General features: G+C 65.3%; 56 protein-coding genes, 2 tRNA genes, 1 other RNA gene and 1 pseudogene (1 of these 60 only partly in view). 19 read left to right on the top strand and 41 right to left on the bottom strand.

Annotated elements, in window-relative coordinates:
* The 3 genes from ACZ4TR_RS34610 to ACZ4TR_RS34600 form a co-directional block, all read right to left on the bottom strand.
* Positions 1–638, bottom strand: partial view of a hypothetical protein gene (locus ACZ4TR_RS34610; protein WP_465292018.1) — the 5' portion only. It extends 247 nt beyond the left edge of the window; the window shows 638 of its 885 coding nt (coding positions 1–638); the start codon lies at positions 636–638; its stop codon lies off the left edge, out of view.
* Between the two features lie 162 nt (positions 639–800).
* Positions 801–2,141 carry an ABC1 kinase family protein gene (locus tag ACZ4TR_RS34605; protein ID WP_465291978.1) on the bottom strand — a complete coding sequence of 447 codons (1,341 nt, stop codon included), beginning with the start codon at positions 2,139–2,141 and terminating at the stop codon, positions 801–803.
* A gap of 60 nt (positions 2,142–2,201) precedes the next feature.
* Complete coding sequence (locus ACZ4TR_RS34600; RefSeq protein WP_465291977.1) at positions 2,202–3,248, bottom strand: hypothetical protein; 1,047 nt, start codon at positions 3,246–3,248, stop codon at positions 2,202–2,204.
* Between the two features lie 230 nt (positions 3,249–3,478).
* On the opposite strand from ACZ4TR_RS34600, the gene ACZ4TR_RS34595 reads away from it, so the two are divergent.
* Positions 3,479–3,988: a M48 metallopeptidase family protein gene (locus ACZ4TR_RS34595; protein WP_364520747.1), complete on the top strand. Its 510-nt coding sequence runs from the start codon at positions 3,479–3,481 to the stop codon at positions 3,986–3,988.
* 268 nt (positions 3,989–4,256) lie between these two features.
* Here the strand turns inward: ACZ4TR_RS34595 and ACZ4TR_RS34590 are convergent, their stop codons facing one another.
* A complete protein-coding gene (locus ACZ4TR_RS34590; protein WP_465291975.1) occupies positions 4,257–5,621 on the bottom strand; it encodes a zinc-dependent metalloprotease in 1,365 nt (454 codons plus the stop codon).
* Between the two features lie 91 nt (positions 5,622–5,712).
* Between ACZ4TR_RS34590 and ACZ4TR_RS34585 the strand changes: the two genes are divergently transcribed.
* On the top strand, positions 5,713–6,819 hold the full coding sequence (locus ACZ4TR_RS34585; protein WP_465291973.1) for a YlbL family protein: 1,107 nt from the start codon (positions 5,713–5,715) through the stop codon (positions 6,817–6,819).
* Here the strand turns inward: ACZ4TR_RS34585 and ACZ4TR_RS34580 are convergent.
* On the bottom strand, positions 6,816–7,346 hold the full coding sequence (locus ACZ4TR_RS34580) for a PPA1309 family protein (protein ID WP_465291972.1): 531 nt from the start codon (positions 7,344–7,346) through the stop codon (positions 6,816–6,818). The genes ACZ4TR_RS34585 and ACZ4TR_RS34580 overlap by 4 nt on opposite strands.
* A gap of 150 nt (positions 7,347–7,496) precedes the next feature.
* On the opposite strand from ACZ4TR_RS34580, the gene ACZ4TR_RS34575 reads away from it, so the two are divergent.
* Together ACZ4TR_RS34575 and ACZ4TR_RS34570 are read left to right on the top strand one after the other, a co-directional pair.
* Positions 7,497–10,502, top strand: a complete 3,006-nt coding sequence (locus ACZ4TR_RS34575) for a UPF0182 family protein (protein WP_465291970.1) — start codon at positions 7,497–7,499, stop codon at positions 10,500–10,502.
* Positions 10,503–10,569: 67 nt separating this feature from the next.
* Positions 10,570–10,643, top strand: a tRNA-Met gene (locus ACZ4TR_RS34570).
* A 283-nt stretch (positions 10,644–10,926) separates the two neighbouring features.
* On the opposite strand, the gene ACZ4TR_RS34565 is transcribed toward ACZ4TR_RS34570, so the two are convergent.
* Positions 10,927–11,130 (bottom strand): hypothetical protein, encoded by a 204-nt coding sequence (locus ACZ4TR_RS34565; RefSeq protein WP_465291969.1) that lies wholly within the window; start codon positions 11,128–11,130, stop codon positions 10,927–10,929.
* 287 nt (positions 11,131–11,417) lie between these two features.
* On the opposite strand from ACZ4TR_RS34565, the gene ACZ4TR_RS34560 reads away from it, so the two are divergent.
* The 8 genes from ACZ4TR_RS34560 (at position 11,418) to ACZ4TR_RS34525 (ending at position 16,934) form a co-directional block, all read left to right on the top strand.
* Positions 11,418–11,567: a hypothetical protein gene (locus tag ACZ4TR_RS34560; protein ID WP_465291967.1), complete on the top strand. Its 150-nt coding sequence runs from the start codon at positions 11,418–11,420 to the stop codon at positions 11,565–11,567.
* A 77-nt stretch (positions 11,568–11,644) separates the two neighbouring features.
* A tRNA-Met gene (locus tag ACZ4TR_RS34555) sits at positions 11,645–11,721 on the top strand.
* A 379-nt stretch (positions 11,722–12,100) separates the two neighbouring features.
* Complete coding sequence (locus ACZ4TR_RS34550; RefSeq protein WP_155544585.1) at positions 12,101–12,601, top strand: PadR family transcriptional regulator; 501 nt, start codon at positions 12,101–12,103, stop codon at positions 12,599–12,601.
* 63 nt (positions 12,602–12,664) lie between these two features.
* Positions 12,665–13,762, top strand: coding sequence for a peptide chain release factor 2 (gene prfB / locus ACZ4TR_RS34545; RefSeq protein ID WP_465291965.1), 1,098 nt, complete (start codon positions 12,665–12,667; stop codon positions 13,760–13,762).
* 112 nt (positions 13,763–13,874) lie between these two features.
* The gene (gene ftsE / locus ACZ4TR_RS34540) at positions 13,875–14,564 is read left to right on the top strand and encodes a cell division ATP-binding protein FtsE (protein WP_364520754.1); all 690 of its coding nucleotides are present in this window, start codon (positions 13,875–13,877) and stop codon (positions 14,562–14,564) included.
* Positions 14,565–14,618: 54 nt separating this feature from the next.
* Positions 14,619–15,512, top strand: a complete 894-nt coding sequence (gene ftsX / locus ACZ4TR_RS34535; RefSeq protein WP_364520755.1) for a permease-like cell division protein FtsX — start codon at positions 14,619–14,621, stop codon at positions 15,510–15,512.
* A gap of 46 nt (positions 15,513–15,558) precedes the next feature.
* A complete protein-coding gene (gene smpB / locus ACZ4TR_RS34530; protein ID WP_013223156.1) occupies positions 15,559–16,041 on the top strand; it encodes an SsrA-binding protein SmpB in 483 nt (160 codons plus the stop codon).
* Complete coding sequence (locus ACZ4TR_RS34525; RefSeq protein ID WP_465291964.1) at positions 16,038–16,934, top strand: amidohydrolase family protein; 897 nt, start codon at positions 16,038–16,040, stop codon at positions 16,932–16,934. Before smpB ends, ACZ4TR_RS34525 begins: the two co-directional genes overlap by 4 nt.
* Here ACZ4TR_RS34525 and ACZ4TR_RS34520 read toward each other — a convergent pair.
* The 5 genes from ACZ4TR_RS34520 to ACZ4TR_RS34500 all read right to left on the bottom strand — a co-directional run bounded on the left by ACZ4TR_RS34520 (position 16,924) and on the right by ACZ4TR_RS34500 (position 21,164).
* Positions 16,924–18,246, bottom strand: coding sequence for an acyltransferase family protein (locus ACZ4TR_RS34520; RefSeq protein WP_465291963.1), 1,323 nt, complete (start codon positions 18,244–18,246; stop codon positions 16,924–16,926). The two genes, ACZ4TR_RS34525 and ACZ4TR_RS34520, sit on opposite strands and share 11 nt — an antisense overlap.
* 93 nt (positions 18,247–18,339) lie before the next feature.
* A complete protein-coding gene (locus tag ACZ4TR_RS34515; protein WP_364520758.1) occupies positions 18,340–18,564 on the bottom strand; it encodes a hypothetical protein in 225 nt (74 codons plus the stop codon).
* Between the two features lie 117 nt (positions 18,565–18,681).
* Positions 18,682–19,323, bottom strand: coding sequence for a response regulator transcription factor (locus ACZ4TR_RS34510; RefSeq protein ID WP_284749430.1), 642 nt, complete (start codon positions 19,321–19,323; stop codon positions 18,682–18,684).
* Positions 19,324–19,362: 39 nt separating this feature from the next.
* Entirely contained in the window at positions 19,363–20,493 is a 1,131-nt protein-coding gene (locus ACZ4TR_RS34505) for a sensor histidine kinase (protein ID WP_465291961.1), read from the bottom strand.
* Positions 20,490–21,164 carry a sensor domain-containing protein gene (locus ACZ4TR_RS34500; RefSeq protein ID WP_465291959.1) on the bottom strand — a complete coding sequence of 225 codons (675 nt, stop codon included), beginning with the start codon at positions 21,162–21,164 and terminating at the stop codon, positions 20,490–20,492. Before ACZ4TR_RS34500 ends, ACZ4TR_RS34505 begins: the two co-directional genes overlap by 4 nt.
* Before the next feature lie 159 nt (positions 21,165–21,323).
* Here ACZ4TR_RS34500 and ssrA point away from each other — a divergent pair.
* Positions 21,324–21,692, top strand: a transfer-messenger RNA (tmRNA) gene (ssrA, locus tag ACZ4TR_RS34495).
* 661 nt (positions 21,693–22,353) lie between these two features.
* Here ssrA and ACZ4TR_RS34490 read toward each other — a convergent pair.
* The 13 genes and pseudogenes from ACZ4TR_RS34490 to ACZ4TR_RS34430 form a co-directional block, all read right to left on the bottom strand.
* A pseudogene (locus tag ACZ4TR_RS34490) lies at positions 22,354–23,394 on the bottom strand (recombinase family protein); the annotation flags it as partial.
* 468 nt (positions 23,395–23,862) lie between these two features.
* Entirely contained in the window at positions 23,863–25,170 is a 1,308-nt protein-coding gene (locus ACZ4TR_RS34485; protein WP_465291957.1) for a tyrosine-type recombinase/integrase, read from the bottom strand.
* Between the two features lie 156 nt (positions 25,171–25,326).
* Positions 25,327–25,542 (bottom strand): helix-turn-helix domain-containing protein, encoded by a 216-nt coding sequence (locus ACZ4TR_RS34480; protein ID WP_465291955.1) that lies wholly within the window; start codon positions 25,540–25,542, stop codon positions 25,327–25,329.
* A 141-nt stretch (positions 25,543–25,683) separates the two neighbouring features.
* A complete protein-coding gene (locus ACZ4TR_RS34475; protein ID WP_465291953.1) occupies positions 25,684–26,094 on the bottom strand; it encodes a hypothetical protein in 411 nt (136 codons plus the stop codon).
* A 7-nt stretch (positions 26,095–26,101) separates the two neighbouring features.
* The gene (locus tag ACZ4TR_RS34470) at positions 26,102–26,767 is read right to left on the bottom strand and encodes an antirestriction protein ArdA (protein WP_465291952.1); all 666 of its coding nucleotides are present in this window, start codon (positions 26,765–26,767) and stop codon (positions 26,102–26,104) included.
* Entirely contained in the window at positions 26,764–27,978 is a 1,215-nt protein-coding gene (locus tag ACZ4TR_RS34465) for a DNA-methyltransferase (RefSeq protein WP_465291950.1), read from the bottom strand. Before ACZ4TR_RS34465 ends, ACZ4TR_RS34470 begins: the two co-directional genes overlap by 4 nt.
* Positions 27,975–28,787: a replication-relaxation family protein gene (locus tag ACZ4TR_RS34460; RefSeq protein WP_465291949.1), complete on the bottom strand. Its 813-nt coding sequence runs from the start codon at positions 28,785–28,787 to the stop codon at positions 27,975–27,977. Before ACZ4TR_RS34460 ends, ACZ4TR_RS34465 begins: the two co-directional genes overlap by 4 nt.
* Before the next feature lie 115 nt (positions 28,788–28,902).
* Complete coding sequence (locus ACZ4TR_RS34455; protein WP_465291948.1) at positions 28,903–31,080, bottom strand: type IV secretory system conjugative DNA transfer family protein; 2,178 nt, start codon at positions 31,078–31,080, stop codon at positions 28,903–28,905.
* A gap of 436 nt (positions 31,081–31,516) precedes the next feature.
* Positions 31,517–32,173: a hypothetical protein gene (locus ACZ4TR_RS34450; protein ID WP_465291947.1), complete on the bottom strand. Its 657-nt coding sequence runs from the start codon at positions 32,171–32,173 to the stop codon at positions 31,517–31,519.
* Between the two features lie 242 nt (positions 32,174–32,415).
* Positions 32,416–32,622 carry a hypothetical protein gene (locus ACZ4TR_RS34445; protein WP_465291946.1) on the bottom strand — a complete coding sequence of 69 codons (207 nt, stop codon included), beginning with the start codon at positions 32,620–32,622 and terminating at the stop codon, positions 32,416–32,418.
* Positions 32,623–32,670: 48 nt separating this feature from the next.
* Complete coding sequence (locus tag ACZ4TR_RS34440) at positions 32,671–32,925, bottom strand: hypothetical protein (RefSeq protein ID WP_465291945.1); 255 nt, start codon at positions 32,923–32,925, stop codon at positions 32,671–32,673.
* Positions 32,926–32,943: 18 nt separating this feature from the next.
* The gene (locus tag ACZ4TR_RS34435) at positions 32,944–33,258 is read right to left on the bottom strand and encodes a hypothetical protein (RefSeq protein WP_465291944.1); all 315 of its coding nucleotides are present in this window, start codon (positions 33,256–33,258) and stop codon (positions 32,944–32,946) included.
* A gap of 254 nt (positions 33,259–33,512) precedes the next feature.
* Positions 33,513–33,956, bottom strand: coding sequence for a hypothetical protein (locus tag ACZ4TR_RS34430; RefSeq protein ID WP_465291943.1), 444 nt, complete (start codon positions 33,954–33,956; stop codon positions 33,513–33,515).
* A 120-nt stretch (positions 33,957–34,076) separates the two neighbouring features.
* Between ACZ4TR_RS34430 and ACZ4TR_RS34425 the strand changes: the two genes are divergently transcribed.
* Positions 34,077–35,933 (top strand): hypothetical protein, encoded by a 1,857-nt coding sequence (locus tag ACZ4TR_RS34425; RefSeq protein ID WP_465291942.1) that lies wholly within the window; start codon positions 34,077–34,079, stop codon positions 35,931–35,933.
* Between the two features lie 131 nt (positions 35,934–36,064).
* Here the strand turns inward: ACZ4TR_RS34425 and ACZ4TR_RS34420 are convergent, their stop codons facing one another.
* On the bottom strand, positions 36,065–36,307 hold the full coding sequence (locus tag ACZ4TR_RS34420; protein WP_465291941.1) for a helix-turn-helix domain-containing protein: 243 nt from the start codon (positions 36,305–36,307) through the stop codon (positions 36,065–36,067).
* A gap of 564 nt (positions 36,308–36,871) precedes the next feature.
* On the opposite strand from ACZ4TR_RS34420, the gene ACZ4TR_RS34415 reads away from it, so the two are divergent.
* The gene (locus ACZ4TR_RS34415) at positions 36,872–38,002 is read left to right on the top strand and encodes a hypothetical protein (protein WP_465291940.1); all 1,131 of its coding nucleotides are present in this window, start codon (positions 36,872–36,874) and stop codon (positions 38,000–38,002) included.
* A gap of 14 nt (positions 38,003–38,016) precedes the next feature.
* Here ACZ4TR_RS34415 and ACZ4TR_RS34410 read toward each other — a convergent pair whose 3' ends face one another.
* Positions 38,017–38,250 carry a hypothetical protein gene (locus ACZ4TR_RS34410; RefSeq protein ID WP_465291938.1) on the bottom strand — a complete coding sequence of 78 codons (234 nt, stop codon included), beginning with the start codon at positions 38,248–38,250 and terminating at the stop codon, positions 38,017–38,019.
* A 475-nt stretch (positions 38,251–38,725) separates the two neighbouring features.
* On the opposite strand from ACZ4TR_RS34410, the gene ACZ4TR_RS34405 reads away from it, so the two are divergent.
* Positions 38,726–39,790: an L-histidine N(alpha)-methyltransferase gene (locus ACZ4TR_RS34405; protein WP_465291936.1), complete on the top strand. Its 1,065-nt coding sequence runs from the start codon at positions 38,726–38,728 to the stop codon at positions 39,788–39,790.
* A gap of 125 nt (positions 39,791–39,915) precedes the next feature.
* Here the strand turns inward: ACZ4TR_RS34405 and ACZ4TR_RS34400 are convergent, their stop codons facing one another.
* The 11 genes from ACZ4TR_RS34400 to ACZ4TR_RS34350 form a co-directional block, all read right to left on the bottom strand.
* Positions 39,916–40,212 carry a hypothetical protein gene (locus tag ACZ4TR_RS34400; protein ID WP_465291934.1) on the bottom strand — a complete coding sequence of 99 codons (297 nt, stop codon included), beginning with the start codon at positions 40,210–40,212 and terminating at the stop codon, positions 39,916–39,918.
* A 120-nt stretch (positions 40,213–40,332) separates the two neighbouring features.
* Positions 40,333–42,552 carry an SGNH/GDSL hydrolase family protein gene (locus tag ACZ4TR_RS34395; protein WP_465291932.1) on the bottom strand — a complete coding sequence of 740 codons (2,220 nt, stop codon included), beginning with the start codon at positions 42,550–42,552 and terminating at the stop codon, positions 40,333–40,335.
* A 263-nt stretch (positions 42,553–42,815) separates the two neighbouring features.
* Positions 42,816–43,436, bottom strand: coding sequence for an ATP-binding protein (locus tag ACZ4TR_RS34390; RefSeq protein ID WP_465291931.1), 621 nt, complete (start codon positions 43,434–43,436; stop codon positions 42,816–42,818).
* On the bottom strand, positions 43,436–43,792 hold the full coding sequence (locus tag ACZ4TR_RS34385; RefSeq protein WP_465291930.1) for a hypothetical protein: 357 nt from the start codon (positions 43,790–43,792) through the stop codon (positions 43,436–43,438). The genes ACZ4TR_RS34390 and ACZ4TR_RS34385 overlap by 1 nt, the downstream gene beginning before the upstream one ends.
* Positions 43,792–44,439 (bottom strand): dTMP kinase, encoded by a 648-nt coding sequence (tmk, locus tag ACZ4TR_RS34380; protein WP_465291928.1) that lies wholly within the window; start codon positions 44,437–44,439, stop codon positions 43,792–43,794. The genes ACZ4TR_RS34385 and tmk overlap by 1 nt, the downstream gene beginning before the upstream one ends.
* Positions 44,439–45,302, bottom strand: a complete 864-nt coding sequence (locus ACZ4TR_RS34375; protein ID WP_465291927.1) for an aldo/keto reductase — start codon at positions 45,300–45,302, stop codon at positions 44,439–44,441. Before ACZ4TR_RS34375 ends, tmk begins: the two co-directional genes overlap by 1 nt.
* Complete coding sequence (locus ACZ4TR_RS34370; protein WP_465291926.1) at positions 45,280–45,858, bottom strand: 3'-5' exonuclease; 579 nt, start codon at positions 45,856–45,858, stop codon at positions 45,280–45,282. The genes ACZ4TR_RS34375 and ACZ4TR_RS34370 overlap by 23 nt, the downstream gene beginning before the upstream one ends.
* Complete coding sequence (locus tag ACZ4TR_RS34365; protein ID WP_465291924.1) at positions 45,855–47,003, bottom strand: radical SAM protein; 1,149 nt, start codon at positions 47,001–47,003, stop codon at positions 45,855–45,857. The genes ACZ4TR_RS34370 and ACZ4TR_RS34365 overlap by 4 nt, the downstream gene beginning before the upstream one ends.
* Positions 47,004–47,126: 123 nt before the next feature.
* Positions 47,127–48,047: a helix-turn-helix domain-containing protein gene (locus ACZ4TR_RS34360; protein ID WP_465291922.1), complete on the bottom strand. Its 921-nt coding sequence runs from the start codon at positions 48,045–48,047 to the stop codon at positions 47,127–47,129.
* The gene (locus tag ACZ4TR_RS34355; RefSeq protein WP_465292016.1) at positions 47,971–48,438 is read right to left on the bottom strand and encodes a DUF6879 family protein; all 468 of its coding nucleotides are present in this window, start codon (positions 48,436–48,438) and stop codon (positions 47,971–47,973) included. Before ACZ4TR_RS34355 ends, ACZ4TR_RS34360 begins: the two co-directional genes overlap by 77 nt.
* Positions 48,439–48,503: 65 nt before the next feature.
* The gene (locus ACZ4TR_RS34350; RefSeq protein WP_364007762.1) at positions 48,504–48,743 is read right to left on the bottom strand and encodes a hypothetical protein; all 240 of its coding nucleotides are present in this window, start codon (positions 48,741–48,743) and stop codon (positions 48,504–48,506) included.
* A gap of 335 nt (positions 48,744–49,078) precedes the next feature.
* On the opposite strand from ACZ4TR_RS34350, the gene ACZ4TR_RS34345 reads away from it, so the two are divergent.
* Both ACZ4TR_RS34345 and ACZ4TR_RS34340 read left to right on the top strand, forming a co-directional pair.
* Entirely contained in the window at positions 49,079–49,993 is a 915-nt protein-coding gene (locus ACZ4TR_RS34345) for a transposase (RefSeq protein WP_465291920.1), read from the top strand.
* Complete coding sequence (locus ACZ4TR_RS34340; RefSeq protein ID WP_465291919.1) at positions 49,990–50,247, top strand: hypothetical protein; 258 nt, start codon at positions 49,990–49,992, stop codon at positions 50,245–50,247. Before ACZ4TR_RS34345 ends, ACZ4TR_RS34340 begins: the two co-directional genes overlap by 4 nt.
* Before the next feature lie 50 nt (positions 50,248–50,297).
* On the opposite strand, the gene ACZ4TR_RS34335 is transcribed toward ACZ4TR_RS34340, so the two are convergent.
* Positions 50,298–50,609: a resolvase gene (locus ACZ4TR_RS34335; protein WP_465291918.1), complete on the bottom strand. Its 312-nt coding sequence runs from the start codon at positions 50,607–50,609 to the stop codon at positions 50,298–50,300.
* Between the two features lie 1,278 nt (positions 50,610–51,887).
* Between ACZ4TR_RS34335 and ACZ4TR_RS34330 the strand changes: the two genes are divergently transcribed.
* Positions 51,888–52,097, top strand: a complete 210-nt coding sequence (locus ACZ4TR_RS34330; RefSeq protein ID WP_465291916.1) for a hypothetical protein — start codon at positions 51,888–51,890, stop codon at positions 52,095–52,097.
* On the opposite strand, the gene ACZ4TR_RS34325 is transcribed toward ACZ4TR_RS34330, so the two are convergent.
* The 3 genes from ACZ4TR_RS34325 to ACZ4TR_RS34315 all read right to left on the bottom strand — a co-directional run bounded on the left by ACZ4TR_RS34325 (position 52,098) and on the right by ACZ4TR_RS34315 (position 55,573).
* Entirely contained in the window at positions 52,098–53,336 is a 1,239-nt protein-coding gene (locus ACZ4TR_RS34325; protein WP_465291915.1) for a GGDEF domain-containing protein, read from the bottom strand. It lies immediately after the preceding gene.
* A gap of 139 nt (positions 53,337–53,475) precedes the next feature.
* Positions 53,476–54,693 carry an MFS transporter gene (locus ACZ4TR_RS34320; RefSeq protein WP_465291913.1) on the bottom strand — a complete coding sequence of 406 codons (1,218 nt, stop codon included), beginning with the start codon at positions 54,691–54,693 and terminating at the stop codon, positions 53,476–53,478.
* A gap of 97 nt (positions 54,694–54,790) precedes the next feature.
* Positions 54,791–55,573, bottom strand: coding sequence for an IclR family transcriptional regulator (locus ACZ4TR_RS34315; RefSeq protein ID WP_465291911.1), 783 nt, complete (start codon positions 55,571–55,573; stop codon positions 54,791–54,793).
* Between the last annotated feature and the right edge of the window lie 144 nt (positions 55,574–55,717).

Below are 55,717 nucleotides of genomic sequence, written 5' to 3'. Positions count from 1 at the left end.
TCGCCGATGCGGCGGCCTCGGCGGTCGCAGATCGTCACGTCCCAGATCGGCGGTGGGAGGCGCGCCGTGTCCAGAACCTGTGCGGCCAGGCCGTGGGCCTGGATCGGACCCTCGTCCAGCTCGCGGAGCACCTTCCGGACCGCCGCCGTGCCGCGCTGCGGTCCTTCGGCCAGCTCCGTCAGCAGCTCCTGCCGGTCGCACAGGCCCCAGTAGAGCGGGAGCGTCAGCAGGTGGCGGATCCGCGCCGGGTCGGGCTCGGACCGCGCCAGGTCGAGCGCCGCCCGGGACGGCGGTGCGAACGGCAGCCCGTCGACCACCACCGGCGCCGGCATCCGGGCCGTGCGCGCCGCGCTCACCCCGTCGCACGCCGCCACCCGGCAGTGGTCCGGCACCAGCAGCCGGACCTCGTCGTCCGCCGGGCACTTCAGGCCGTGGGCCTGCAGCGCGTCGGCGCCCGTGATCACCACCCGCGGCCCGTAGCGCGCCAAGGCGGCGTGCAGCAGCTGCTGCCGCGTCGGGGCGTTGTTGCGCAGCAGGACGACACCGGGGTGCAGGCGGCGCCACGGCCCTCCGGGCCCGCAGAGCCGCCGGGTTCTTCGGTCGGATACCCCGGCCCTGCGTAGCTGTTCGAGGTTCATCACCTCGCACGAGCCGGGGTTACGGAGGGAAAGCGGGTCGGTGCATTGAGTAGCAGTCATGAACCGAGCATGACGGCTCCGCCAACCGGGTGGAACCCCGTTTCCCGCAGCTGTGGACAACTCGCCGGAAACCGTCCGTTCGCGGACCGGCCTGTGGACAACTCAGGCGGCGAAACCGGGCTGCCAGCGCTCCACGATGCCGCGCGCCGGGATCTCCGCGTCGAGCTGGCAGAGGATGCCCGTCGACCCGGCCGTCACCCGGTGGATCATCAGGTACTCGGGCGGCAGGTTGAGCGACCGCCCCACCCGGAAGTCGTTGCCGCGGCTGTCGCCGACCCGCCCCGCCTGCTTCTGCATCCACTTGCGCGTGAAGTGGAAGGTCGGCTCGGCCAGCGGCTCGGTGAACGGCGCCAGGTACGTGAGCACCTCGTCCGCGGTCAGGTCGCTGTCCGGCCGGATGAACCGGTTCTCCCGCAGCACGCGCATGAGCTCGGCGGACTCGCCGTCCAAGGCCAGCCGCGTCATCTCGCCCAGGTGGCGGGGGATGCCGTCGGGCAGCCGCGCCACGCCGCCGAAGTCGATGACGCACAGCCGGTCGTCGCCGGTGATCATGAAGTTGCCCGGGTGCGGGTCCGAGTGCAGCAGGTGGACGCGCTCGGGGGACGAGTAGTGGAACTCCGCCAGCAGCCGGCCCGCCAGGTTCCGGGTCTCGCGGTCGCCGTCCGCGATGACCTTCGACAGCGGTGTGCCGGTCACCCACTCCGTCACGACGACCTTGGGCGCACTGGCCACCACGCGCGGCACCAGGATGCCGGGGTCGCCCTCGAACGCCTTCGCGAACGCGCGCTGGTGCTGGGCCTCGGCCTGGTAGTCGAGCTCCTCGTTCATGCGCTCGGCGAGCTCGGCCAGCAGCGGCTTGACCTCCGTGCCGGGCACGAACGCCTGGAACAGCCGGCTGAACCGCTGCAGCTGGCGCAGGTCGCTGCGCAACGCCTCGTCGGCGCCCGGGTACTGCACCTTGACCGCCACCTCGCGGCCGTCGTGCCAGACCGCGCGGTGGACCTGGCCGATGCTCGCGGCCGCCGCCGGCTCGTCGTCGAACGAGGCGAACCGGCTGCTCCAGGTGCGGCCGAGCTGCTCGGCGAGCACGCGGTGGGTCTGCCGGGCGGCCATCGGCGGCGCCGCGGCCTGCAGCTTCGTCAGCGCCTCGCGGTACGGCTTCGCCATGTCGTCCGGCACCGCCGCCTCGAACACGCTCAGCGCCTGGCCGAACTTCATCGCCCCGCCCTTGAGCGTGCCGAGCACCTCGAACAGCTGCTCGGCGGCCTTCGCCGAGAGCGTGGCGTTGACCTGCTCCGCGCTTTGTCCCGCCAGCCGCTTGCCCCACCCGCCGACCGCCCGCCCGGCGATCCCGAGCGGCAGACTGGCGAGCTTGGCGGTACGGGCGGCACCCTTGCGCGGCATCGCGGGGTCACGATCGCCTGGGTCGCGGTAGTCGGTCACCCTCGCGATTCTGCCTTGCGACCTCGGCGGCGCGCAGCCTGCTCGCGACGTCTTAGTGGCCTACGTCTCCTGGTGCACCTCCGGGGCACCGCACCCGCACCGCGGGTGCGGTGGCCAGCCGCGGTGGCGGATGCGGCCGTCGAAGGCGTCGATCTCGAGGGTCGCGTTCCACGCCGGCGGCGCCGGTTCGGCGGGGGAGAGCAGCCGCATGGCCTGCGCGACGGCCAGCGAAGCACAGGCGTGGACCGCCCCGAGGTCGGGCCGCTGGTGCCGGCCGGTCAGCTGCCCGGCGACGCGCGGCCAGCACGGGTCGAGGTCGGTCCGGTGCAGGTCGGCGCAGCGCAGGCACGAACTGCGGCCCGGGACGACCAGCGGCCCGACGATGCCCGTGCCGTCGCGGACGCGGACGGCCATGTGCGGGACGCCGTCCTCCATCAGCTCGGCGACGACCTCCGGCGCCGGGACGATGGCGTCGGTGAGCAGCGTCAGCTCCGGGTACCGGTCGTGCAGGCGGGTGACGCGGACGCCGGGATCGACGCGGCGGAGCAGGTCACCGAGGGCCTGTCGCCGGGAGCGGCCCAGGTCGGCTTCGGTGAAGCCGGTGCCCAGGTCGTGCTCGGTCACCGTGCCGGGCAGCTGCGGCTCGACGTGCCCGATCCCGGCGTTGGCCAGCAGCACGGCGACCGCGACCGCCACCCGGCCGTTGCCGTGCACGGTGATCGCGGTGGCGCGCCGCCGGTCGCTCAGCGCGGCCTGGTGGTGGCGCGCCCGCAGCGACCAGAGGCCGGTTTCGCCGCGCAGACCCGGGCCCTCCGGGCGCCCCGCGTCGGTGACCAGGCCGAGCGCGGCCAGCTGCCGCAGCAGCGTGCGCAGCTGATCGCGGTGTTCGCTCTCGGCGAGCAAGAGCCCTTCGACGGGCTTGCTGCCGTCGAGTTTCCGCAGCCGCGCGACGAGGCGTGGCGGCAGGCCTTCGACGATCACGCCGTGGCGCGGGTCGAGCCCGAGCTGGATCTCGCGCGGGCCGCGTTCGAGCACCATGATGCCCGGGAGCAGGGCGGGATGGGCCGGCAGGAGCACCGGAGGCATGTCCGCGGTCGAGAGGATCATGTCCGCAGGATGGCACCCGGCGGCGACGATCAAGCCCCTGAAGACGCCGGATCGGCCGAGTTGTCCACAAGTGAAAGGGCCTGTGGACAACTCGGCTCTGTGACCTCAACGCGCTCGGAGTTGTCGGTGCCTGGCCTTACCGTTGTCGGGTGGTCGAAGCACAGATGCCTTCACTGAGAGGCCGGGGGGAAACGAACCCCCCGTCGGACACACCCGGACACAGGGTCGAAGTGCGGCGCAGCCAGCGCCGGCACCGGACGGTCACCGCGTACTGGAAGGACGACACGCTGGTCGTGCTCATCCCCGCGCGGATGACCAGGGCGGAGGAGAAACACTGGGTCGCCGAGATGGAGCGCAAGCTCCTGCGCCCGGAGCCACGTCGGCCGGCGCCCCCGAAGACGTCGGACGAAGCCCTGCTGGCGCGCTGCGCGCTGCTGTCGGGCAAGTACCTGGACGGCACCGCGATGCCGGCGAGCGTCCGCTGGGTGCCGCCGATGCGCACGCGGTGGGCGTCCTGCACCCCGGTCGACGCGACCATCCGCGTCAGCGACCGGCTGCGGAAGGTCCCGCCGTGGGTCCTGGACTACGTGCTGGTGCACGAGCTGGCGCACCTGCGCGAGCCCGGGCACGACGCGGCGTTCTGGGCCTTGGTGCGGCGGTACCCGAAGACCGAGCGGGCGATGGGATACCTCGAGGGGCTGGCGGCCGCCGCCGGGTGGGGGATCGACATCGAGGAGTGAGCGGATGACGGCGACCGGGGTGACCTGCGGTGGTGGGTCATCCCGGTCGCGCCGGTGCGGTGATGGCCGGGCGCTGGAATCGCACCCGGCTCGGCGGCCGGCCACGCATCCGGAGAGGTCGGCCCGCGTGCCTGGACAGTCGGTTCGTGTGATTGGGGAGTCGACACGCGTGATTGGAGGGTCGACTCGCGTGATTGGAGGGTCGACACGGGGGTAGACGAAAACGGGCGCCTCGCGGATCGCGAGGCGCCCGGTTCCGGGGACCAGCTCAGCTCTTGCTGTCGCCGTCCTCGGTGTCGTCACCTGCGGACTCCCGGCCTTCGCGCTCCGAGCGTTCCGTGCGCTCCAGCTCCGCGATCGGGTCCAGGTCGTCCAGTGAACCCGCTTCGCCGACGCGGTCCGCGAAGTCGATCGGCTCGTCCAGGTCCTCCGCCGTCGGCATCAGGTCCGGGTGGGACCACAGGCCGTCGCGCTTCTCCAGTCCGTGCCGGTCGCCCACCAGCTTCCACAGGTTCGACGCGTCCCTCATGCGGCGGGGGCGCAGCTCCAGGCCGACCAGCGTGGCGAACGTCTGCTCCGCCGGGCCGCCCGTCGCGCGGCGGCGGCGGAGGGTCTCGCGCAGGGCGCCCGCTCCCGGCAGCCGGTCGCCGACCGCGTCGGCCACCACCACGTCCACCCAGCCCTCCACCAGGGCGAGCAGCGTCTCGAGGCGCCTCAGCGCGGCCTTCTGCTCCTCCGTCGTCTGCGGCTCCAGCAGCCCGGACGACATCGCTTCCTCGATGCTCGCCGGGTTGGCCGGGTCGATCCGGCCGGCCAGCGACTCGAGGGCCGACGTGTCCACGGAGATGCCGTGCGCGAACTCCTCGACCGTCGCCAGCAGGCGCTGGCGCAGCCACGGCACGTGCGTGAACAACCGCTGGTGCGCGGCCTCGCGCGCGGCGAGGAACACCAGGATCTCGCTGTTCGGCAGCTCCAGGCCCTCGGCGAACTTCTCGATGTTCGCCGGCAGCAGCGCGGACGTCCCGGCCGGGGCCAGCGGCAGGCCGATCTCCGACGCCGTCAGCATCTCCGACGCCAGCTGTGCGAGCGCCTGGCCGAGCTGGGACCCGAAGGCCATCCCGCCCATCTGCCCCATCATCTGCAGCAGCGGGCCGGCGGCTTCCTTGGCCTCGGCGGGCAGCGCTTCCATCCACGCGCCCGACACCTGGCGGGCGACCGGGTCGCACAGCCGCTGCCACGTCGGCAGCGTCTTCTCGACCCAGGTACGCGGCGACCAGGCGACCGCCGACGTCGCGCCGGCCGGGAACTGGGTGGCCGCGTCCAGCCACAGCTCGGCGAGGTGGGCGGCGTCGCGGACGGCGGCGTTCGAGTCGTCTCCGCCGGAGAAGCCGAGGCGGCTCTCGCCGGTGTTGCCGGCGCTGCCCAGGGTCTGCAGGGCGATCTGCTTGGCGAGGTCGTAGTTCACCGGCCCGGTGGAAGTGCCGGCCTGGCTGAGCATCTGGCCCAGCTGGCTCAGCATCTGCCCGAGCTGGTTGAAGGCCTCGGCGCCGGACTGCTGTCCGCCTTCCGAGGGGTCGTTCTCACCTCGTTTGTCGGGATCGGAAGGTCCGAAGCCGAACGGGGGTTTGCTCATGCGTCCACCGTACGCGGGTCGGGAAGCCTCGAGCGCGCCATGTGCGTGGCCTTCACCGAGAAGCGAACACGGTCACCGTACGCTGTCGGTCGTGACCAAGTCCTCCGAGCAGACCGTGCCCGCGAAGAGCAGCCCGGACCCCGGTGCCGAGGCCGGCGGTGACCCCCGGCGGATGACCCGCCGAGGCTGGACGCTCGTGGTCAGCGGCTCGCTGTTCCTCGTCTTCGTGGTGCTGGGTCTGGTCGTGCCGGTGCCGTTCGTGGCGATCAGCCCGGGCCCGACCTACGACACGCTGGGTCGTGACGCCGCAGGCAATCCGGTCATCCAGGTCACCGGGCACGAGACCCACCCGACGACCGGCGAGCTGCGGATGACGACCGTCTCGCTGCACGACGGCGTCACGCTCTTCCAGGGTCTCGGCTTCTGGGCCAGCGGCCGCTACGCGCTCGCGCCGCGCGAGGAGTACTTCAAGCCGGGCGAGACGAACGAACAGGTCAAGCAGGAGAACATCCAGCAGCTGCAGGACTCGCAGTCGAACGCCCAGGTCGCCGCCCTGCGCAAGCTCGGCTACCCGATCAAGGTGCTGGCGAAGCAGATCGTCTCCGGCAGCCCGGCCGACCACGTGCTCGCCCCCGGCGACAAGCTGATCACGGTGAACGGCAAGAAGATCGTCGAGGCCGCGGACGTCCGGGCCGCGCTGGCCGGCACCCTGCCCGGCCAGACCGTGCAGATCACCTTCCAGTCGGACGGGCAGCCGGAGCGCACCGTGCCGCTCACCCTCGCTTCGCGCCCCGACCGCAAGGAGGGCTTCATCGGCCTCACCGCGGCCGACCGCGCCGAGGTGCCCTTCAACGTCAACATCTCCCTGCAGGACGTCGGCGGGCCGTCGGCCGGGCTGATGTTCACCCTCGCCATCATCGACCGGCTCAAGGGCGACGACATCGCGGGCGGGCGGCACATCGCCGGCACCGGCGAGATCACCGAGACCGGCGAGGTCGACCCGATCGGCGGGATCTCGTTCAAGGTCGTCGGCGCGCGCGAGGCCGGCGCCACCGACTTCCTGGTGCCCGAGCACAACTGCGCCGAGGCCAAGACCACCGCGCCGGACGGGCTCAACCTCATCAAGGTGTCCACACTGGACGACGCGCTCGCGCAGCTGGCGAACCTGAAGGCGGGCCGCCCGACGGCGTCCTGCTAGGGGAGGAGCGTCGCCTTGAGGGCCTCGAGGAGGTTCGGGGCGAGGTCAGGACTCTCGACGATCTCGTCGATCGCCTCCTCGCCGCCGATCCCGCGCAGCCGCATGACGCACGCGCCTTCGCCGTCACGCAGGATCGCGGCCACCAGGCGGGCCTCCGTCCGCCGCGGGTGGTCGGCGGCCGCGCGGCGCAGGCTGTCCGCGTCGGCCTCCGCGACGTCCGGCAGCTCCGACTCCGCGCCCGGCGGCAGCACGATGATCTCCTGGGCGAGCGCGCACCCGATCACCAGATCGGGCCACGCGATCCGGGCCAGCGCGTCGGCGAGGTCGCCCTCGGGCAGTGCTTCCTGCGCCACCGGCGTCAGCGGGTTCGCCCGGTCGAGCTGGCCGGCCAGCTCCGGCTGCTCGTCCAGCAGCGCCGCCGTCGGCACCAGCGCGAACAGCTGCGGCGGCTGGTCCCAGCCGCCCGCGGCCATGAACTCCTCGACCTCGCGAGCGAGAGCGGCCACCCCGGCCTGCTGCGGTTCCATGCGCACATGGTGTCAGGCCGGTCCTCGCGACGACGCCGCGAGTCCGGTTTGGGCGGGTCCCGGGAACTTCCCCGGGCATCCGTAGAGTTAGGGAATCAGGGGGCGCGTGCGCCCCTGTTCAAGTGCTGACGAATGACAGGAGCGTGCACCGTGGCGACTCGGCCCCCGGTGAGCCTGCCGAAGCTGTCCCGGCGGAGCCGGATCCTCCTCATCATCGCCGCGGTGATCGTGCTGGCGCTGCTGCTCGGGGCCCGCTTGCTCGACACGTACGTCGACTGGCTGTGGTTCGGAGAGGTCGGCGCGCGTTCGGTGTTCACGACCCAGGTGGTCACCCGCGTCATCTTGTTCTTCGCGGTCGGGCTGCTCGTCGGCGGCGCGCTCGCGATCAGCCTGATGATCGCCTACCGGACCCGCCCGGTGTTCGTGCCGATCTCCGGCGCCGACGACCCGCTGGCCCGCTACCGGTCCGCGATCGTCGCGCGCATCCGCCTCTTCGGCATCGGGATCCCGGTGCTCACCGGCCTCATCGCCGGCCTGTCCGCCCAGAGCGACTGGCAGGTCGTGCAGCTGTTCCTCAACGGCACCTCGTTCGGCCAGACCGATCCCGAGTTCGGCAACGACGTCGGCTTCTACGCCTTCGACCTGCCCTTCTACAACTGGCTGCTCGGCTGGCTGTTCATCGCCGTCGTCATCTCCTTCTTCGGCGCGCTCATCTCGCACTACGTCTTCGGCGGCATCCGGCTGGCCGGCAAGGGCGGCCAGCTCGCCGGCCCGACCCGCGCGCAGCTCGCCATCACTGTCGGCCTCTTCGTGCTGCTGAAGGCGGCCGAGTACTTCTTCGACCGGTACAACCTGCTGCTGTCCGACCGCGGCGCGCCACTGTTCATCGGCGCCACCTACACCGACCTGAACGCGGTGCTGCCGGCGAAGCTGATCCTGCTGTGCATCTCGGTGATCTGCGCGATCGCCTTCTTCGCCGGTGCTTTCCTGCGCAACCTGCAGCTGCCGGCGATCGCCCTGGTGCTGCTGATCCTGTCGAGCATCCTCGTCGGCGTCGCGTGGCCGGCGATCCTCGACCAGTTCTCGGTGAAGCCCAACGCGAACGAGAAGGAAGCGGCGTCGATCCAGCGCAACATGGACGCCACGCGCCGCGCCTTCGGCCTCACCGACGTCCAGTACCAGCCCTACACGGGCAGCGCGTCGGCCACGCCGGACCAGCTCAAGGCCGACGCCGGGACGATGTCGAACATCCGGCTGCTCGACCCGAACATCCTTTCCGACACCTTCACCCAGCGGGTCGGCCGGGAGAACTTCTACGGCTTCCCGGCCAAGCTCGACGTCGACCGCTACACGGTCAACGGCGTGACGCAGGACTACATCGTCGCCGCCAAGGAGATCAAGACCGAGGGCCTCACCGGCAACCAGACCAGCTGGATCAACAAGCACCTCGTCTACACCCACGGCAACGGCTTCGTGGCCGCGCCCGCGAACACGATCGACCGCGCGGTCAAGGACGCCAACTCCGACGGCGGCTACCCGATCGCCACCACCAGCGACACGCAGAACCCCGGCGGCGCCGGTTCGCCCGGTCCCGGCCAGCCGGGCATCGAGGTCAAGGAACCCCGCATCTACTACGGCGAGCTGTCGGCCGCGGACTCCGACTACGCCATCGTCGGCGGCACCTCCGGCAACGCGCCCGGCGAGTACGACACCGCCACCGACCGCTACACCTACAAGGGCACCGGCGGCGTCTCGATCGACAACTGGTTCAACCGCCTCGCCTTCGCGGCCGAGTACGGCGAACGGAACATCCTGTTCTCCGACGCGATCGCGGACAACTCGAAGATCATGTACAACCGCGACCCGCGCGAGCGCGTCAGCAAGGTCGCGCCGTGGCTGACCCTCGACGGCGACCCGTACCCCGCGGTCGTCGACGGCAAGATCCAGTGGATCATCGACGGCTACACGACGCTCAACAACTTCCCGTACGCGCAGCAGACGCAGCTCGGCGCGGCCACCAACGACTCGCTCAACGGCGTCGCCCGCCAGGCGAACAGCTCGATCAACTACATCCGCAACTCGGTCAAGGCCACCGTCGACGCCTTCAACGGCACGGTCAACCTGTACTCGATCGACGACAAGGAACCGGTCCTCAACGCGTGGGAGAAGGTGTTCCCCGGGCTCGTGAAGCCGAGCTCCGAGATCTCGCCGGACCTGCGGGCCCACTTCCGCTACCCCGAGGACCTCTTCAAGATCCAGCGTGAGCTGCTGTCGCGCTACCACGTCAGCAACCCGCAGGAGTTCTACTCGCAGCAGGCGTTCTGGAGCGTCCCGCAGGACCCGACGGCCGAAGGCGGCTCCAACCCGGCCGCGGCCGGCGCCGCCAACCAGCCCGGCTACTACGTCCTCGCCGACACCCCGGGCCAGAGCAAACCGACGTTCCAGCTGACCAGTTCGCTCACCGGTCTGCAGCGGCAGTACCTCGCGTCCTGGATGTCGGTCTCCTCCGACGCGAACGACTACGGGAAGATCCGCGTCCTCCAGCTACCCAGCGCGGCCACCGGCGCCACGCAGGTCGACGGCCCGGTCCAGGTCCAGAACCGGTTCCAGAGCGATCCACGGGTGGCGCAGGACCGGACGCTCTTCAACAACCCCAACGTCATCCCGATCTACGGCAACCTGATCACGCTGCCGGTCGCCCAGGGCTTCCTCTACGTGGAGCCCGTGTACATCCGGCAGCGCAACCAGAACAGCTACCCACAGCTGGCCCGGGTGCTCGTCTCGTACGGCCCGAAGGTCGGCTACGGCGCGACGCTCCAGGAAGCCCTCGACCAGATCTTCGGCGCCGGCACGGGCGAGGCGACGACCACGCCGCCCCAGGCGGGCCAGCCCACGACGCCGACGACACCGACCACCCCCACCACGCCGACGACCACGCCACCCAACACCAGCGGCGGCAACGCGGCGCTCGACAAGGCCGTCACGGACATCCAGTCCGCTCTGGCCAAGCTCCGGGCCGCCCAGCAGTCGGGCAACTTCACCGACCAGGGTGCGGCTCTGGCGGCGCTCGATGCCGCGGCCAAGGAGTACGAAGCGGCCAAGACCGCGGCGCCCGGGACCAGCACTCCGCCGCCGAGTTCGCAGCCGGGAGGGTGACGTCAGGTACCTACGGGGTACCTGCTTTGCACCCCCTGGAAAGGGTGGCGTAAGGTAGGTACTACGACGCGGGGTGGAGCAGCTCGGTAGCTCGCTGGGCTCATAACCCAGAGGTCGCAGGTTCAAATCCTGTCCCCGCTACGGATGTGGGAGGCGTGTGCCGGCGGAAATCGCCGGCCGCGCCTCCTTCGCATTTCCCCCCTGGGGGTCGAACCCCCAGACCCCCGCCAAGGGGGCTTCGCCGCCCCTGGACCCCCCTGGCGCTTGGTTGCGTTAGGGGGTCAGCCAGCCTTCTGTTGAGCCTGTTGTGCTTGCCACGTAGCCGTCGGGGGCGGACCCGGACTCGCGTCAGGTCGGGCCAGGGGGAGTTCGGGGACCTTGGCTACGACTACCTCTGTGTGGGGTGGGAAGGCCGGGGCTTTCGTCAGCAGGACGAACTTTCCACTGTGGAACAAGTCGCCGGCGAAGCCGTTGCCCAGCTTGAAATGCGGGAGCGCTGGACCTCCGGAATGCCCGCCAGGAGGCCCCGGCCCACCCGGTACTTCGCCGCGGGGCGGCTGTCGTCCGGGAAATACGGGATCCAGCGGATCTCTTCGCTCTCCGCCTCCTCGCCGAACCGTTCGCGCACGGCCGCGCGGACCTCTCCCTCCGGCACCTCGGCCGGAGGTGGGCCGGGCGGTTCAGCCGGTCGCCGTAGCCGAGGCGGTACAGGTTCGGCTCGCCCAGCGGGTCGCCCGCCGTGACCGGCACGCCGGCGGTGTCCTGCTCGAAGCCGGTCAGCCAGCGCGCTCGCCGGCATCAGCCCGGTCCGCCCCGCCCCCTCCCGCGACGACAACCTCGTCCCCCGTTCCTTAGCATCGTTAAATTGCCAAGCGCTGGGAGGCCGTCGCGCACGGCGGGCGGGCCTTGCGACGGATGATGCCGTCCTATCGCGACGGCGGGAAGGTCTTCGCCGGCACCTACGTCGGGGACCCGAGGGGCCTCCTCGCCGACGTCGGCTCCCGGTTCGAGGACGGCCCGCAGATGGTCCTCAGTGGAGCCCGACAGTGGCTCGGGGTGGAGTAACGCCTGGTCAGCGAGTTCGGGTACCCCGGTGAAAAGCCGGTCGCCACCCCGTGTAATCTATTCAAGTACCACAACGGCGCGGGGTGGAGCAGCTCGGTAGCTCGCTGGGCTCATAACCCAGAGGTCGCAGGTTCAAATCCTGTCCCCGCTACCACGAAGAGGCGCGTTCCCGGAAAATTCGGGAACGCGCCTCTTTTGTCATGTTCGCACGAGTTTCACTGCCGACTTTTCCGTGAAACCGTCGAATCACTGCGGATCCCACGATGTGAACCCCGTTTCCCGGCGATTGCGGTGCGTGTCCGGAGTCGGCCATGCGGGGAGAACTGCCCGCCGGACTCACCTGCCTGGCGGCGCCGGGACGGCTCTCGTGCGGCTGGTTGGACCAAAGTGCCGCCCCGGTGGTTGCGCAGCGTGTCCGGGGTCCACAGTGGACCTGGTCGCATTGGGCCGAACGAGGGGATCTGTCTAGCCACAATGGACAGATCTGCTGACCACTGTGGACACAGCGGCCGATAAGTGGGAATCTAGGGGACGTGTCCGAATTGAATGCAACAGCCGCCGCCCTGCTCGGTCTGCTCCACGACGGTCCCGCCACCGGCGGGCAGCTCGTCGCGGGAGCGGGTGAGCGATTCGGCGCCTTCTTCAGCGTCACCCGCAGCCAGGTGTACCGGGAGCTCCCGGCGCTGTCCAAAGAAGGTCTCGTCCGGCTCGGCAAGCAGGGCCCGCGCTCCAGCCAGCAGTACCTGATCACCGCCGCCGGCAAGAAGGCCTTCAAGGCCTGGCTGACGTCCGAGGCCGGTCCCGACCACCTGCGCAGCCCGCTCATCCTGCGGCTCGTGCACGCGGCGTCGCTGACCGCGAAGCAGCGCCAGGTGCTGCTCGACTCGGCCCGGACGAGCTACAGCCAGCAGCTCGACGACGCGAAGGCGGCCACCAAGGCGGCCGACGGGCCCTACGAAAAGGCCGTCGCCGAGTTCGCCCAGGCTCAGGCCAAGGCCGCGCTGAAGCTGCTCGACGCCATCCCCGCGGCCTGAGGTTCGCGCGCCCACGACCGGTCCTCGCAACCGGTCGTGGGTTTTGCCGTAACCTTGACAAACGTGAGTGATGAGTTCGACGCGGCACTGAAGGACCTGACCGGCAAGCTGACGCAGATCGAGTCGGTGATGGACCTCGACGCGTTGCGCGCCCAGGTGGCCGACCTGGAAGAGCAGGCATCGAGCCCCACCCTCTGGGACGACCCGGAGGCGGCGCAGAAGGTGACGAGCCAGCTGTCCCACCGGCAGGGTGAGCTGCGCCGGGTCAGTGAGCTGCGCCAGCGGCTCGACGACCTCGGCGTGCTGTACGAGCTCGCCGAGGCCGAGGGTGACGCCGGCAGCATGAGTGAGGCCGAGAGTGAGCTCGCCGACCTCGGCAAGGCCATCGACGGCCTCGAGGTCCGCACCCTGCTCTCGGGCGAGTACGACGACCGCAACGCCGTCGTCACCATCCGCTCCGAGGCCGGCGGCGTCGACGCGGCCGACTTCGCCGAGATGCTGCTCCGCATGTACCTGCGGTGGGCGGAACGCCACGGCTACCCGACCGACGTCTACGACATCTCCTACGCCGAAGAGGCGGGCATCAAGTCGGCGACGTTCAAGGTCACCGCCCCCTACGTCTACGGCACCCTCTCCGTCGAACAGGGCACGCACCGGCTCGTCCGGATTTCGCCGTTCGACAACCAGAGCCGCCGCCAGACGTCGTTCGCGCACGTCGAGGTGCTGCCCGAGGTCGAAGAGGTCGACCACGTCGACATCGCGGAGAAGGACATCCGCGTCGACGTCTACCGGTCGTCCGGCCCGGGTGGACAGAGCGTCAACACGACCGACTCGGCGGTGCGCATCACGCACCTGCCGACCGGCATCGTCGTTTCCTGCCAGAACGAGAAGTCGCAGCTGCAGAACAAGGCCGCTGCCCTGAAGGTCCTCCAGGCCCGGCTGATGCTGCGCAAGAAGGAGGAAGAGCGCAAGGAGATGGACGCGCTCAAGGACAGCGGCTCCAGCTGGGGCAACCAGATGCGCTCCTACGTGCTGCACCCGTACCAGATGGTGAAGGACCTGCGGACCGATTACGAGGTCGGCAACCCCACCGCGGTGCTCGACGGCGACATCGACGGTTTCCTCGACGCCGGCATCCGCTGGCGGATGCAGACCGACTGATCGGCGCAGCGGGTGTTCGGGTGACCGCTCACCGTACGCAAACACCCGCTGCTCCACCCGGGTGGACCGGGCAACCGGGGCTTCACGAGACCGGTGGGTAGTATGCCGAATCGTGATCCGGCTCGAAGAGGTTTCCAAGGTCTACAAGACCTCGACGCGGCCCGCGCTCGAGCGGGTGTCCGTCAACATCGAAAAGGGTGAGTTCGTCTTCCTGATCGGTCCCTCGGGATCGGGGAAGTCGACCTTCCTCCGGCTTCTGCTGCGCGAAGAGACGCCGAGCAAGGGCCGCGTGATGGTGTCGAACTTCGACGTCGTCAAGCTGGCCCGCCGCCGCGTCCCCCGCCTGCGGCAGACCATCGGCTGCGTGTTCCAGGACTTCCGCCTGCTGGCCAACAAGACCGTCGCCGAGAACGTCGCGTTCGCCCTCGAGGTCATCGGCAAGCCCGCCCCGACCATCAAGAAGGTCGTGCCCGAGGTGCTCGAGCTCGTCGGCCTCGACGGCAAGGCCGACCGGCTGCCCAACGAGCTCTCCGGTGGTGAGCAGCAGCGCGTCGCGATCGCGCGCGCGTTCGTCAACCGGCCGCTGGTGCTGCTCGCCGACGAGCCGACCGGGAACCTGGACCCCGACACCAGCCAGGACATCATGCTGCTGCTGGAGCGGATCAACCGCACCGGCACGACCGTCCTGATGGCGACCCACGACCACGGCATCGTGGACTCGATGCGGCGCCGCGTCGTCGAGCTGCAGCTCGGCCGGGTCATCCGCGACGACGCCCGCGGCGTCTACGGCATCGGTCGCTGACCCCGGCACTCCCCGCCCCGCCAACGCCCCCGACCTCAAGGACCAGACCCCGACATGCGCGCCAGTTTCGTCTTCAGCGAGGTCATCACCGGCCTGCGCCGCAACATCACGATGACCATCGCGATGATGCTGACCACGGCCGTGTCGCTCGCCATGCTCGGCGGCGGCCTCCTGGCCGTGCGAACGATCGACAAGATGAAGTCCAACTTCCTCGCCGACGTCGAGGTTTCGGTCTACCTCACCGACGACATCAGCGCGACCGACAAGAACTGCACGCAGTCGCTGTGCCAGTCGCTGCGCACGTCCTTGCAGAGCAACGACGGTGTCGAGTCGGTCGTGTTCGAGAACCGCGACCAGGCCTTCGACCGGTTCAAGAAGATCTTCGAGAGCCAGCCGGAGCTCATCCAGCTGACCGGGCCGGAGTCGCTGCCCGCGTCGCTGCACGTGAAGCTGAAGGACCCGGACCGCAGCGAGTCGATCGTGCAGGAGTACGGCACGAAGCCGGGCGTGCGGAAGGTCGACGACCAGAAGAAGTTCCTGGACCGCGTCTTCAACGCCTTCAACGGTGTCCGGAACATGGCGTTCGGCGCCGCGCTCATCATGGCCATCGCGGCGCTGCTGCTGATCGCCAACACGATCCAGGTGTCCGCGTTCACCCGCCGCACCGAGGTCGGCATCATGCGGCTGGTCGGCGCGACGCGGTGGTACACGCAGCTGCCGTTCCTCCTGGAGGCGGTGGTCGCCGGCGCGGTCGGTGCGGTCCTCGGGATCATCATGCTGATCATCACCAAGGCCGGGTTCCTCGACTCGGTGTTCACCGGGGACGTGTTCCCGAAGATCACCATGCTGGAACTGCTGTTCCCGGTGGCGCCGATCCTGCTCGGGGTGTCCGTGGTGATCTCCGCCATCACCGGCTACGTCACGCTGCGGCTGTACGTCCGGCACTAGTTTTAACCAGCTGCTCGTCGTTTCGAGAATCACGTAGAGTGGTCGTATGCCCAAGGAACGTGGCCAGAAGGTGATCGTGTCGAACCGCAAGGCGCGGCACGATTACTCCATCCTCGACACCTACGAGTGCGGTCTCGTGCTCGTCGGCACCGAGGTGAAGAGCCTGCGCGAGGGCAAGGCGTCCCTGGCGGACGCGTTCGCGACGGTCGACGACGGCGAAGTGTGGCTGCGCAACGTGCACATCCCGGAGTACACGCAGGGCACGTGGACCAACCACATGCCGCGGCGGACCCGGAAGCTGCTGCTGCACCGGCGTGAGATCGAGAAGCTCATCGGCAAGACCAAGGAGAGCGGGCTCTCCCTGGTCCCGCTGTCGATGTACTTCAAGGACGGCAAGGTCAAGGTCGAGATCGCGCTGGCCCAGGGCAAGAAGGCCTACGACAAGCGGCAGACGCTCGCCAAGCGCGACGCGGACCGCGACATCAGGAAGGCCATGGGCCGCGCGCTGAAGGGCCGGTTCACGGAGTGACGGCCGGCCCGGCGGATGACGGTGACATCGCTCGGTGGACGGCGTCGCTGGGCCTGCCGGGCCTGGTCGACCTGCACGTCCACTTCCTGCCGAAACCGGTGATGGACAAGGTCTGGGCGTACTTCGACCGGGCCTCGACGCACTACGGCACCGACTGGCCGGTGCACTACCGGACGTCCGAAGAGGAGCGGCTGGACACCCTGCGCTCGCTGGGTGTCCGCCGCTTCGCGCCGCTCGTCTACCCGCACAAGCCGGGCATGGCGCAGTGGCTGACCGAGTGGGCGCTCGAGTTCGCCGCGCGGGTTCCGGAGGCGGTGCCGACCGGGACGTTCTACCCCGAACCCGGCGCCGGGTCCGCTGTGGACGGTGCGTTGCGCGCCGGCGCCCGGGTGTTCAAGGCGCACGTGCAGGTGGGCGCGTACGACCCGCGTGACGAGCTGCTGAACCCGGTGTGGGGTGCGCTGGCCGACGCGGGCGTCCCCGTCGTCGTCCACTGTGGACACGGTCCGTTGCGGGGCGACTTCACCGGGTTGTCGGTCTTCGAAGAGGTCCTGGCGCGGTACCCGAAGCTGACGGCGGTGCTCGCGCACGCGGCGATGCCCGAGTTCGGGACGGCGTTCGACCTGCTGGCGAAGTACCCGCGCGTGCACCTGGACACGACGATGGTCGGGGTCCCGTTCGCCGAGCGGATGTCGCCGTTGCCGCCGGACTGGACCGCGCGGCTGGCGGACGTCGCCGACCGCGTCGTGCTCGGCACCGACTTCCCGAACATCCCGTACTCCTACGCGACGCAGCTGCAGGCGATCGCCGGCTGGGCAGCCGACGATCGCCTGGGGGAGCCCTTCCTGCGGGCCGTCCTGCACGACACCCCGCTGCGGCTGCTCACCGCCTGACGGCGGTCCGTTCGCTCACGGCGACCGCGCGGCCGAGCAGGTCGATCACCGGAACCTGCTTGCCCGCGAGGAGGAACCCGGCGACCGCGAGGACCAGCCACGGCACCGGGCCGTGCGCGATCCCGTCCGAGAGCGGCGCGAACCCGTGCGCGGCCAGGCCGAGCAGGCCGCCGGAGATCATCAGCCCGGCGACGACCAGCTGCGGTACCCGCGCGGTGATCGCGGCGGTGTCGCGCTGCATCTCGAAGTGCGCGAACAGCCGCAGCAGGCCCAGCAGCACCAGCCCGCACACCGCGAACCACGCGGGTGCCATGACGAGCCAGAGCAGCGTGCCCGGCGCGGGCGTCTCGTAGCCGAGGCCGTAGACCGTCACGCCCGCCACCACGATCAGCGCCGGCATGTGCCAGAGGTAGACGCTCATGAACCGCGCGCCGAGCCAGCCGAGCGCGTGCCCGACGCCGGGGCGTTCGGCGAGCGCGTTGAGCTGCGGGCGGAAGGCGAGCAGCAGGCCGATCTGGCCGACGGCGAGGAAGGCGAGCAGCACGGTCGGCGGGCTCATGTTCGACACGGGCGCGCCCGGCATGCCGATCATGCTGGCCGGGTACGGGCCGAAGGCGACCAGCATCGCGGTGATGCCGAAGCCGGCGGCCGACAAGCCGAGCGCCGCGCGGCGGGTGAGCGAACCGAGCCGGCCTTCGACGTAGTGGAAGCCGAGCTGGTGGACGGCGACCCAGACGAAGATCGCGTTGGCGTACCCGACGTAGCCGAGGTCGTTGAAGCGCGCGACGTCGACGAGGACGCCGGCGACCCCCATGACCAGCGGGACCTTCAGGCCCCAGCGCCGGTGCGCCGCGACCATCAGCGGCGTGAGGAGCACGACCAGGACGTAGACCGCGAGGAACCACAGCAGCTGCGCGGCGATCGCGCTGGCGACCTGCACCGGCTGCGGCGGGATGCCGAGACCGCGCAGGAAGTCCGGCATGACGAGCCAGACGGCCATCAGCGGCAGCACCGGCAGCATCAGCCGCTTGAGCCGCGCGCCGAGCCACTCGCGCGTCGCCTTCGCGCGGCTCAGCGAGATGAGGTTGGCGGCGCCGCCGGCGAAGAAGACCAACGGCATGACCTGCGACAGCCAGGTGACCACCCACCAGCCGGGCGTCGCGAGCGCGTTGCCGGTGGCGAGGGTGCCGCCGGAGTAGGAGAGCACCGGCATGACCCAGTGCTGGGCGATGACGGCGAGGATGGCCCCCGCCCGGACGACGTCGAGAAACCTGTCCCGGCCGCCCCGTGCGACCCCCTGGCTTGTCTGCATGCGCTAAGCCTGGCCGGTTCGACCTGCGGGAACAGCGGTGCTGACCGGCGTCTTCGGGGTGCTGCTCACCCCCGGTCGATGCGGGGGTTCTCCCTACCTCAGGCCGTCGGGCTCGGGTTCGTGCTGCGTCGCTGTGACGCGGTACTCCCAGCCGTGCTCGGTGAGGCCGAGCTCGTAGCGGGTCTCGATCTTCGGGCCGCCGTGCAGGTGGATGTGCCGGATGACGGTGCCGGGCACGGGTTCGGCGTCCCCGAGCTCCTGGACACGGCCGTCGAGCGGGCCGCCGAAGAAGCGGACGCAGCGTGACTCGTCGGGCATCTGCGGGCTCCTCTCCGGCGGGTCCGCTCATGGTAAGTGAGCGGTGTGGGGGGTGCCGCCCGCGGAACGGGTGACCCTATGTCCACTTTACGGGACTTTTGGTCACTGTCCGTCGGATCAGCGGCCCAGGTAGGTCAGCACCGCCCGCACCCGCCGGTGTTCCTCCGCGCTCGCCTCGAGGCCGAGCTTCGAGAAGATGTTGCCGATGTGCTTCTCCACTGCGCCGTGCGAGACCACCAGGGAGTTCGCGATCGCCGTGTTCGACAGGCCCTGGGCCATCAGCCCCAGCACCTCGGACTCGCGGGCGGTCAACGCGTCCAGGGGGTTGCGGCGGCCGCGGGCCATCAGCTGGGCGATCACGTCCGGGTCGATCGCCGTGCCGCCGTTGGCCACCCGGCGGACCGCGTCCAGGAACTCGTCGACGTCCGCCACCCGCTCCTTCAGCAGGTAGCCGACCCCGCCGGCGCCGCCCGACAGCAGCTCCACCGCGTACGACTCCTCGACGTACTGCGAGAGCACCAGCACCGGCAGCCCCGGGATCTCCTTGCGCGCCGCCAGGGCCGCGCGCAAGCCCTCGTCGGTGAACGTCGGGGGCATGCGGACATCGACGATCGCCAGGTCAGGACGATGTTCCTTCAGCGCGCCGAGCAGGTCGTCGCCGTTGTCGACGGCCGCGACCGTCTCGATGCCCTCGTCGGCGAGCAGGCGGGTCACCCCGGCCCGCAACAGCACGGCGTCTTCGGCGATGACTACCCGCATCCGGCCCCCAAGCTCGTGGATGAACGGGGTCCAGCCTATTCACCACTGGCAAGGGAGGTCGGCCCGGATCACGGTCGGCCCGCCGACCGGGCTGACGACCGTGATCACGCCGTCGATCGTCGCGGCGCGGTCGGCCAGGCCCGCCAGCCCGCCGCCGGGCCGCACCTCGGCGCCGCCGTGACCGTTGTCGGTGATCTCGACGACGACGTGGTCGTCGGTCCGCCAGACCTTCACTTCCGCTTCGGACGCTCCGGAGTGCTTCGCGATGTTCGTCAGCGTCTCGCCGACGATGAAGTACGCCGTCGTCTCCACCGCGGCCGGCGGCCGCGGGTCCACGGTCACCGTCACATCCACCGGGATCGGTGACTTCGCCGCCTGCGCCGACAACGCCGCGTCCAGCCCGCGGTCGCCCAGCACCGCCGGGTAGATGCCGCGCGCCAGGTCCCGCAGCTCCGACACGGCCAGCTTCGCGTCCGAGTGCGCCTCGTCGATCAGCTCCCGCACCAGGTTCGGATCCTGGTCGAACTTCGACTTCGCCCGCCCGAGGCTCATCGCGACCGCGACCAGCCGCTGCTGCGCGCCGTCGTGGAGGTCACGCTCGATGCGGCGCCGCTCGGCTTCGGCCGCGTCGACACCCCGCGCTCGCGAAGCCTGCAGCCGTTCGGCCTTCTGCTCCAGCCGCGACGTGCGGTCCGGCCCCAGCAACGCGAGGCCCAGCTCACCGTGCAGCCAGCCCAGCCACGGCGTCACCCAGATCGCCATCGGCAGCAGCACGATCGACGCGATCGCGATCCCGAGCTCCGCGCACGCCAGCGGGAACGCCGCCATCAGGTACGCCAGGTCACGCCACGTCGTCGGATCGCTCAGCCGCACCATCCAGCGCCGCAGCAGCGGCAGGCCCTCCTGCGAACGCCGCTCCACCGGCGGCAGCGGCACCCGCAGCATCGACCCCAGCCACGCCCGCTCCCGGTCCGCCGACCAGCGGATGAAGCTCGTCGTCGCCAGCAGGATCGGGAACCCGACCCACACCACCGCCGTCCCGACCCCCACCGCGATCCCGACCACGATCAACACGAACTGCAGGATCCGGAAGAAGAAGCTCACGATCATGTACACGATCGTGCGAGCCGGGTTCGGCCGCGGGTGCTCCAGCTGTCGCGCCTCGGTCATCCCGCCACCAGGTTCTTCTCTTCCGCGTCTTCCCACCAGCGCTCCATCCGACGACGCTGGGCCACGGTCGTCCCCAGCAGCGCGTTCGCCAGCCGCGCGTGCACCCCCGCCAGTGCCTTGGTCAGCGCCACCGACAACGCGATGAACAACACCCCCAGCGCTGCCCACGGTAGCGCTTCCACCGTCGAATCCACGGCCAGCCACCGCACGTCGTACGACGGGAAGTAGTACGCGCCGTCCGGCAGCCACCGGAAGTAGATCGGCAGCCCGGCCAGCGCCAAGCTCGTCGACCAGAACGTCGTCACCAGCACGAACTCCACGACACCCAGCGGGAAGAGCAGGACGAAGTAGGTGAAGTCCCGCCACGTCGACGGGTCCTTCAACCGCCCCTTCCACCGGTTCTTCTGCCCCTCGGCCGGCAACGGCAGATACGGAAGATCGATGTACCGGTCCAGCAGGGCGTAGACCCGCGCACGCTCCAGGCGGGCGGCCCCCCGCACCGCCAAAACCAAGAGCGCGAGCAGGCCCACACCCACCCACACCACCGCGGTCCCCAGCCCGGCCGCCGCGAACGACGTCAGCAGCGTGAACGCCACGATTCCCATCGGCAGGTTCATCAGCAGGAACACCACCGACCCACCGAACGGCGGATCCCGCCTCTCGCTACCCATGACCAGGCTCCCTTCATCCCACGATGGTTCCCAGCCTCGCGGTTCGAGCACCCGGCCGACATGGTGCGCGCGGGCATCCCCGCAGTAGGGCTGGCCCTACCCACCTGGGACTAAAGAGCTGGCGCGGCGCGTTATGATGTACAGGTTGTGTCCCACCAAGGGGGTGAACGGTTTCGACTTTGGACGTTGATTCAGGAGAAGCGTGCCGGTGCAGGCGAGAGACCACCGTTAAGCGTCATCGCAACCAAATAAGCGCCGACTCCAGTCAGCGCGAGTACGCCCTCGCCGCCTGAGCGAGTGCGTCTCTGTCGGCCCGGGTTCGCCTCCGGCCCGGGTACCGGCATCAGCTAGGAGGCTCAGCGACTGTCCCGGCCACGGGGAACAGTCGTGAAGCAAACAGTGGCTGGGCTCGTCACCTCAGCTTGTTCGCGTGACTGAGGGAGCCAAGCAGAGACGTAGCGGACTGCGCACGGAGAAGCCCTGTTGATACGCCAGAGGACCCGGGTTCAATTCCCGGCACCTCCACCATGGCGGTCCTACTTGAACCGTGGTCCGCGAGGACCACGGCGAGAAGGACCGTGTCGGAAGCAAGATCGAAAGCGGCTCCATCCTCATCGAGGGCGGAGTCGCTTTCGTCATTTGCGCTGGTCAGCGCGGTGTGTTCGGTTCCTGCTCCAGCCTCGATGAGGCTCTTGATGCCGTCGCTGAGCTCGTGCCCGGCGACATCCGCGGCGTCGATGTGGAGCTTGTTGAAGATGACTTTGGTCACAGCTCGCTTCACAGCGTCACTACCGCGGCGGAAGAAGGCCTGAGGGTCTGCCAGCAGCGCGAGGGCGGCCGAGAAGAACTGCTGTCCTTCGTCCAGCTTGCTGGCGGTGTCGGCGAGCTGTGTTTGTATCTCAGTGCGCTCGCGTTCGATGTCGGCCAGCTTCTTCTTGATCTTCGCTCTGGGCCACTCCGGGTCGTCCAGCAGGTCGAGCAGGCGGTCTTCCTTGGTCTCCAGCTCGTCCAACCTGGTGCTCATGCGCTTCTTGAGGCTACTGAGGTGGCCCTGCTCCAGCAGCAAGGCGTCTTTGAGCTGACGACGTACCGCGACCTGGAAGTCGTCGCGGAGTCGTACCGTGCCCAGGTGTGCGTCCACGGCGGCTTCGATCTTGGCGATGGCCAAGTACGGCAGGTCGCACAGGTGCTTCTGGCGGCCTCGGCACAGGAAGTAGAAGTAGGTGCCGCCGTTGCCCTTGCCGGGGATGAGTACCAGCCGCGCGCCGCAACGGTGACACCAGAGCAGACCTTTGAGCCAGTGGTGGTGTCGACGTTGACGGATGCCGCCGCCCCTACGCAGGGCAAGCACGCGCTGAACCCGGTCGTAGGTTTCCTCGGTGATGAGCGCCTGGTGCCGGCCGGGGTACTCGTCGTCCTGGTACGTGACAAAGCCGCAGTAGTAGCGGTCGGTCAGGATTTCGTAGAACTGGCTAAGTGAGAGCGGCTTCGCCGGAGTGCGTCGGGTTGGTCGCGTACGCAGGCCTGCGGCGTTGACCCGCTCAAGGGCCTCCTCGGCGGTGTACTGGCCACTAGCGAACAGATCGATGCCTTTGCGGATGAGTGGCCCGCGCTCCGGGTCGATGATGACAGTGCGAATCTCTCCGCCTTCGGGCTTCGGCTCGCGGACGTTGAGGTAGCCGAGCGGAGTCGGTCCGATCGTGCCGCCGTTCTTGGCCTTCTGGCCCATCTTGTACTTGATGTCCGCCCCGCTCGCCTCAGACTGATACTGATCAACCGCGTGGATGATGGCTTCGACCATCGCGCTCTCGGGGCTCTCACCCATGTCGAGGATGGTCGAGACGACGCGCGTGCCGACTTTCTTGAGGTCACGCTTGGTGATGCCAGCATCAACGCCGTTACGGAAGACGCGGTTGAAGTGATAGACGATCACATAGTCGATGTCTTTCTGAGCCTTGACCCAGGCGATCATCTCTTGGAATTTGGGCCGCTTGTCGATGCTCGTCGCCGAGCGACCGGGCTCGACAAACTCCTCCACGATGTCGGCGTTCAGTGAGTCGGCTTTGCGCTTTCCGGCTTCACGCTGCGCCGGGATGGAGATTCCTTCCGGGTCGTAGTCGGTGTGCACCTGTCCTGGTGTTGATACGCGAAGGTAAAGGACAGCGCGCTTACGTCGTCTTGTACCTGTAGCAAAGTCCCGCACGTGACTGTTCAGTGTGGTCTCGCTCATGATGCCTCCCTACGAAAGTGAGTCCTCGGTGGGGTTTTGGTCAGATTCGTTCATAAATTCCCGACCGAGCATGATGACGATTTGAGCCATGAGGTCGGCATCTATGTCATCGAGCTGATCGCCATACGCGCGCACCTCCCATTCGGGTCGCTTGGATTGCATACATTGGTCCTCCAAAGATTCTTTCAGGATGGGTCATGTGTGCCAAGAAAGGACATCCTGTCCTAACCTGCGAAGGGATTTCTGTGGCCGGTCGAGGATCGGCCAACAGGTGTCAGGCTGAGTCGTAAGGCTGGACCATGCTCAAGAATTCCTTATGGCCCTGCTCGTACAGATGTATCTTATCGTTTTCTGAACAGTATCTATAGATTGTATCTATGCGCTCCTGGGCACCGGATACCTTTAAGGCTGCCACTAAGGAGCTTGCAATTATTTGTATCAATTGGTCGTCGGTGAGTTCGTCAAGATTCATGAATTTCCCTCATTACCTTTCCAATTTATCACAAGTAAGTGCTTGTCGACTGCGTGAGAGTGAATTGGGGAGTTGCTGACGGCTAAGTTGACGGCAACGACGCCGACGAACCAGGCATGTTGCCGCTTCTGAACTACCCTTCGCACCTCTATGATTCGACTCTCCACGGTGGGTGTGGCCTGAGTTCTGGTCCCAGCATTCGGGGGTTCGAATCCCTCCACCCCAGCCATGAATTTATAGAGGTGAAGGCGCCTATTGGGCGTCTTTTCCTGTTGTGTGTCAATAGTCAAAGCCAGTGTTGACGGCTGCTTTGACGGCAACGCTGGCTCACCTGAGCCGTCCACGTTGCCGTCAAGGTTAAATTGTTCCTCAAGTCGTGTAAGCGCATCTCGACGTGTGCTCATATCGTCGTGCTGGTAAATCTGCTGCGTCGTAACAATGTTGGAGTGGCCCAGGATGAGCTGGACGTCTCGGGCGGGGACGCCGAGATTTTTCAGTAGGGTCGCCGTGGTATGACGCATATCGTGAGCTCGGACGACGTGTAGCCCTGCACTCTTGCAGGCACGCTGGAATGCCCGGGTGAAGGTCTGTGGAGCTACCGGGCCGTCACTCTTCTGGGCCGCAAATACCAAGCGTGGAAGAATGCCACGCTGCGCTGAGTACTTGGCAAGCAATACCTCGCGGGCAAGGTTGACCAAGGGCAAGACCCGACGGCTGGCCTTCGTCTTAAGAGGGCCTTCGCTGACGATCCCGTTGGCTCGGTAAACCTGCTGTTCAATGTGCAACTCGCCACGAGCGAAGCGCACGTCCTCCCACCTGAGCCCGATCACTTCGCCGCGGCGAAGGCCATAGAGCAGCAACAAGACAAATGCAGGGTAGAGCCAATGGCTCTGGTTTTCTTCAAGAAAGTGCGTCGCCTCGGCTAGCGTCCATGCTGAACCAACCGAAGGTGACCGTCCGGGAAGTTGCACTAAGCGTGCCACATTTCGACTAACGAGTTCCTGTCGCATGGCACTTGTCATTGCCGAACTCAACACTTCGCGGATTACTTGAACGACGCGTTCAGGTTTGCCGCTTGTTAGTTGGTGGTTGAGATAACTCTGCAGCATGGGTGCTGTCAGTCGTGTGATTAAGTGGTGGCCCAGATCCGGCTTGAGGTAAAGGCGCACCTTAATCTCGTAGGACTCGTACGTGGTTGGCCGCCTGGTTAGCTTGATGACATGTTCGAGCCAGTAGTCGAGATAGTCGCCGAGTCGCCATTCTTTGTCAGGCATAGCAATGCCGTGGGCTTGCTTGGCCTTCACTTCAGTAAGCTTAGAGTGGGCCTCTGCGCGGGTTTTGCCATAGACTCGAAGTCGTTTGCGTATGCCTGAAGTCGTTAGTACATAAAGTGCGCCCACCCAGCGCCCGTCTTTGTGTCGGTAGATCGACCCCTCGCCGTTGGCGTTGCGGCGCGCCATCTATCCAAGTTCCTCGCTACGTTTCTCAATAAACTCTTCGAGCGCGGCTCTTGTCATAAGTCGACGTCGGCCGATCTTGATCGTCTTGATCTCGCCCCGGTTCACCAGCTTGTGGAAGCTCCATGCACTGATGCGCAGCTTTTCGCAGACTTCCTTGACCGTGAGTAGGTCAGTCTTCGATGGTTCCAAACTCTTTATGTCAGATTCTGAGGTCATCCTCCAATTTCTCCTTCCCTTCAGTTATAACTCATTTGTGTTTGTTTGTTAATAGTTGTTGGTGTGTGTTGATCGTGGCGGCAGGTAGCAGAAATGAGTGCTACCCGCCGCCCTTCGAGGTGGAGTGCGGGCCGGCTGGTGCTATCCCTCGGTGTCGGCCTTGCGGCTTCGGCCGGTGGTCTTCGGCTGCGGGGTGATGTCGCTGCCGCCGAACAGGCCCTCGATAGCGCCGCGCCTGGCGGCGGCCTCGCGTTCGATGTCCTCCAGCGCCTTCTTGGCGCGCTCGGCGAAGTCGGGTTCACTTCGCTTGGTCTGGACGTAGTGCTCAACCGCCCGCAGAGCGGCATCTCCAAGGTTGATGCCGTCGAGCTGGGCGACGAGCGTGAACTGGGCGTGGAGCGCGTCGGGCAACTTGATGCCCAACGTCTTCACGCCACCGTTGCGTGGCTCCGTCATGACGGAAACCCCTTCCTCGGTGTGGTGTGACTGCCCATGTCCGCGAGTTCGCGAAGCGAGGGTGAGCAGCCACAGGCCACCGAGGACGGCGGCCAAGCCGATCTCATCGCAGGAATACGTAGAGGTGGCCGTCGAGGCCGGTGACGGCGTCCCAGCTTCGCGCGGCGTCTTCGGCCATCGCGGAGTAGTCGAGGGTGACGTAGGGCTGAAGCAACGGGTCGGTGATGCGCTCGCGCTGCTTCTGCCAGCCGAGATCGTCAGCCACTTCCCGCATCCAGGCTTCCGCGCTCTCGTAGTTGCCGACGTAGAAGTCGTTGAACCGTTCGAGCATCGTCCGGTCGTCCGTGCCGTTGATCGCAACCCATGCGCTGTAGGCGTAGCCGTGCTCGGCGACTCCCTTGGCGAGCAACGAGATGAGTGCCGTGTCGGTGTTGTCGTGGAGGTCGAGTCCGGCGAAGTCTTCGGTTGCCCGGATTGCCCACTCGGTTGCGCCCGGCGTGGGTGAGGCTTCGAGCATGGCAGCAATGTCGGAGTCCAGCTCGTCCGGCTCCTGGTCGGCGTCTATCCAGAGGCCGTGCGAGATGCCGCGCTGGGCGCTGGTCATGTCGGCGACGTAGATGCGGGGTTCACACTGCTTCACGCGCTCAGCCGATTCGTCGGTGTCGTGGGTGGGCCAAGGTGGTGCCTCCTCTCGTGCGGGTGGCTGGTCGGTGTGTCCGGTGATGGAGTCCTCAAACTCGATGAAGCTCTGGGCGTCCTCGGCGTTCATGCCGAGTTCGATGAGTCGTTCGAGCTTGGCGCGGTCACGCTTGCGCTCTCTGGCGGCGTCGATGCGTGCGTTCTCGATGTGGGCCTGAGCCTCGGGGTCGTCGGTGCCGTAACTGTTGGTTTCGGCGGGTGTGTGTTCACCTCCTTCCGGGTTCTTCGGTGGCGTTTCCATTGCGTTCCTCCTCTCGTTATTTGTTCTGTTCTCGCGGCTGCGATCCGCTGTTGGGCCTGCTGTGCGTACGCCGGGTTCAGCTCGATACCGACCCAGTCGCGGCCGTGGGTCTCAGCTGTGATGGCGACGGTGCCCGCGCCCATGAACGGGTCGAGTACGCGGCCGGGGCGCCAGGCCGTGTGCCCGCAGGTTGGTGTCAGCGGCCTGACTGGGAGCTCTCGACCGTTGACAACTTCCCGTGCGGGCATCCATGGTGCGCCGCACTCGAGGCAGACTCGCTCTGGTGTCGTGGCCAGCAACGGACGGCGGACCAGTTCAGCCGGGAAGGTGGCGAAGTGCGCACCCCTGTAGTTAGCGGTGGCGAGTCGCCAGACATCGCCGGGGTTCTTGCCCAGAGGGTGGCTGTCACGCCCGCCCATCTTCATCTCGGACAGGCCTTGGTTGAGATCGACACGCGGCGTCACTCCCTGCCCGAGGCTTGGCACAGCCGAGCGTGGTGGATACACCTCCCGCGTTCGGCGCCCCGGCCGGCTGGTTCCCTTCGGTTGCTCCCGGATGGCGTCGAGGTTGAAGTAGTAGCGGGCTGATCGAGTGAAGAAGTAGACGAACTCGTGCGTGGTGGTCAGCCGGTCGGTGACTGAGGACGGCATCGGGTTGGTCTTCGCCCAGATGATCTGGTTGCGCAGCAGCCAGCCCGAACGAGTCAGCCGCAGCGCGACCCGTTGCGGGGCAAGCAGCAGACTCTTCTTGCTAGCGCCGTCCTTCGGGCTTCGGGCATAACTGTCGCCGAGGTTCAGCCAGAGACTTCCGCGTGGCGTGAGCACCCGAGCGAACTCCACGGACAAGGCAGCGATCTCGTCGGCCCAGGCGTCGACTGTGGCCTCCGAGCCGAGTTGGTCATCGTGTCCGTAGTCGCGCAGTGCCCAGTACGGCGGGCTGGTGATGATGCTGTCCACCGCGGCGTCGGGTAGCTCCCCCAGCCGGGCACGGGCGTCCCCTATGAGAATCTGGTTGAGCGGCAGGGCTGGAGTCGAACTCATAGGGCACCTCCTTCTGACGGGAGCTGGGTAAGCAGCTGGACGGCTTCGGTGGTCAGGCATACGGCGAACAGTGCGTGTGCCTCGGCGGGCAGCCGGCGGATGCTGCCAGTGATTGCTTGCAGGCGAGCTGTGGTCGGTACAAGCCACCAGACCCGCGGGAACACCCCACGCGTTTGCTGTTCGTGGCCGGTACGCCAGTACGCGACGTAGGCGGCGAGCTTGCGGGCGATGGTGGACGGTGACTCCGTGGCCATGTCCTGCTCGATGAAGTGCGCCAGTTCGTAGTCGCCGACACCGAGCCGAACGAAGGCATCCGGCTTGAGCGTGATCACCTGCCCGCCCATGCCGCCGAACCGTCGCCATGCCCCGGGTTCACCCGCGAACTCCAGCAGGTCACTGGAACCAGTGCGCGCATGTTCAGTCAGGTTCACGTACAGATCGGCCACGGCGAGCACATGTGTCTGGAAGGCAGGCTTGGTCTCGATGACGCGACGATGCCGACGTGGGGCCGGGCTGTCGAGGTCGAGCACGGCGTGACCCCAGCCGGACAGACCGATGACGAAGCCTTCACTTCCGGCGCGGATACCGCCGACACGTCGAGACAGGCGGACGATGACGCCGACGTCGCTGAGCCGCTTGAGCGACGCTCGGGCCTTTCGGCCTTGAGTGGTCGTGTCGCCGTCCGGGAAGTGCAAGCGCCGCACCTGCTCACCGGTCAGCAGACGCAGGCTCTCAAGATCACGAAGGACCGCCACATCCCGTTCGGACAGTCGCTCCCGCAGCCGAACAGCATGACCACGGCGGCTCACTGGGCACCTCCGTACGGCGCGATGTGTCGATGGCGCGAACGAGGCGTTTTCGCACGTGGCAGCGATGTCGACTCGACACGATAGGTAGGGCGATCGGTAGGAGGACTGGTCTGCTTCATGACGTCCTCCGCTTCGTCATACCAATAGCGCCGTCAGGCTTGTCACCTCCGCTCTGCCAACGCTTGACAAGCTGCGCGTCGAGTTCGGCAGGGTCCACCCCGTAGCGTCCGGTGACTTCCCGACGCGCGGACTCGGGGTCTTCGGTGGCGCCGGGCAACGGAGGGGTTTGGGCAAGAAACGGGTCGCTTGTCGCGCCACCGACCAACACTTGGGCGGCGGCCTGGTAAGCAGGAAGCCGCATCAGGTCATCGGGGCTGACGCCACCGCCAAGCACTCCGGCGAGGTCCTTTGCGTCCGCCTTGGCCGGACGGAACGCCACCCGTGACCGGGTGTTCGCCAGCACAGCCGCGCGCAGGCTCGGGGTGAGCTGAGCCAGATGCTGATGCGCCAGCGTGAAGCCGGTCGCCATGCCTCGTGCCGTCGCCAGCATGTCCCCGAAGTCCATCCCGGCCGTGAACGTCTGCCACTCGTCCACTACCACCGAGACCGGCCGCCGCTTGTCTTGGGGCACAGCGGTTTGTCGCTGTACCGTTTCGCGGAGCTGGCCGAGGATCAAGCTGCCGAGCAGCCGCGTTGTTTCCGGGCCAAGGCTGCCAGCGTTGAGGTTCACCAGGACGATGAGCGGCTTCTCATAGAGCTCGTCAAGGCGCACAGACGGCAAGGGTTGGCCGAGGAGACGGCGAATCGGGCCACGGGCGGTGAAGGTGCGCGTCTTGTTGAGGATCGGCATGGTCACTCGGGAACGCTCAACCTCGGAAAGGTTCTCGAACCAGGCCGCCCATGGTGCGAGCGTCAGCGGATCGGTGACCTGCGCCAGTACCCGACGCCGGAAGCCGCTGTCGGTGAGGATCACCGGAACGTCAGTCAATGTCCCGTCTTCCAGCCGTGCGGCCATGATGAGGGCGTGTAGCAGCACGTCCGTCGAGCGCGGACCGATCGCCGTCCCGAACACTTCCCGGAACAGTTGAAGAAGCGAGTCGGCTCGCCGCTCCGCGTCCTCCCGCGGGCCGGCGAGCGGGTTGAAGCCGAGCACCGGGCCAGGACTGCCGGGCTCGATCAGGCGAACGTTATGCAGCTGTTCGCGGGGTAACCGAGCGAGCACATCGGATACCAAATCTCCTTTGGGTTCAAGGAGAAACAGGCTGCGACCCGCCTCAATATCACTCAAGATCCAGCGGGCGAGCATCGTGGACTTTCCGGCACCGGTCGGTGCGATGACGTGAACGTGGCTGGCGATGCTCTTGGACGGCACCCGCACCAGCTGATCCATCGACTGCACGTGAACGCTGGTGCCGATGATCCGATCACCATCGGCCTGCTTTGGTTCCTCGGCAGGCACAAGCAAAGCCTGCGGCGGCGCTGTCAGGACGGAGGTTTGCCCCGGCACACTGACACCTTCTACCGGCCAGCCGATCAGGACAGCCAACTCGGCGGCGTTGACGCTGCCACTCCACGTCCGCCGCTTACCTTGAACCCGCCAGAGCTGAGAGGCGATCCGACTGGACTGCCACCACCCTTCAATGCGGGCATGGGGACCAGCTGCGAGCGAAAGCGCTGAGACGACCGGCCCGATGAGCTGAGCCCCACGCCGGGAGTCCTCGGTGACTGCTCCGATACGGCCCCGGACGCCGAACAGTGGTTCAGCGATTTTCTCCCGCCAAGCGGTGCGCTCGCTGCCGTCCGGTTCATGAGGCGTCAGCATGCCCAGCGCCTCAAGCGGGGCGAACCGCGCCGGCACTTGCGTCCGGGCGAAGCTCGGACCGACTACCCACTGCAGCACGACCGCTTCCTTGGTACCGAGTCGACGACGCAGCGCCAGCAGACCGGCCGCCACCGCTCCCGCCGTGTCCAGCCGAAGCGGATATGCCGGGCTGGACGGCTGAACCTCACGGGCCGTGACGGGTACTTCCCGCGGCGAAGACTTCACGGCGACCAGCGAGAGCCCAGGAAGTTGCGCGGCCAGGTCGCCGGGCAGATGCCGTGCGATCGGCTCCTCGAAGCCAACGAGCCAGCGCACGGTCTCCTTCCTGATCCACAGCTCGAACACCACAACCGGCTGATGCCGTCGGACACCGAGCTGGGGGCGACCAGCCAGGACCCGTACCATGCCTGTCAGCCGAGCAAGCGGCAGATCGGGCGGCGGGAACACCTCACGCCACACAAGTTCAGGCATAGGCGTGCCCTCGGCTGTCGTTGTCGTTAATACGTCGCGTTGAGTCAACGCTGTACATAGAAAAAACCTCCTTTCGACTTCTCTTATGAGCTCGAAACGAGGGAGAATATGCGCACACTCAACACACATCCGCGTCTTGACATGCAGGCGCGGCAGGAATGTAATGGTATGTACGCATCCCCGAAGTTTCGAGGGTGCTAATAAATATTCAAACCTGGAGCGGGTCTGACACCTGCTACGTGTCGCCGGGACAGAACATCTGCGAGATGCTTCTGTCTCCGTGCCGAGAGTGCACGCTCCGGGTCCATGTCTAATTATCCAGCATAATTTTTGGTAAAAGAATACTGTTTGATCATTCGACAACAGCGATTCATATTTTGTGCCAGTAGTAAATCTTGGTAACGCTGTATCGAATGGTGGGCGAGTAGAGGCCTGGTCAGGTCTCTTTTGTTGTTGTACGCACTTGCCGTAGCACCTCACTCGCTACGGCGTTGCTCACTTTCAAGGCTGCCCGTAGCTTGTCCCGCGTGATCGGACGGCCATGGGCTTCGCGGTACTCGGCGTCGAGCTGACGCGCACGGGCTACCAGCTCCGCGTCGCCGCCGGCCTCGTCGTCCGGGACGGCCTGGGACGGTCCCGGCTCCGTCCCATGGAGCGACGCCAGCAGCCGGGGGCCGACCTCACTCCAGCCGATGAGCAGTAGTGGCGCAACCGCGTAGAAGCAGGCTTGCCCGTACGCGCCCGTGATGATGGGGTGCGCCGTGTTCATGGCCAGGGTGGCTGTGCCGCTGAACAGCAGCAACAGCCGTGGCCCGACCAGTCGTTCGCTGAGGCCGTTCGTCCTCAAGTACTGCATCGAGGCCAGCAGCGCCACGACCGTGAGGTCCACGGCCGGAGCCACCAGCGGGGCGATCCAGCCTGGAACACCGAGCTGGACCCCGACGGCGTAGCCGTTGCCAAAGCCGAAGCAGAACGTCAAACCGGCGATGATGAACACGACGGCCGTCACCGTCCGCCTCACGGCCACCGCGGGGCCGCCCGTGAAGGCGGCCCCCGCATCCTCTCTGAGCTTGCTCACGCGCTGCGTCGCCACTCGCGAAGCTCGGCTTGCTCTACAGCCTGATCCGTCAAGAAGAGATGCGGATCGGTCGGATAGACGTTCGTCCTGCACATTTCACGCCAGAAGCGGCGGAGCTGAACGCGAACTCGCCTGTAACCCTCCTCCCGATCACAACGTGCCTGCTCTTCATCTTCGAAAATGAGTTCCTTGCGGGTGCATCTGGGCATACGTCTCCCGTCTCTTGAATAGGAAGGTTGGAGGAGAACTGAGAACTATTACTTGAAACGTCGGCCGAAAATGACCTTGTAGATCCCGACAACCACAATCAGTGGTACGACGATCGGGACGAGTAGCTGCAGGACATCGATTGCGACGTACGCTGCGAGTGACAGCAGCAGCACCCCAGCCGCCAGACCGATCAGGCGTCCGGCCAACGGCGGCCGAGGTGTGTTGTCGTCAGGACGAAGCCAGGAGAACATCATCGATCCGTTCGCCGGCTGGCCGTGTTGTCAGAAGCTGTGCTGGCAGGCTCACCGCCGTCCGCCGTGGCGACGTCGGCTGCCGAACGTGGAGCCGCCGGCCTCCTCCTCGGCGCGGCGCATCGCGTCTCGCGCCTGGAAGAACACGTCGTTGACGCGTCGCGTCTGCTCGAGCGCCTTCCACTCGGCGTCCAGGACCTTGCGTTCGACCCTGAGTTTGGCCTGTTTGTCCTCCATCCGAGTACCAGCCAGCGCGTAGCCCAGCCACGCTGCCCCGCCGAGCCACAGGAGCAGAGCGAACACCACCCAAGCGGCATACATCATTCAGCCCCGTCCCGTCTCGGCCACGATCCGGGCGAGCGCGCCGGCGGCCGTGTCAACGATCGCCTTGTAGCGCGCGTCGCCGAGAGGTGCACGCATCAGGGCTTGCGTCTCCATCTCGGTCAGACCTTCCACCGCCCGAAGCGCACTGTGGGCGACGTACTCGACGGCCTGAGTACGGGCTGCCTGGACGACGGCCCGGCCGTGGACAAGGTCAACTTCGCTTCGAACGGCGCGCTCGAGGCGCGGGGATGGAGAACGACCGCTGGCGCGGTCAAGAGAGTCGCCGCTGGTGCGGCGAGCGACATAGTCAGACATCAGAAGTGCCTCCTCATCTTGACGGTGACCCGGGTACAGGACGTTCCCGGCGTAAAGCAACTGAAGCCCACCTGTGAAGCAAACGGCTAGATGTGCCGACAGGCAATCGCAGGGAAATGAGAGGCAACAGAGGGAAAAGGAGGGCAATGAAGGGAAATCGACGCCGGAGGCCACGTTCCCAGGACGTGAAGCAGCCCGCTCCTGACGGAGCGGGCTTTTGGGATGGGGTCGGCCCGATGGGTTGGACTTGACGGCTACTGATGCTTGCGGCCGAAGAAGTCGGTGCGCGTCAGCCAGACGGCATGAGCGAAAGTGTCCCGGTCGAAGATCGGGTGCGAGTACGTCACGTCGCCCGGCTGGTAGCCGAACACGGAGCTGACACGCCACTTCTTCGGTGTGCCGTGCTCGTTGGGGTCGTCCCGAATGATGACGACGTCCTTGCCTGCACGTAGCCGGTAGTAGTCATCGATCAGGTACGAGACGACCTTGAGGAACACCTCGAAGTCGCCGAAACAGTGATGCGTACTGTAATCATCGTCTCGTAGCCAGTCATGGATCAGGTCCGCGAGACAGATGTCACGGTCCTCAAACGGTACGTATGCCCAACGATCGTCATCCTCCCGATAGAACGTCGCGTACTTGCGGAAGGAATCGATGGCTGCATTGAACGGAACTGGATGGGAACGGAGAGATTGCATAGTCGAGCCTCCGGATTTCTAGAGGCCGACCCCAACTACTATTTATAACACAAATATCACATATTTGCAATAGTAAACTTCATCAGCTGAGGAGTGTCCGGTAGGATGGCGGCTACTGAGGTGAAGATCGAGGTGGCGATGGGCGAGTGGCCGAAAGACGAGCTGCGTCGGGAGTTGATGGCAGTTGCGGCAATACCGACGAAGGAACTTGCTGGCTCTGAGCCGCTTGATCACCTTTCGTCGCTATGTCCTACGCTGCTGGCAAGCGTTCCTGACGTATTTCTTGGGAACAATAGCCCGTTGCAGAAGCGTGAGCACGTTGTTCGCCAGCTTCTGAAGCACACTGCATTCAGGTCGCCGAGCCGTGAAGTTCGAGCAGCGGGAGATCTTCTCGGGCTGTCGAACGACGAACCTGGCGACCTGTCGGACATGCCATGGGAGAACGCCCAGAAGATCCACGCGGACTATCTCAGCCACAAAAGAGATGGACCAGAAGAGTTCAAGCGTTTCGGTCGAGAAGTGCGGACTGTTCTTGCGGTTCGGCACTTCGGCTACGGTATTACATGGCTGCGTACAAATAAGACGATTACCGAAGAAGTCTTATTCCAGCGTTTCGTGGATGAACTTTGCACCTACCTCGATGACGAAGCTGGCAAGCTGACCCAGCTCGCCAAAGACCTCGGTTACCTGCCAACTGCGGAAGTCGACCCGACTGCCAATCCTCTCCTGTTGTCTCCTGCGCGCTCGGCGATGGATGAGGAGAAAGCAAAGCAGATCGTCCGGGAAGTTTTGGGGGAAACAGACGAGACCGCCGTTTACCGCTTGGCGTTGTCGTTGAACTTCGATCCGCCACTCGTCCGCGCCGCGTGTGACTACCTGAAGTCTGACGGCCTCTCCGTGGATTCGGCCTGTGGCATCCTGGCCAAGGACGTCGGTATCTTCCTCGACTCCCTCGCGCGCCATATGGGACAGTCATCTGTTACTCGTCGTCTGCGTCAGACGATTCAGACTTTTGAGGCCGAACATCCGCGGACGATCCGTGCGCTCGACTTCATCGCCTACCTTCACCATGAGTATATCTCTGCTGAGTATGTCCTGGCGTATCTACTGGAGCGTCAGTACGTTGACCGCGAGACAGTTGAGCACGCTGCACTAATCTTCGGCGGAGCAATCCGGCCTCTGATCGACGAGGGGCTTCTAGAGCAGTACGGTGCTTTTACGCGGATGAATCCGCTTGTCCACTCAGTTGTGCGGGAGTTGCGGAGTGAAAAGGCTTCGGAGATCAACGAACGCCTTGTCTCCTGTGGATTTACCGATCTGAGTGCGGCCCCGTCGGCGCGGCAGCTCATGGAAGCGAAGTGGAGCCCGACGACTATCGCGGCTCGCTGGATGCTTGACTATGTGCTTGCCACTCGACTGCACGATCAGTTGTGGAATAATAACCGGTCGGCGCGAGCTGGGCGGCTCGCTGGTGCGGACTGGATGATTGTCGTGAAAGCTCTGCATACCAGATGCCGCGAGAAGGCGGCTTTTTCGTGGGTCTTGTTTGAGTTTGACCGTTATGTTGCGCGCGTGCGACCACGATTGGACAGCGGGCTTGATGACTGGTGGAATATAGAGACCGAGTTGCCTGATTTCCACGACCGATTCCGAATCCTTGAGATGCAGGTAGCGGTAGAAAGTGCATCGAGGAAGCTCGCTGACCTTTTTCACAACATTCCGCGGGTTTTAGACGAAGCCGACTTCAACGAGGTGATCCGAACTTACTTTGCTAAGCGGTTCGCTGAGATGACTGCTGAAATGGAGGCCGCTTTCTGTCTTGATGAAGTCTCGACGCCACTGGGCACTCTTCGCCTCTCGGAGTACTTTCCGATGTGGAGTAGCGTGCACTCGATGGCGGTTGATTCGGGTGATGTGCCAAGTAGCTCGGAAATTTCGTTGTTTAACGATTCGACTAAAAGGCTTGGAGAAGAATAGTCGCAGCTGGCATGACGCGAGCTAGAGCAATTCTTCTGCCGGACGGCTCTCCCGCGTAGCGCTCCCAGTTCATTCGCGATGGTGCATCCAGAAACAGACTGCGCAAGTTGTGTACGTGGATCGTCCGCGTCCTACTGAGCCGGCGAATGCAGGCCGCGCATCAGGTCGCCCGCGTCGACACCGAGCGCATCGGCCACCTTCAGGATGTTGTGGAAGGTCAGGTTGCGTTGGCCGCGCTCGACCTGGCCGAGGAACGACCAATGAACGTTGCTGTCGGCGGCCAGCTGCTCTTGGCTCTTGCCCAGCTCCTCGCGGCGACGCCGAACGCGGGCACCGAACTCGGCGGCGGCGGGCGAGATGGGAGGAGTCGGCATGGCGTCCTACTCCATACGCACTAACCGTAAACGTCCAGAGACTATACGTTGCCAACATTTATGTTTGGGACATATATGTACAGGCGAGCCAGATCTTGATATGGTCAGGATCGCCTGGCTGACCAGCGAAAACGTCTGGATATGGACGCGCCGGTGAGCGACGACGCCCCCGATCGTCAGGCTCGAAAGTGGCCAGGTTCACCCGCTGGTGGCAGTACTACCTCGAGGAGGTGACGACATGCGCATGGCACTGAGTGGCGGCAGTGGTGGCACCTGACACTGAGCGAGCCGACCGAACGGAACCCCTGGTCTACGGGCTGGGGGTTCCCTTTTTTCATGATGCGTTGAATTAGTATGTTAAAATTGATCTTGCGTGGCTCGTACTGCGTCCCTTGTGAGGAGGTGATCCCCATGCGTATCGCCATGAGCGGTGGTGGCGGCGACACCTGATCGAGCATCAGGCGCGCCACCCAGTAAGGAAGAGTCATGGGTTGCGGCTTGCGTCGTACCCATGACTCTTCCCACTATTCAATGAAATAAGAATTATTGTTATACTGATCTTGTATGGCCAACCTGCTTACCCAGCTCTACAAGACCAAACTCCGTCTCGCCGGACTGGTAACTGCGCTGGCTGGCATTGGCCTTCTCTTCGTGGCCAAGTACGTCTCGGACGTTCCAACGCTGGGGTGGATCGCGCAGTGGCCGATCAGCGAGGTTGGGGCCATCGCGCTCAGCGCGGGGCTCTTCGGCGTCATCTTTGAGTACTACGCACGCAAGGAGTCTGAGACCGTCGCGGCCGAGCGGTTCCGCAAGGTTATCCGCCAGGAGGCGCCCGCCATCCGTGATGCGGTCCTCGACAGCCTTGCCTTCAACCCTGACACGTTGAAGGGTGTGGCGTCGTCTGAGCGCCTGGATCAGATCGCTACGAACGCCCTTGCGCTGCGGGTTGGCGACAAGACGCTGGCAGCTGACGCCTACACCGATCTGCGCGACCAGGTCATCCGGGCACCTGAACGTTGGCGCGACGTCGATGTATCGGTCACGCTCTCACCCTGGGAGAAGGGGCCGGCGACCGGCCGCGGTTCGATGTTCGTCGCTACCGTCCGCTGGCAATACCGCGTAGCCCCGAAGACCAGCGTGATGCGCTTCGCCTGTGTCGCAGATGCCGACGAGTACCGCGAGATGTTACGTGACAAGACCTTTACGTCAGCGTGGCACTTCGACCACTCCAGCAGTATCGACCCTGGAAGCAAGGATGTCTTCGAGTTGCTGCAGGTGAGCGTGGATGGCAAACCCAAGAAGATCCGTCGCACTGCTCGCGAGGGAGCTCAGGTTTATGTCGTAAATATTGGCAGCGCGGACAGTGCCAACGAGGTGACAGTCACATACACCTACCGCGTTCTCGCGCAGCGTCACGGCCACCTGCTGTACCTCGACCTGCCGCGTCCTACCAAGGGGCTCCACGTGCAGCTCAACTACGCCGATGCCGGCATCCGGCGCGTCAACACGCTGGACTACTTCGCCGGGGCTCAGCCCTCCCGAGTCGACCAGGCGCCTGCATCCACTCCGGCTAAGACGATCGACGTTACCTTCGAAGGCTGGATCTTCCCCCGGTCCGGCGTGGCCTTCGTATGGGTGCTCGATGACGAGTTGAACGAGGAGCCTTCACGTTCGAGGACCACAAAACCTCGGTAACGCGACATACCGCATCAGGTGGAGGTGTGCAGGTCGTTTGCGCACTCGCTTGCGGTCACCGTGCAAGCCACGTCTCCGAAGTTCTCCAGCTGGTAGTACAGCGTGTACTCGTCTTCCCTGTCGAGCTTCATCAGCGCAGCTCCGATGTCGTCTCCGACCTTGGGCTCATACTCCAGGCACAGCCTGGGGACAGGCATCGATCTCTCGTAGATGCCGATCTCCAGTCGTGCCGTCTTGCGCGGCTTCACCGTTACGACGTTGATGTTGTCATGATGCGACTCACTAGATTGTCTTCGAATTACACGCACTTTTGCTTCGCCCTGAGGCCACGCGCTGCGTCTGCCTTTTACTGTTACCAATGCTTATGCTTTACAAGGTGGCCAAACCTTGAGAAAATTTAGACATGCCTGTAGCTCGTTCCCGTTGCTGGGGCGAGTTGAAATAGACGTACACACATGTTATGTTTATATGTACGTTAAGATGGCAGCACTGCTATTTAAAGGGTACACTTTTTGCTGACCCATAGTCAATATTAATTTTCAGTAGGACACCAGTAGCTTCATGCAATATTACAAGAATGTTGACACTTCCAAGGGGTATCACGTATCGCTAAAGGCCGTTCGCAAGTGGATAGAAGCTGCTCAAGACGGTAGGGTTCAGCTGCAGCTGTACCACGATGGTAAAAGATCTTATATCGCCAATACGGCGAAGAATCAGCTTGTGATGGACGAGCTGGCGAAGCAAGGCAAGAAGTTCATCGACAGTCGCTTCCGCAAGGTTGTGCATCCTCAGGCTCGGTTCTACGAGATGTTCAGTAATAAAGAGATCTACGATATTATTGCGAACATCGAGAAACACCGGGAGATTCCGCTCCAGTACGCCTACTTCGACGGCGGTGCGGAGTTTTGGGACCAGTACATGCAAAAGCTACTGAGTGACAGCACGCCGAATACCCTCACCAGCACTATCAAGCTCTTAGAGTTGGCTCAGGCGTTCCTGGCGAACCTCACCGCTGAGCATCAGCACGTAAACATCCTGGATCTCGGCGCAGGTAACGCCATGCCAGTCCGCGGCCTGCTTGGCGACCTTCTTGCCCAAGGCCGGCTGGGCCGATACATCGCCATCGACGACAGCAAGGCGATGCTCGACATCGCAGAGCGGAACGTCAAGGAGTGGTTCGGCGGCCGTGTGCACTTCGAAGGGCACGTTCGCGACATCCTGACCGATCCCTTCGATGACCTCCTGGCGGTGGAGTCATACGACGGCAGTGACTCGATCAACCTGGTGTTGCTGCTCGGCGGCACCCTCAGCAACCTGCGCGACCCCGAGCACACGTTGCAGCTCATCCACCGCAGCATGGGCAGAAATGACCTCCTGGTGTTCAGCCGCAAACTTGACACTCCGCGGGCGCGCATGTTCTTCGACTTCAACCCCGATGACAGCGTGGCACCCTTGCCGCCCAGTCAGAAGATGATCCCTGACCTGCTCAACATCGATGAGTCGCTGTACGACGTCGAGCAGCTGTTTGATCCTGCCGACCAGGCGCGCTACATCCGCATCCGACTCAAGGTGACGGTGTCTATCGTGTTCGAGCTTGACGGCCGCGAGCGCACGATCGTCCTTGAGAAGGGCGAGGCGCTCTTGCTCTGGCGCGCTCGTCACCAGAACACCTTTGACGTCATCCGTGAGTTCGACCGGAATAACTTCGAGTTGCTTAACGCCAGCAAGACGAGGGATAACGAGTACATTTTGCTGATGTATGAGGTGAAGGACGACACGACGAAGTAGCTTGGCAAGGTGGTCCGTTGTGAATGCTACACTATCCCAAGATATTCGAGGCATGGCCTTATATGCGTTCCCTGCATTGCAGCTTGGTCGAGCGGCTTCAGGGCGTATGCTAGATCGGACTCGCTCTACCAGTGGAACGTGGCCACAAAGTATGAAATGAAAGAGGCAATCAGAATTGCCGCCACGATACCGGCATAACTAACGATCCGCGAAACTTGCACCAACGCATTTGTGCGTGAGGCACGGAAAGTCTGGATGTAAATAACCGCGATAGCCAAATACGCAACGACTTCCAGCAGTAGAAGTTCCGCGTGTCCTTTGAAGAAGCCATTGGCGATGAACGCGGCTACGAGTGTTACTGAGATGGATCCCAAAATAAAGAGAACTGAATCGAATCTGGATAGTTGATTTTGTTTAACCATTAGCTAGATTATATATCATTTGTCCCTAATCGACAAATACCATTTGAAATGAAGAAGCCCCCGATTCCGTCGCCTCGTGGGCGTTGGAACCGGGAGCATTGGCTCTTCAGTCAGGAACGGTCAGCTTGTCAGCATGTACTGCGCGAGCAGCTTGGCGTACGCCCCTTGTCCCTTGGTGTTCGGGTGGAAGCTCTCCGAAGTGTCTGGTCCCGTGAGCCCGTTGAAGTACGGCTCGCTCGTGCACAGGCTGTGTCCCGTGAACGGCGAGTTCGTACCCATCGGATTCACGTACTGGATACGGGAGTTGTTGACAGCCGCCACAGCATCGCTGATCACCTTGTTCAGGTCGTCCAGCAACTGGATGGCTGCCGCCTTGTCGTTTCCACCGAACGGGTAGTCACCGACCATGCAGTCCGGTGCATTCGCCGACAGAAGTGGCGCATAACCCAGGACGTACGTCTGGGCGTTTGCACCCCCGTTCTGGCTGCTGGTCTTGCTGAGGATATCCGTGTAAACACGGTTCAGCTTGACAGGCAGACTCTGGAGCTTCTGCCGAGCAGATGCGATAGCGGCGTTGCAGTTGCCCAGACCCACCGAAGCCTTGACGCATTCGGTGACGACGTCCCCGAACCCGATGTCGTTCCCGCCGATGGTGAGACTCACCACCTTGGTGTTACTCGACAGGGCTTGGTCCTGCTTCTGCGTGACGCCCGGATAGGTGGTGTTGGTGTCGATGTTGTCCGCGACCGAACCGCCACACGCCGCGAAGTTGGTAAGTGCCAACGGAATGGAAGTGTCTCGACCGAGAATCCTCCCGAATCCGTTGTAGCTCTTGTAGCACTTGTTGGTGTCGGTCACGGTGTCGGCATCATAGACGCCAGCTCCCTGGCCAGATGAGAATGAATCACCCAGTGCCACGTACGGCTTGAGCGGTGAAGGAACCGACAGCACTGCTCCACGCGGGTAATCCAAGCCGAGGCCCGTCACCTTGATGGGGTAGAGCTTGGTTTCGTCGTGGACCGTGCAGCTGAGCTTGCAGGCTGCGTGCAGATACAGGGTGTCCGCGCCCGTGATGAGGCGATTGACACCGTTGTAGCGCACTTGGTAGCCGTTCACGTTGCCGCTAGTGGCGTCGAGGTTGCCACTCATCACCTTTGTGGCGACTGTAGCATCACCAGTAGCGACATTGAGAACGTCTATCGTGATGAACGGTACTTGCCACGGTGAACTGGTCAGCTGCTTCGTCCAGTCGCGGACGAGAACGAGCTTTCCTGTGGTGTCTACCGTTATGTAGTTGTTGCCAGCGGTGTTGATGCCGCTGGTGTCCTTGTTCGGAAGGTCCTTGTCCCACACCTTTATGCCGTAGGCATTGAGCTTGACGAGCGCGAACACCTTCTCGGATGTCGGCGCTCCGCCCACGACCTTTGTCCGCTTGAGAAAAATGACTGCGCCACCGTCCGGTGTCGGGTAGGCCTGGTAGTAATCCGCAGCCTGGCCGAAGTTGGATTCCTGCGCCTTCCACGCCACCTTCTTGGCCATCGGGTCGTACGCCAAAACCTGGATGCCCTGGCTGGCGCCCGAGCCAGTCCAGCTCGGCGAGAACAGACGGCCTGTGGCGTTGATCGCCGCCGGATCATTGTTCGCGTTGCTAGAGCCAAGGTATGTCCCGTTGTAGGTGTAGAAGTACACCCAGAAGCTGTCGCTGACGACAGCAAGACCATCCTTGAATGCACGCACATCCGTACCGCAGCCGGTACCGGGAACCGGAACGTCCAACACCTTGGCGGGTGTCGTCAAGGGCGGCTGGATATCCGGCGTCAGTCCGACCAGCCGGCCGCTGCTGTTGATGAAGTAGACGTTACCGTCCGCACCAGCAGCGGGCTTTGCGGTCAGAGTGGCATCGCATCCGGTGGGATACTTCCACTTCAGGGCGTTACCCTTGTACGCCAGCAGGTTGGGGTTGTTCTTCCAGTAGCCGTCGACGACACCGCCCGCTGATCCGTAAACGTCACCGTTCTTTCCAACGGTCGGCTTACTGATGCAGACCGGGATTCCGTCGATGGTCTGGCTGGAAGAAATATCCTGAACTAGCGATCCGGTCGCGGAATATGTCCGGAGGCTGCTGCCGACACCCGTAGTGGAGTTGTCGACGCATGCTTCGGTCACCGTGCCCTGAGGGCTCGTGATTGTGCGCTGTTCGTACCCGCTGACTACCTTCGGTGACCATTGGGTTTCCGGAATAGACTCAGCTGCCGATGCCATTCCCGAAGGAACGAACGTCATGAGTGATGCGATCAGGCCCGCCGAGGCGAGCATGATCGGTGTGCGCTTTCCGTGCATGATGGCTTTACACCACCTTCCTGATTGCTTGGTTGTGAATGAACGAGGAACGAAAAAAGCGGCTCGCACCCGGAGGTGCCGCCACCTGAAACCGTTCTTATTAACTGAAGAGAGCCGCTTTATTTATGACATAAATTCGAAATCTTGCAAAGATGTAGAATAAACAACACCAAGGATAAGCTCTAGTGGCGAGCTAATAGATAAATGAAGCACCCCTCGGCCAGGGCGGGATTAGCCGAGGGGTGCTGGGAGACGCAGGGGAGCTACAGGCGTTCTAAGCCGTCTCGAACCCTGCGAAGAAGCTCTGAACTTGCCGCGTCATGCTGATTGCTGCTCGTCTGGCCCCGTGGTGTCGGCGACGGCTTCCTTGCCCGCCGCGGCAGGCCGGCGGGGGTGCGTTCGTAGACTGCGAGCTCTGCCCACATGACTCGGCCTGAGAGAGTCACGCAGGAGCCCCACCGCCCCGCCCGAGCGTTAACGAGCCCCAAGCCACTGGCTTGGGGCGGTTCAGTATCTTCGGGAAGCACCAGCTCCTGGTCGTGCTCATCGGTGACTTCGACGACGATGTGTTTGGGCCAGCCGACCAAGCGGACCTTGATTGCGGCGATCCTTTGGAGGTGCGCCCAGCTCGACTCTTCACTGGGACCGGTGGCCGCCACTGAGAGGGCGACCAGCTCGGCTGCAACGTCTTCCATGTCGGGCTCGACGAACATCGCATCCCATCGACGCAGGGTGTGGGCGACGAAGATGCGGGTCACCGAGACAGCCGTGGGGAGCGCCACCAAATCGAGCTCAGCGAGGAACCTGGGTTGATCAGGCATCCGGGGCATAGGCACCTCGGCTTGGGCGGATACTTCGCCGCGGGCCTGTACCGAGGCGGTCATTAGGGCGTCCACAGCAAGCTGCGGCGCTTGACGAGGTATGGCGCACCCTGCTGCCCGGGCTCAGGGAGGTCGAGCAGCTCGAAGATGACTTCCTGCAGGTCAGCACCTTCTTTTGACCACACGCAGCCGCCGCCGAAGTCGTCGTCGAGAACGCGCGCACCGCTGACGTTGGTCCGATCGAAGATGAAGAGGGCGTCGGTGTACTGGTCACGGCTGCAGCTGCCTGCGATGCCCTCCAGCTCTCCATCTTGGGATTGGATGGGCCGGAACACCCATCCCGCGTCTCGGACAGTGATGAGCGGCTGGAGCTCTGGATAGCGGCGAAGGGCGTCCTCGTTGTTGATCGACTGGTGCATCAGCTGACCGCTTCGCTCGGGGTGAGCAGAGCCACCAGCTCGCCAGCGATGATCGCCGCGGACTGCTCGGGCGGTCGGCTCGAACAGTCCACGCTCAACACGGTGTAGCCAGCTTCTTCCAGCGTCTCCGTCGCCTGCCGGTAGAACGTTGCCTCGGCGTAGCTACTGCCGGGTGTGTGCTGAAAGCGGTTGTGCGGTCCCCGCGCTTCCAACCGCTCAGCGATCACGTCGGGGTCTGCTTCGAGGATGACGGCCAGATCCGGCCGTTCTACTTCCTCGTTGAGTTGCCAGAGGAAGACGGGGTCAACGTCGTCGAACCGCTGGACGACGAGGCCGGAGGCCACGTACCGGTCGGAGATGACGATATGGCCGGTCTTCAGGAACGGCTTGATCTCCGCCTCGATGTGGTGGTACCGATCGGCCGCGTACAAGCAGGCCAGCGCATGACCGGTGACGGTCGGCGTCAAGTCGGAGGCCAGCTTGCCGATAGGGCCGCTCGACGGTTCGGCGGTCACGTGAACCTGGTGGCCTTCGGCAAGGAGCAGCTGGGCCAGATGCCGAACGATGGTGGTCTTGCCCGCGCCGCCTGGGCCGTCGACACTGACGAACAGGCCGCGTTGATGGTCAGAAGAGGGCCGAAGGTTCATCATTGCTCGTTCCCGACTTCTGACCGCGCGGTCTTGGCTGCCGCCAACTCGATAGCGAGCATGGCTCCGCGGGTGAGGTTGATCTGATGCGCTGCCAGGTTCTCGTGGAGACGGGCACTGCAACTGGTTCCGGGGATCGGCATCATCACCGGGGATCGGTGCAACAGCCACGCCACTGCGAGCTGGGCCGGTGTCGCGCCGTGCTGGGTAGCCAGCTCGTGAAGCACACCGTGAGGCTCTACGAGCCGACCTGATGCCAGCGGGGCGTACGGCACAAAGGCGATACCGGCGTCTTCGCAGTAGCGAAGAACTTCCTCGAACACCCGGTTAGACACGTTGTACTTGTTCTGCACGGCCGCGACGTCAATCAGCTCGCTGGCCTTGCGGATCTGACCGATGTCAACCTTGGACAGCCCGATGTGGTGGATCTTCCCTTCAGCCTGCATGTCCCGAAGCACGCCGAGTTGGTCTTCAAAGGGAACGGCGGGGTCGATGCGGTGGAGGTAGTACAGGTCAATCCGTTCGACCTGGAGCCGCCGGAGGCTCATCTCGACGCACTGGCGCAGGTACTCCGGACGCCCACACGGTGCCCATCGGTCGGGACCTTGGCGAGTGAGACCGCCCTTGGTGGCGATGACCACGCCCTCGGGGTAAGGATGTAGCGCCTTGCGAATGTACTTCTCGGCGGTGAACGGGCCGTAGGCGTCGGCGGTGTCGATGTGCGTCACGCCCGCGTCGACAGCATCGCGGAGTACCTGCATGGCCTGTTCCGGGTTGTCCGGTGCCGCCCAGTGGCCAGGGCCGGTGAGCTGCATCGAGCCGAAGCCGATGCGGTTCGAACTAGAAAAGAGCTGGCTCGTCATCAGAGCTACCCCCTGTCGGCTGATCCCTGAGTTCTTCGAGGCTCCGCCGGCCTGCGAGATGGACGAACAGCCGGGCTGTCACGATGGCGTCGTACGTGGCGCGGTGCGGCCGGTCTTCACCATCAAGGCCGTGATCAAGCTCGAACTCCTCGACCAGTGAGCCGAGCTTGTACGTGCTCCGGCCAGGCAGCAGGCGGCGGGCGAGCTTGAGCGTGTCGAAGACCTCGGGGCACTCCCAGTCGCCGAGCTTGCGCTGGAGCACACCGACATCGACGTGGGCGTTGTGCGCGATCAGGGCGGAGGCGTCGAGCGCCTTGAGCACGTCCGCTTCGATGTAGCCGAACACCGGGGAGTCGGCCACCTGCTCGTTAGTGATCCCGTGAATCCTTCGAGCGAAGTGCGTGATCGGCTGGTCCGGCTGCACCAGCCAACTCGTCGGCTCGCCGATGACTCCGTCGACGATGGGCACCGCGGCCAGCTCAACGAGATCAGGCGGCTGCTGACCGTTGCCTTCGACGTCGACAACGACGTAGCTGAGCTTCGTCCAGTCAGTCATGCGCTAGCTTCCTTCCAACCGATGTCCGCGCGACCATGCCGGTGCGCGTGATGTGGGTGACGCTGGTCGTGCACTTGGAAGCCAAGTGCGTGCTGGAGGAAGTAGCGCGGTTGCTCGACCTCTAGTCCCGACACGATGGCTGCCCGTTCGCTGATGTCTACGACCTGTAGCTTGTCGGCTTCGGGCAACACGCGGGCTACTTGGTGTACATCTTCGGCGGTCGGCACCCGATGAGACTCGGCGCAGAGCTCGAGCTGGGACAGCGGGCAAATGTCGCACAGCTCCCGGATGCCGTAGTGGCCGTTGTAATCCGGCAGGCCATGGGCGTACGACACTGCACAGGAGGTCTTTCGGAACAAGGCTGACGAGTTCGAGAACGTGTCGAGCACGCGGCGCTCAAGCGTCTCAGGCACGATCTTCCGGCGGGCGGTGCCCTCGTACGGCTCGGGAATGCCGTTGGCCTTGTAGTACTCGGCGATCTGGTCGCGGTAGAACAAGCCGGTGAACACCGTGGCGTCGGCGTGCTTGCTCAAGGAGTGGGCGGCGGTCAAGTGCTCATCCGTGTCGTTGAGTCCGGGGACCAGCGGTCGCCAGTAGAGCACCGTCCGGTACTTCCTGTGGTTCGGGGCGCTCATGAGCTTCAGCGAGTCGGCCGCGACGTGCGAGGGGTACGGCTCGATCTTCGGGTTGTCGATACCTGAGTACGTGAACAGCAGCGTCACCTTGAGATGCCGGAGCTGGTTCAGCCGGTCGATGTCGTACGGCTTGAGCTGGTGCCTGGTAATAACGAGAACGTGGTTGGTCAGCTCGCGCTCGTCCAGGTCTTCCAGCACGGCGAAGGTGTGCGGCCGTACCTTCGGCAAGAATGGCTCGGTCGCCCGGTTGAACACCTGTATCGGCGTGACGTGGGGCTGGAAGTAGCGGTGGTTGACCAGCTCTTCAACGGCCTGAGCGTCGGACATGAGCGCCGCCGGCTGGTTCTCGTCCCACAGGCCGTACGTGTGCCGGATGCAGTAGGCACAGCCGAGTGAACAGCCCTGGATGTGGTTCAAACTCAGACCACTTTTGCGGTACTCCACCACCTCTCGGGCACGCTCGGGCAAACGGTCGATCCGGTCCTTGCTCAACAGGGGCACAGGGATCATCAGGCGGCTCTTCTCCGAGGTCAGCGGGGTGGGCGCTTCTGGAGAGTAAGCAGACCGATACGGTGTCGCCAGAAATTTGCTCGGTTTTGCTCGAAAAAATTCGCCCTGCCTGACCTGGGGAAATTAGGAGCCAGTGTCTTCGGCCTCGCCGGCCAGTTCACGCATGACGCGGCTGATGATCGCCCGCGCCTCACTGCCGTAGCTGGCGACGGCAGCCAAGTGCTCGAATATGCCGGTGTACAGCTCGATCTCCTGGGGCTGCCGGAGGTTGATCTCGGCTGAGTACGACTCGAACTGCACGAGGTGGTCGTCGTAGATCCAGAAGCCGTGCCGGGGATCGGTGACGTACTGGGTCTTGAAGTCGATGATCCCGAGCTTGACGTTGTGCATGGAGGTCATCGCCATCAGGCGGTCAAGCTGGCCGATCATGATGTCGCGCGCCACCAGTCGGTAGCGAAGCGCGGCCTCCGTGATCACGAAGTGGAAGCGCTTGTCGGGCCGGTACAGCATCTCCTGGCGCTGCATCCGTGCCTTCACAGCCTCGTTGATGTCGTTCGGGACCCTGTGCACCATGACGACCTGAGCGAAGCGGGCGCGGGCATACTCGGGGGTCTGGACGAGGCCGGGAATCACGGTGTTCTCGAATCCGCGGTAGAACTTGGTTCGCTCGTCCAGCTGCGACAACGTCAGCTGATGGGATTTCATGCCTGCCTTGAGCACGCGCTGCCACTCGGCGTGCTGCAACTCAAGGTTATGGAGCGCGGCGAGAAGACTGGCCGTCTGGTCTTCCGACTTGGTGGCTCTCGTCCAGTCCCTGATGTCGTCGTCGGTCGGCGTCTGCTTGCCGTTCTCGATCTTCGAGATTTTGGAGCCCACCCATGACAACGACTCCGCGAGCTGTTTGCCAGATAGCTTGGCGGCTACCCGGAGCTCGCGGAGTCGTTTGCCCAGCGCATTGCGTGCTTCGTCAACGCCGGTCGTCCCGTTGCTCATGTTTGGCGACAAACTCATCTCGCTCGATGGCGTGATGCTGAGCGGCGTCACGCCAGTAGTTGTGCTGAACGATCTCGGCTGGGTCTTCGATGACCTCCCCGCCGAGGAACTGATCGTCGTCGGTGAAGCGCATCTTGAGCAGCTTGCGGGAGTCGAACAGCCAGTAGTCGTACTTCGGCAAGTCGCCGGCCTGTTCCCGGGTGATGTAGCGGATGTCGTCACCCGCTTCGCGGGTGTAGCCAGCGACCCACATGGCGAAGCGGGTGTAGTCGGTGAGCGGGAAGCTCACCACTCGCACGCGCGAGAACCGGCGTCCCTCGGCCGTCGCTTGGCGGACCATGTTCGACCAGTTCTCGTGGTACGAGACGTCCGGCTCTCCGGCAAGGAACTTACGGAGCGGCGCAGCCTCACGCGGAATGTTGTACTGATCGCGCGTCTCCAGCCGGTAGGCCGTGTGCTCAAAAGTCTCGAAGAGGTTGGCGAACTCCGGGCCTGCCTCGATGAAGGTCAGTTGTCCGTTCCCTTCTCCTGCGCGTAGCGGCGGGCGTAGAACTTCAGCACTTCCTCGGGGATCTCGATCAGGGTCTCGTGGTCCGGCACCGGGCCGACGTCGGCGAGCACCTGGGGATCGGTCACCTTCCAGCCCTGGGCGATGTAGGTCACCCGGTCTGTCCGGTCGGTGGCGAACAGCGTAGGGGATGCCCCCTCGGTGGACTCGGGGTCTTTGCCAAGAAACTCGGCGCGCACAGGGCCTCCTTGCTCGAAGTTCGAGAAAACTGCTCGTCCATCGTGACGCAGGGTGGCCCGGCCGTCAACGGCGGCACTGGTGACCACGCGTGTTCTTGTCGCTGGCACGCATGGCACGGACGCGGGCGCGCCGTGGACTCAGGGGATAGCTGCTAGTCAACCATCTATTGGTCTGATTCTCCAACAGCTTCTTCTTGATCGTTGTGTAGTGAATTTTGTAGCGCTCAGCGAGAACTTTTGGCTGTGGTGCCTGTCTTATAGGAGTCGATCAGTTCCCTGATGTTGTCATCTTGACGCTTGGCAAAAGAACTTAACGGAGGTAAGATGACCTTAGTATGACAATAGCTACGACCGCGCAACAATTAGATACGTCACCTGCGATACCTGCTGTCGACGGTCACGTTAGGTTTGAACTCCTCGCCAACTACCTTGAACCCCGCTTCGGCAGTATCTACGAGTACAACCTCGGTGATGGCGGTCTTGCTGGCTTAGACATCCAGGAGTGGACGGACGAAATCAGGGAAGCGATCAGAGACTATCTGCTCCATGAGCTGCCGGGCGCTGTCGCTGCCGTACTGTTCGAGTTAGATGCGAAGGTTCTACAGGACGCAGAGGCGAAGCGAAAAGCTGTCGATTCCCTGATTGGTATCCACGAACCGTGGACGGTCGCCCTGGAGGTCCGGAATGCAGCCGTTGAAGCTGTCCCAACGCTTGATCAGCTCATCGGCGATCTCGACACCTGGCCCAGTGATGATGAACGCTTTGATGCCGAGACATGGCTTGAGCGGCACGTGAACGATACAGAGTTAGACGACCTGATTTCTCACTTGAGGAGTGCACCTAGAGAGCGACGACGCTTCATTCAATGGGATCTGGTATACGAATACCAACCACCCGAGCTACTGAAGGCTTGGCACGAGGTCGTTGGGCCAGCACCTACCGATCTCACCGATGACGAATGGCAACTTATCGTGCCCCATCTGCGGTTGCGCAGGAATCGGCATGGAGAGCACACGCCAACCGTAAACGAGCTTGTCGCTAAACGCCGCGTCTTCAACGCCAGCCTTTTCAAAATGGCTCATGGGCTCTCGTGGTCCCAGTTGCCACGGCGCTACGGCAAGAATCCCTATCAGCACTTCTACCGCTACGAGGCTGACAGGCTCTTCGCGCGCCTGCTCGCTGGTCTCGACGGTACGCCTGGTGCTGAACGGATTGTGGAGTGGCTGAAGTCTATGGAGGCAACGTCATGAGCGTGTTCCACTGGCACCCTCAATCTTGGTACATAGAAGAAGTCGAGCTTGTAGCAGCCTTGCCGTTCATAGGCCATGGCTTCAGAGCAACACTCCGCTGCAAGCGTTGCAATAGCGTGCGCTCGACCACCTACCTTGATTCGATACTGATCCTCAAACTTGCGAATATGGGCGTCCGCGATCCGTCGTACCAGGAGAAAGCCTTAGAGTTGGCGGATCAGATGCGGGGTGATGTTGGAGCGAGTCTTATCTGAGCTGCCTGATGCGCAGATAATCGACCAGATGGCTATTGAACAGGCCAGGGCTACTGCACGGCCAAAATGTTCGGCTGCCTCGTCACCCGGTGCCGCCTCAGCTTCTTCTTGATCGTGCTCGTGTGTACGCCATACCGCTCGGCAAGTTCCTTCGCCGTAGCGCCCGACAGGTATGCCTCGATCAGGTCGGTGATGTCTTGCTCCGTGAGCACCTGCCGCACGTAGTCAGGAGAGGCTGTCCTGCCCTCGATCGTCGTGACCGTCTCGTGTCCATCCTCGGCGGGGTCCTTGATCTGTCGCAAGACGCTGACCAGCGGTCCCAGGAGGTCAGGACGGTTCGAATAACGGCGGAGAAGCTCCACCTTCGAGAAGGCCCTCGCTCCTTCGGAGCTTGGGCCTTCTCTTCGGTTTCGTCCATGTCCTCTGGGGGTCGAACCCCCAGACCCCCGCCAGGCGGGCTTCGCCCCCTGGACCCCCTCCCCGGGGGCTTCGCCCCGGGACCCCGCTCTTGGGCTTCGCCCTCTTTCCGGGGGCTTCGCCCCCTGGACCCCGCCTTTGGGGCTTCGCCCCTCGCCCCCGTCCCCCCGGGCTTCGCCCGGGCCCTGCCTTTCGGGCTTCGCCCTTTTCCGGGGGCTTCGCCCCTTGCCCCCTTTCGGCTCCGGCTGGCGCCTCGCCACAGCCCGCGCCGTGCCCCCGTAGGCAAGTGGACGCGCGTACACGCACCGACGAGGACCCAGACTTCCCCGCACCCCGATCCGAAGCCAGAACACGGCCGGCAGTGCCGGGTCAAGGCACGCTTTCCCGCCTTGACGCGGTGCTGTCGGCCGTAGTCACAATCCGGGCTTCGGGGTGCCGGAAGGGCTACGGGACCCGCCAGGTGCGCGAGTCGACGGTCCGGGTACGCGAGTCGACGGTCCGGGTACGTGAGCCGACCCGCCAGATACGTGAGCCGACTGTCCGGGTGCGCGAGTCGACTGTCCGGGTGCGAGAGCCGACTCACCAGATACGCGAGCCGACTGTCCGGGTGCGAGAGCCGACGGTCCGGGTGCGAGAGCCGACGGTCCGGGTACGCGAGTCGACGGTCCGGGTACGCGAGTCGACGGTCTGGGTACGCGAGCCGACCAGCCAGGTACGTGAGCCGACTGTCCGGGTACGCGAGTCGACTGTCCGGGTGCGAGAGCCGACTCACCAGATACGCGAGCCGACTGTCCGGGTGCGAGAGCCGACGGTCCGGGTGCGCGAGTCGAGGGTCTGGGTACGCGAGCCGACCCGCCAGATATGCGAGCCGGCTGTCTGGGTGCGAGAGCCGGCCCGCCGGGATACGCGAGCCGGCCACCGGGATACGCGAGCCGACCGCGCCCCCTCGGCGCCCGCTTCCCGCGTCCCCGGCCAGCAGCGCCGGGTACCGCTCCAGCCACGCACCTCCCTCCCTCCGAACTCGGCCCGGCCCCATGACCAACTATCCGTCTACCTGCTACTCCGTCCCCTTAGCCCACCCGAGCGGACACCCCCCACCCCCACGCCACACGCCGTGTTCAGGGGCTTGTGATGGGGCCCACTTGTGGGTGAAGTTTTTGTGAGTGTCATGCTTAGGACCCGACCATGGCTCCGCACCCGTGGAGTCGGAAGTAGGTGGCCAGATGACCTGGGCCCGTTCCAACGGCAGTTCGACCGCCAATGATGAAGACAGCCGGATGGGCGTTATCCGGGCCGAGGAGGCCGTGAGGCTCGCCGAACAGAACGATCGGGCCGTCATCACCGTGGCCGGGCACTCGTCCAACGTCAGCGAGTGTGCCGAGCTTCTTGCGATGCTGGGGCTCGATGCCGGGCGGCGGCACAAGGTCGCCTGATCACACCAGGTCCGCTACGTGGACCACCTTGTTACGACCCGTGGCCTTCGCGTGGTACAGCGCCGTATCCGCCGCGTCCAACAGACGCTGCAGGGAGGTCCCTGCCTTCGGGTAGACCGCCATGCCGATCGAGGTCGACAGGCCCGTTATCGACAGCTGGCCCGCCGGGACCGTCAGGGCCGCGATGGCCCGGCGGATGCGCTCTGCCACCGCTCCGATGTCCGGGTGGGCGATGCCCGGCAGCAGCACCACGAACTCTTCGCCGCCGAAGCGTCCTACCGCGTCGCCGCGGCCGCGGACCGCTGAGATGATCGCCTCCGCCACCGCTCGCAACACCGCGTCGCCCGCCAGGTGGCCGTAGGTGTCGTTGACCTGCTTGAAGTGGTCGAGGTCCAGCATCAGCAAGCCGAACGTGGAGTGCTGGCGCGCGGCCGCAGCCAGGGTGCGCTCCGCCAGCGCGTGCCAGCCGCTCGTGTTGTACAACCCCGTCTTCTCGTCGCGGTGGGCCGCCACCTCCAGCTGCTTCACCAGCACCGTCCGGTGCAACAGCAGCAACGGCGGGAGCACCAGCACCACCAGACCCGGCAGCATTGCCAGCGTCACCGCGTTCAGCGCGCCCAGGCAGAGCGTCGCCACCTCCAGGCCGTTGTCCGACCACGTGCCGAACAACGCCTCCGGTGTGTGGCCGACCTCGCGGCGAGCCGGGAGCACCAGCAGGGCGTTGACCACGAAGAACGTCGTTCCGGCCGCCGCGATCGCGAACGTTCCGGCCCAGCCGTGCGTGAACGCCGAACGCACGTCCGGCGCGCCCGAGAGCCGCAGGACGGCCTGGGCCGCGTAGCACGAGAGCAGGATGATGGCCGCGTTGCTGACCGTCCTCGACACCGGCACCCGCTGCAGGCGGTACCAGCTGCGGATCGCCAGGTGCGCGTACAACCCGCAGACCAGCACCGCCAGCAGCACCGGCGGCAGCAGCAGGACGCCGGCGAACGTCCACACCGACGTCATGTTGATGTGCGGCGTCCCCGACACCCGGCGGCGGATGCGCTCGACCCGGCGGCCCGTCTCCGACTGGACCACGCCCAGCACCAGCAGCACCACCAGGATCAGCAGCGTCCGGCGGTCGACGGCGACCGGGAACGGGCGCAAGGTGAGGACCACCGCCACCGCTTCGCTCAGCAGGCAGTAGACGACCACCCTCGGACCCTGACGCCACAGCGCCCAGCGCCGTGGAGCCACGAGGACGTCACGAAAGCGGGATATACCGCGCGGGGCTCCGGCGCCGGTCTGCATACTCATGGTGTCCGGCCGGTGACGGAGCCGGTCCGGCCCGAAGAGCCGAAGGGAGGCGCGCCATGTGCGGACGCGACAACTGAGGTCATGGTCCCTCCAGCCCGGCCCGGCGCCACGCCCTCGCGATCGGCACGGCCACCGCGGCACCCGCCGCCCCGGCCGCGGCGATGGTGTGCGCCGGGCCCAGCACGTCGGCCAGCGCGCCCGCCGCGGCCGCACCGACGCCCTGCACGGTGATCAGCCCCGCCGAGTTCACGCCGGCGCACTGCGCGCGGTGCTCGTCCGGCACCCGCCGCATGAACGACACCGTGCCCTGGATGTTGTAACCCGTGGCCAGCAGCCCGGAGGCCGCCAGCAGCACCACCGACGGCACCAGCCCCGGCCGGAAGACGAACACGACCAGCGGTAACCCCGCGGCGATCCCGAGCCAGCCCAGCACGCGGACCTGCACGCGTTCCGGGACCCACTTGCCGAACACGACGCCGCCGAGCACGCTGCCCGCCGGGTCCGCCGCCATGAGCAGCCCCACCAGCGCCGCGCCCGCGCCGATCCCGGCCGCGTACGGCGCGGCCAGCGCCTCCGGCACGACGTAGAACCCGGCCAGCCAGTTCAGCGCCACCAGCGTCCGCAACGCCGGGTCACGCCAGATCAGCCGGATCCCCGCCGAGGTCGTCGAGAGCCAGGCCGGCCGGACCGCCTGCGCGACCGCCGCGCGCCGCCGCACGCCCGTGACCAGAAACGCCGCCGAGAGCAGGAACGTCACCGCGTCCAGCGCCAGGGCCGCGGACGGCGCGAGCGCGGCGATCAGCAGCCCGCCCCCGGCGAACCCGGCCAGCTGCGCGCCCTGGATCGTCACGTTCCGCAGGGCCATCCCGACCAGGTAGCGCTCGCCTTCGAGCACCGAGGGCAGCAGCGCCTGCTGCGCCGCCTTGAACGGCCCGCCGAGCGCCGTCATCACCGCGACCAGCACGCACAGCACCCACAGCGGGACACCGGGGATCGCGATGACGCCGACCAACGCGGCACGGGCCAGATCGGCCACGACCATGACGTCCCGGCGCGGCCACCGATCGCCCGCCCCGGCGAGCAGGATCCCGCCGAGCAGCGACGGCACGTAGGTCAGGGCGTAGGTGAGGCCGGTCAGCGCCGCCGAGCTGGTGCGCTGGTAGACGAGGACCGCGAGCGCGACGCGGGCGAGCTGGTCACCGCAGACGGACAGCAGCTCGGCGAACCACATCGCCCGGAACTCGGCGACGCCGAGGACCGCGCCGAACCCCACCCTCGTCGACCGTGCGTCATCCATCGCCGGTGCCCCTCAAGACCGCTGTTCAGCCACGGTAATAACCCAGCGGAGTGGAATCGAGCCGTTCGGTGACAGTTGCCCCGATCGCAGCAGCGCGTCAGCCCGGGTGGCCGCCGATCCGGCTGGTCAGCTCGGCCGCCGTCGCGGCTACTTCGGCTGCCAGGTCCGGCCACGTGTCCGGGCACGGTTCCGCCGTGCAGTGGTGGCGCAAGGTCACGCTGATCGCCGCCAGGGGGCGGGCGCCGTGGTCGAAGACCGGGGCTGCCACCGACGCGAACCCCTGCGTCACGTGGCCGTCCTCGACCGACCAGCCGAGGCGGCGCTCCGCCGTCAACGTCCGGCGCAGCTCGGCCAGGGTGCGCGGCCCGCGGCCGGTGCGGAGCACGAACGCCGACGCCGACGGGAACAACGCCCGGACGTGGGGTGCCGGCAGGTGGCGCAGGATCGCGCGGCCGGACGCCGTCAGCTGGGCCGGCAGCCGGACGCCGACCTCGGTCACCAGCGTCTCCGGGCGGGCCGGGCGCTCCTTGATCAGGTACAGGGACTCGTTGCCGTGCAGCACGCCCAGATGCGCGGTGTGGCCGGCGCGGTCGACGAGCTTGCGCAGCAACGGCGCGGCCAGGCGTTCCAGGGGGTCGTGGCGCAGGTAGGCCGAGCCGAGTTCGAAGGCGGCGATGCCGAGGCCGTAGCGGCGTTCGGCGGGCAGGTGGACGACGAAACCGGCCGCCTCGAGCTCGCTGAGCAGGTGGTAGGTCGTCGAGCGGGGGAGACCCGCTTCGCGCGCGATCGCCGACGCGGTCACCGGGCCGGCGCGCGTCGCCAGCAGGCGCAGCACCGCCAAGCCGCGGCGCAACGCCGGAACCTCGCTGCTCTCGCCCACCGCTCACCTCCCGCCCAGCGCCCCAATGTGGCGTTCGGTGCGTGGGACGCACCAGAAACCACACCCGGGGGGTTTGACGGCACCAAAGGCACACCTGGGGGATCAGGGGGAAGGGAGACGCTAGAGACCGGAGCGCAGAAAGAA

The organism is Amycolatopsis sp. NPDC028719 (assembly GCF_055565395.1).
This window is presented reverse-complemented; position numbering and strand designations above follow the sequence as displayed.

What these genes read in the sequence shown, in the direction of transcription:
- ACZ4TR_RS34600 (WP_465291977.1), bottom strand. Translation starts at nt 3,248, where the DNA reads ATGATCCTCTCGACCGCGGACATGCCTCCGGTGCTCCTGCCGGCCCAT.
- ACZ4TR_RS34590 (WP_465291975.1), bottom strand. Translation starts at nt 5,621, where the DNA reads ATGAGCAAACCCCCGTTCGGCTTCGGACCTTCCGATCCCGACAAACGA.
- ACZ4TR_RS34580 (WP_465291972.1), bottom strand. Translation starts at nt 7,346, where the DNA reads ATGGAACCGCAGCAGGCCGGGGTGGCCGCTCTCGCTCGCGAGGTCGAG.
- ACZ4TR_RS34560 (WP_465291967.1), top strand. Translation starts at nt 11,418, where the DNA reads ATGATGCCGTCCTATCGCGACGGCGGGAAGGTCTTCGCCGGCACCTAC.
- ftsX (WP_364520755.1), top strand. Translation starts at nt 14,619, where the DNA reads ATGCGCGCCAGTTTCGTCTTCAGCGAGGTCATCACCGGCCTGCGCCGC.
- smpB (WP_013223156.1), top strand. Translation starts at nt 15,559, where the DNA reads ATGCCCAAGGAACGTGGCCAGAAGGTGATCGTGTCGAACCGCAAGGCG.
- ACZ4TR_RS34520 (WP_465291963.1), bottom strand. Translation starts at nt 18,246, where the DNA reads ATGCAGACAAGCCAGGGGGTCGCACGGGGCGGCCGGGACAGGTTTCTC.
- ACZ4TR_RS34515 (WP_364520758.1), bottom strand. Translation starts at nt 18,564, where the DNA reads ATGCCCGACGAGTCACGCTGCGTCCGCTTCTTCGGCGGCCCGCTCGAC.
- ACZ4TR_RS34510 (WP_284749430.1), bottom strand. Translation starts at nt 19,323, where the DNA reads ATGCGGGTAGTCATCGCCGAAGACGCCGTGCTGTTGCGGGCCGGGGTG.
- ACZ4TR_RS34505 (WP_465291961.1), bottom strand. Translation starts at nt 20,493, where the DNA reads ATGACCGAGGCGCGACAGCTGGAGCACCCGCGGCCGAACCCGGCTCGC.
- ACZ4TR_RS34500 (WP_465291959.1), bottom strand. Translation starts at nt 21,164, where the DNA reads ATGGGTAGCGAGAGGCGGGATCCGCCGTTCGGTGGGTCGGTGGTGTTC.
- ACZ4TR_RS34480 (WP_465291955.1), bottom strand. Translation starts at nt 25,542, where the DNA reads ATGACCTCAGAATCTGACATAAAGAGTTTGGAACCATCGAAGACTGAC.
- ACZ4TR_RS34470 (WP_465291952.1), bottom strand. Translation starts at nt 26,767, where the DNA reads ATGAACGCCGAGGACGCCCAGAGCTTCATCGAGTTTGAGGACTCCATC.
- ACZ4TR_RS34465 (WP_465291950.1), bottom strand. Translation starts at nt 27,978, where the DNA reads ATGAGTTCGACTCCAGCCCTGCCGCTCAACCAGATTCTCATAGGGGAC.
- ACZ4TR_RS34455 (WP_465291948.1), bottom strand. Translation starts at nt 31,080, where the DNA reads ATGCCTGAACTTGTGTGGCGTGAGGTGTTCCCGCCGCCCGATCTGCCG.
- ACZ4TR_RS34445 (WP_465291946.1), bottom strand. Translation starts at nt 32,622, where the DNA reads ATGATGTTCTCCTGGCTTCGTCCTGACGACAACACACCTCGGCCGCCG.
- ACZ4TR_RS34435 (WP_465291944.1), bottom strand. Translation starts at nt 33,258, where the DNA reads ATGTCTGACTATGTCGCTCGCCGCACCAGCGGCGACTCTCTTGACCGC.
- ACZ4TR_RS34430 (WP_465291943.1), bottom strand. Translation starts at nt 33,956, where the DNA reads ATGCAATCTCTCCGTTCCCATCCAGTTCCGTTCAATGCAGCCATCGAT.
- ACZ4TR_RS34420 (WP_465291941.1), bottom strand. Translation starts at nt 36,307, where the DNA reads ATGCCGACTCCTCCCATCTCGCCCGCCGCCGCCGAGTTCGGTGCCCGC.
- ACZ4TR_RS34415 (WP_465291940.1), top strand. Translation starts at nt 36,872, where the DNA reads ATGGCCAACCTGCTTACCCAGCTCTACAAGACCAAACTCCGTCTCGCC.
- ACZ4TR_RS34405 (WP_465291936.1), top strand. Translation starts at nt 38,726, where the DNA reads ATGGACGAGCTGGCGAAGCAAGGCAAGAAGTTCATCGACAGTCGCTTC.
- ACZ4TR_RS34400 (WP_465291934.1), bottom strand. Translation starts at nt 40,212, where the DNA reads ATGGTTAAACAAAATCAACTATCCAGATTCGATTCAGTTCTCTTTATT.
- ACZ4TR_RS34395 (WP_465291932.1), bottom strand. Translation starts at nt 42,552, where the DNA reads ATGCACGGAAAGCGCACACCGATCATGCTCGCCTCGGCGGGCCTGATC.
- ACZ4TR_RS34390 (WP_465291931.1), bottom strand. Translation starts at nt 43,436, where the DNA reads ATGACCGCCTCGGTACAGGCCCGCGGCGAAGTATCCGCCCAAGCCGAG.
- ACZ4TR_RS34385 (WP_465291930.1), bottom strand. Translation starts at nt 43,792, where the DNA reads ATGCACCAGTCGATCAACAACGAGGACGCCCTTCGCCGCTATCCAGAG.
- tmk (WP_465291928.1), bottom strand. Translation starts at nt 44,439, where the DNA reads ATGAACCTTCGGCCCTCTTCTGACCATCAACGCGGCCTGTTCGTCAGT.
- ACZ4TR_RS34375 (WP_465291927.1), bottom strand. Translation starts at nt 45,302, where the DNA reads ATGACGAGCCAGCTCTTTTCTAGTTCGAACCGCATCGGCTTCGGCTCG.
- ACZ4TR_RS34370 (WP_465291926.1), bottom strand. Translation starts at nt 45,858, where the DNA reads ATGACTGACTGGACGAAGCTCAGCTACGTCGTTGTCGACGTCGAAGGC.
- ACZ4TR_RS34365 (WP_465291924.1), bottom strand. Translation starts at nt 47,003, where the DNA reads ATGATCCCTGTGCCCCTGTTGAGCAAGGACCGGATCGACCGTTTGCCC.
- ACZ4TR_RS34345 (WP_465291920.1), top strand. Translation starts at nt 49,079, where the DNA reads ATGACAATAGCTACGACCGCGCAACAATTAGATACGTCACCTGCGATA.
- ACZ4TR_RS34340 (WP_465291919.1), top strand. Translation starts at nt 49,990, where the DNA reads ATGAGCGTGTTCCACTGGCACCCTCAATCTTGGTACATAGAAGAAGTC.
- ACZ4TR_RS34330 (WP_465291916.1), top strand. Translation starts at nt 51,888, where the DNA reads ATGACCTGGGCCCGTTCCAACGGCAGTTCGACCGCCAATGATGAAGAC.
- ACZ4TR_RS34320 (WP_465291913.1), bottom strand. Translation starts at nt 54,693, where the DNA reads ATGGATGACGCACGGTCGACGAGGGTGGGGTTCGGCGCGGTCCTCGGC.